A 45,239-nucleotide genomic window follows, 5' to 3' on the forward strand; every position below is an offset into this window, starting at 1 on the left:
CTCCGGTTGCCGGGAAATGCGTGCATTTTCCACTTGGGCACATCGATGCCGTTGGCCCGTGAGGGTCCACCCCTTTTTCTGCTCTCACGTTCACGGGTGGGACGCGTTCATTTCAATTCTCCTGTGTGAGTCTGCGTCCTCGTAACGCAGGAGCAACAGGATATTTTCTTGGCGTTGTTGATGTGATGGATTCGAACGACCGCCTCGCAGACTTCATCAGAAGAATCAATTTGAAGTGACATGTGTCTGGTGGCGGTTGACCTCTGAGGCGCGAAGTTTAGTGAACTCTACTGATCAAGTTAAGTGAACTCAACTTTGTAGTGGTCAGTGCCAGAGACTTATATGTCTTAGCGGCGGCATAAACTAGCTAACGACACAGCTAACATATCATCAAAGTTGTTAGGTAGACCTAAGAATTGGTTGTAGCGGTTGTAGCGGTTGTAGCGGGCGATCGACGGGGCCATGCTTGGATGAAAATCTCACTTGACGTCTGTACGCCGCGGAACTACAGTTGTACTGCGCTTGAGACAACAAGCGTCAGGTTTGGCGACCTGATTTCTAGAGGCGGACGACGACCGCCATATGGCGGTATTTTTTCGTCTGTATACTACGCACGCGTCCAGTTCATGGGCGGGCGGTGGTAGGGAGACCTTCGGGTCTGCCGGTTTCCTCTAGATCCGGTTCGCCAACCTTGTCATTCGCCTGCCCACCCCCGTTTGGCGACGAGAGGGCAGGCATCCACTCTAGAGGATGCTGTCATGTCTACCGCTAAGTCCGCGTCAGTTCCCCCCGCACGTCCCGATTACACCGCCCCCGCTTTTTGCAGCGCGCTGATGAATGACCATTGGGTCACCGGCGACGACAGCGAATTCGCCAAGGTTCCGGCGAACTTCATTGCTGATGTGTATCGGGCGTCTAACGCGATCAGCACAATCGCCCGGCTGGTTCACAACAGCAGTTGCGAGCCGGAAATGTCGAATGCAGAACCTCTCGGACAAGCAGCTCACTTGGGCCTGCTGGACGCGGCCGAGCTTATCGGCCAGTACCTGACCGAAGTTGCGGATCGAATGCTGGAAGGCTTGCAACTGACCAAGCGTGTGAACGAGTCCGCGGAGATGCGCCATGACTGACATTCGCGCACTGAAGACGCTGCCCGAGACACTTCCCAACGTCAGCGTGATGACCAGCATGCTTTCCGTCACGGCCGGCCTCCCGCTACTCGATGCTCTCGAGTCCGCGTCGAATCACCTCGCTGTCGCGCTCGACGTGCTCAGCGAGACTGCTGCCAACAGCACCGAATATTCGAACCAGTTGTATGCGGTTCTCACGTCCGCTGGCATCGCTACCGCACTGGTGAATTCCGTGATCGCCGCCATCGAGACGGGAGACAAGGAGGCTAACCATGGCTAACGTCAAGAGCGCATCCAAGTCTGCCGGGGGCGCGCAAGTCTTCAACCTTGCCGATTTCCAAAAGAATCCGAAGGCGACTCGCACGCCGTCAGCCGAGGAGACGCTACGCAATCACACCCGAGTCTTCGACTTGCTGGCGCAGCATATCCTTGCATGCGCTCGGTTAATTGCAACGCTCGACGAACCGGGAGGGCAGCATGGCTAAACGGGCGACTCCATGCAATCAGCGCACCGTCTTGGGCAACTGTGGGCGTATATTGCGCGAGAATCACCGTTTCGGCGAAGCCGAGCGGTGAGTGCGGCAGCCAATGAATTTTGCATAGCCACGAAGAGAGGCGCGAATGTCCGCGATGTTTCTCACCGACGAAGAGTTGACCGAACTCACCGGGAAGCGCCAGAACGCTGCACGCATCCGTGTCCTGAATAGCATGGGCGTGCAGCACAAGATCCGTCCAGACGGCTCGATCGCCGTCCTACGTGCGCATGTGGAGCGCCTCTTCGGAGAGAAGCCGCAAAAGGATGACCCAGAGGCCGCTTGGACGCCGCCGTGGCTAAACAACAGGGGGCTTTGAGACGGCCGAGAACGGAGGCAACGTGATGATCGCGGCAACGCGTCGCCGACACTTGCCAGTGCCGGGAAGAATGTCCGTTCGCCTGATCGGCAGTCAGCAGTTACAACCGCGCCTAGCTCGACGGGGCGAAAGCAGGGCCCCCTTACCCTGCTGGCGCGGCTTTCTTTAAGGGTGCGTGAGGGCGCAGATGGGGCATTTCGAGGCACGATTTATGAGCCGCGTCGAAGATTTAGTGGCCGACCTCATTGAGATGGCCGACGGCGGCAAGATCGAGAGGTTACATAGTATCGGGAGATTCGGTTGGTTATTGACTGCTGGCCGACATTATCCAGATGATGAGTTCCTCGCTGAAGAGGATATTGATCTACTTGCCCAAGGAGAAAGTATTTGGGCGAAATCCTTGGAAGTCGACAATGAAAACCTGACTTTCATTCGTGAGTGGATCGATGCAAGTCAAGTTGAGAGGGATATTGGGCTTGGAATTTACTGCTGCATTAAGCTGATAGCCTGTGATTTCCGAACTGACGACGAGGCTATTGTGTTGTTTAGGGTTGCGAGTGAGCGATATGCCTACGCGATTGCAGAGCACGGCCCCCACAAAAATCCGGCGGCAGAAATGGCCAATCTACGCCATGCAGAAAGCCGAGCTATGATCAGAGATGCCGTGAAGCACTGGAGAGAAAATATCGACCCCTCGATGTCGGCACAGAGCGCCGCCACGGAACTCACAAGAATTGTTCCGCTATCTCATAAAAAGCTTGCCGAGATAGTGTCAAAGGCAAAAAAGGGAATTATTGTCGATCGTTGACAATTGGTTTGTGCAATATTTTTCGCGTTATGAGTGAGTGACTATGAGTGACGGTGATGTGTATAAACCTGTTCCGAGAGAAATGAGAACTCCCATAACTGATGCGGGCAGCGTTATTTCGGAGGCGTGTGACATCTTTGTGCGAGGTTTAGGCAGCCTTATCGAAAAAAATGGGGAGGACCCTGAAGGACATTTTTTCGATAATATTTTTAAGAAAATTTGGGATGATGAGGCGACTGACGGTGATCGGCAGGAGAGAGATTTTTTTGATGAATTTCAAAAAGATCCAGATGAGGTGAGTAAATTCGCAATGCTTCACGCGATATTGATCGCAGTTTCATATTCGGTCCAGGCCATGAAGGCAGAAAAGAATAGTGGTCTCGCGTGGAGTTATGCATCGTCAGCAAATTATTGGTGCGGGATCCTCAAGGCAACACCGTATGGCTATAAAGAGGATAAATCGCACGCAGCATCCGTTATGGCAAAAAGAAGACATGCAGAAAACTACGCACTGGCCGAGATTGCAAAAAAGCATTGGAAGGAGAATATTGATCCCAAGTTGTCCGCCCAGAGGGCGGCGACTGAACTGACGAAGATCGTCCCGTTGTCACATAAAAAACTCGCGGAGATCGTATCGGAAGCGAAAAAAGAAATGAGCGGAGACTGAATCCTTCCCGTCTGCGCAGAGCGGAATGTCTACGCAAGGCGGAACCTGTGCGTACACGTGTAGCAGTAGAGGTTACGGTCAAATAGCATTAGCTCACCAACTTCAACAAAGACGACCATTGCTGGTTGCGCGGAATTTTCCCGCTGCCTAGATTTGGGTTGTCTCAGTCAGGGTGAGCGAACGTGAAGAAGACAGCAGCGCAGGCCGATTCCGGCCAGCCGATCGAGCCGATCCTCCCCCGGGTCGGCCTCTCCAAATGGGCCCAGATCGCGCCCTTTATTCCGGTGTGCCGTGAGTCCTGGCGGAAGCTGGGGCTCGCCGGCAAGGCCCCTCAGCCCATTCGCATGAGCCGCACGTGCTCCGTGTACAGCAACGCCGAAGTGCACCGGTGGCTGGCCGATCCGCTCGGCTATGCGACGGCGCCTCAGGAAGGGCGGGAGGCGGCGTGATACCCGTCCGAGATGCACACGAACGTCGTCGACAAGGTCATCAATTTCGGCGACGTATTCGGCAGCCAAACATCCTGATCGAAACGGCGGTCTGCTTGATCGAGAAAGTCAACCACACGAGGCTGTTGATCGGCGTCTCCTCAAGGGCTGGTGCGGCTTTCCGAGACGATCGCGACAAGGCTTTCGTCCACTTTTCCGGGAACCGCGAAGGCCGTACTGGGTGGATCAGAGCCGGCTAATCAGCCGCTTTAGCTCGGGTGGCACTGTTTTATTGCTACTCGAGGCCACTGTTTGGATGGCCCATAATTTAGGTGCATCGACCGCCAATCGATGATTTGAGGGAAGCCCCGCTCGGGGAAAGTTGAGGCGAGCCGAACCCTCCGGCAAACCGAACCGGCTTGGCCGCCGGCAGCTTTCCCCCAGCGGGGTTTTATTTTGTCTAATTCGCACTGCTTAGGAAGTGGTGGGAAAGGATGGCAGGTATGAAGCGCGTTGAAATTGATCGGTCAGTTGTTGATGACGAGGCACGCGAAAGGCGCATCGCCGAGCTCGGGCGCCTAATTGAGGCGCCATGTGACTCGGTCACGCGTCGACAGCGCTGGCTCGAGATGCAAGCCGAGATCGCTGCGCGGAGTTCCGCCCAGGTTGCTCGGATGGAGCGCGCGCGGGGGCTTAGCCGATGAGAACGCTCCTCAAACGTGCCCTGATGTGGGCCTACGGCGCCGGCCTCTTGTCGCTGCAGAACACGCAGCGCGTCTATGACTTCTTTCGTCTGTCGAGGCACTGATGGCCGCCACCGATTACCTGCTCGATCTCGGGCATCCCGTCGCGTACTACCCGGGCCTCGTGAAGCACCTCGGCAGCGTCAACGCCGTCCTGTTCTTCAGCCAGATTTTCTATTGGCAGGACAAGGCCGCATCGGAGCTTGGCGTGTACAAGACCGTCGAGGAAATCGAAGCCGAAACCGGCATGACTTATCGCGAACAGGCGACAGCCCGCAAGCAGCTGGTCGAACGCGGTGTGTTGATCGAGACGAACAAGCGACTCGAGCACCGCGTCTACTACCGAATTGACCTCGATCGCCTGAACGAGATGTTGGAATCCGCGAACTGCGGAAAGCGCATTTCGGGGGATGCTGATTCCGCAGTCCGCGGGGCAGCGAAAGCGCAAGTCGTTAATAAGACAAAGACTACTACAGAGACTACATCAAAGAGTACGGCTGACACGTCAGCCAAGCGCGATGTCGTCGACGAAAAGTTCGATGAAGCGTGGCGGCAGTATCCGAAACGTGAAGGCTCGAATTCGAAGCAGGCAGCGCTGCGGGCGTGGAACGCTCGAATCCGTGAAGGCATCGATCCGGGTGTCCTGGTCGCGGCAGTCGTCGCCTACGCTGCGGCGATGAAGGCTGCAGGGAACATCGGCACGCCGTACGTCAAGCAGGCGTCGACGTTCTTCGGTCGTGATCGGCACTTCGAGGAATTCGCGAAGTCGCAGCCGTTAGGCAGCGATCTCTTCGCTGGCGGCGATGCAATGCCGTGGTGGAAGGCGGCGGGCTTCACGTACCAGTGGCAGGCGACCAACGCCGGTTGCAGCGAGCGTTCGGCCCATCTCTGGGCCAACGGTGTACGGCAAGGAGTGCCGGCATGAACGCGCGAGAACTGGCCGAACTGATGGCGCAGAACGCGCCGGCCGTCGCCGAGCACCTCCTGCCCAACGGTCGCAAGTCGGGCAAGGAATGGAAATCCGGCAGCACGGCGGGCGAGAAGGGGCAGAGCCTGTCGGTATGCCTCGGCGGTGCCAAGCGGGGCGTTTGGAAGGATTTCGCGAGCGGCGAGGCCGGTGACCTGCTCGACCTCTGGTGCGCATGCCGCTCGCTGTCCGTAGCCGATGCGATGCGCGAGGCGAAGCAGTTCCTCGGCGTCCGCGACGATATGCCGAAACGGCAGGCTCCGACGTATCAGCGTCCGGCGCGGCCGAAGGCGACGCGCCCGACGAGTTTGCTGGACGAGTGGTTCGGTGGCCGCGGTATCACCGCGGAAACCGTGAAGGCGTTCCAGATCGCCGAGCAGGCCAACGGACCGAAGACGCACATCGTCTTCCCGTACCTCCGTGGCGGCGAGCTGATCAACGCCAAGTACCGGAACATCGCGGACAAGAAGGACATGCGGCAGGAGGCCGGCGCCGAGCCGTGTCTGTTCGGCTGGAACCTGATCGACCCGGCCCAGCGCATCGTTGCGATTGCTGAGGGCGAGATCGATGCCATGACGTTGCATCAGGTGGGTATTCCGGCGCTGTCGGTGAACGCCGGCGCCGGCAACCACCAGTGGATCGACAGCGACTGGGAACGGCTCGAGCGGTTCAGCGAGATCCTGCTTTGCTACGACAACGACGAGGCCGGCCGGAAGGGGGCTCAGGAGGTCGCAAACCGCCTCGGCATCGAGCGTTGCCGCGTCGTGTTCTTCGGCGAATCGAAGGATGCGAATGGATGATCAGAACGTGGACGAACTTGTAGCCCGATGGGTGTGGTGGTGCGAAACGCGCCGGATCTTTGCGCCTCGCCCGTCGAGCAATGTGCTGGCTCGTTTGCAACCGCGGCGCCGGCGACCGGTAGAACCGGACTCATTCCTTGATCCAGCGATGCCGTATCTGAACATGGCTATCCACTCGCTTTGCGATCAGATCGATCAGCAGACGTGCGCAAATGCCTTCTTAGCGGTCTACTGGTATCGCATCCCGATTAAGCAGGTTGCATACGAGATGAAGTGTGCACGCGGAACGGTGTACAACCGAGCACGTAACTTCGCTTCACGCGCTGCGATGCTGGGTAAGTTAATCAAGGCAATGCACGACGGGAGCTTCACGGAGCATTGTTCAACTAAGATTGAACAAAATAGCGCTGTCGTTGATTGAACATCAACCGTAAAATTCCGGATGTTTATGCCAGTCTCGAAAATTGCGTCCGCAATCGGATATGATGGGTCTCCCACGCACGGAGATTTTCATGTCAATCTACGACGACTACAAGAACGCGCTTGTCGCAAGAAGGGACGCGGAAAGACGAGAGCTGGCTGAGATCGAGAACGAGATCTCAGGTCTGTTTGAGGCCCTCCACGACGAGCTCGGTTGTCCTCCGGAAGCTCTTACACTATTGAGATCGGATGGTGAATTGGCTCACCCGTTTGATTTTGCACCGGATGAGAACGGGGAGACGAGCTTCATCATCGAACTGAAGGTTCGTGACGGAGACGAAGTTCTTGATACGATAAACATCCCTATTACTGGTGTTCCGGCAATGGGTTCATCAAAGCGGCTGATCAAAGTTAGCCGCAAAGAAGTTCATGGTGTAACGGACAGTTTCAATTCGTCGCCTGTCATTGACGCTGTCAAGGCGATTATTTACAAGAAGATTTCATAAGTAACTCGCGCTTCGGCGCGAGGTTTGAGTCGAAAGCCCGCTTGGCAGCCGCCAGCGGGCTTTTTGCTTTGGCTCTTCCGCAAGCCGTGAGTGCGCAAACCGCGGCAGCTGCTGACGTATTGGAAGCCAGTGGTCTCCGCCGGATTCCGGAACTCGTGCTGGCGACGGGCGGCAGCGACTTGGAGCCGATCCGCGGGAACGCGTCGACTTCGAGAGAGTTGATTACCTTGTCTGCGTAGACTTCCGTCCAGCCGTCCTTCTGCGACTCGAACCACTCCCGCGCGACAGCTTCGAAGGACGACGATGCCTCGATAGCCCGGGCCCGCTTGATCTCGCGCTTCTGTTCGGTCGGGTCGGTTCCGGCAGCCAACAGCTTCCGTGCAGCGAGACAGGCTTGTCGTGCCTCGGCCAACGACACTTCGGGGTAGACGCCGAACGACGCGAGCTTTTCTTTCCCATCGAACCGATACTTCATGCGCCAGTACTTGGAGCCGTTCGGCATGACCTGGAGATAAAGCCCCTTGCCGTCTGCAAGACGGTAAGGCTGCTCGGCAGACTTCGCGCGACGCACCTTCAAGTCAGTGAGAGGATCGGTTTGCTTCGGCATTTTGCGTTGGGGTATCGACGCCGAGCACTTCGGGGTATATCCCCACTGATACCCCCAAGGTGCTTGGCTTGTACTGGGCAGTCGTGGGCAATGATGGCAGCAAAAATCCCGGCACAGCAAGGCTTTGCGGGGCTTTTTAGGAAATCTTGGGAGGCTTTGGGAACCTAGCTGGTCCCCCCGACAGGAATCGAACCTGTATCTAGCGCTTAGGAGGCGCTTGTTCTATCCATTGAACTACGGGGAGAGCCATATCCGGGCATTCGCGCAAAAGAAGGCGAACCGGACGGCGGTGTGGACAGCGCGCAGAGTATAGCAAACGCGCGGCGCGTCGGCGGGGCGGAATGCCCCCGCGACACGCGTATCGCGTAATCAACCGCGATCGAAACGGAAAATCAGAAATCGACGACGACGAAATCTTCCTTGCCCACGTCGCACAGCGGGCAGCGCCAGTCCGCCGGAATGTCGGCGAAACGCGTGCCGGCCGGGATGCCTTCGTCGGGCAGCCCTTCCGCTTCGTTGTAGACCCACCCGCAAATCAGGCAGACCCAGCTCTGGTATTCGGTTACTTCGCTCATGTTGCGCTCGGGATAATGAAAATTCGGCGATGCCGTCCGCAGCCTGGCCGGCGGACGAAAGGCGCAATGGTACCGGAATTTCGCCGAACGCCTGCGCAACGTCGTTTTAAACGTACGCATCGCGAACAACCGGCGCCGTCGCGTCGGTCGGGCATGCAGTGTATGCTTCGTGAGCCTGTCAATCTGAAGGAGGAAACGATGCTCAACAGAAAGTGGATCGCGGGTGCAGTCTGTGTCGCGGCGCTGGCCGTATCGACGCTCGCGCGCGCCGAAGCGCGTGTGTTCTTCGTCGAGCCGCAGGACGGCGCGACGGTGTCGAGCCCCGTGCACGTGAAGTTCGGTCTCGAAGGCATGGCGCTCAAGCCGGCCGGCGACATGACCCCGGATACCGGTCATCATCATCTGCTGATCGACGGCAAGCCGGTGCCGAAGGGCGACGTGATCCCGGCGACCGACCATTCGCTGCATTTCGGCAAGGCCCAGACCGAAACCGACGTGAAGCTGCCGCCTGGCCAGCACACGCTGACGCTGCAGCTCGGTGACGGCGCGCACCGTTCGTACGGTCCCGAACTGAGCTCGACGATCACGGTCAACGTGAAATAATCGCACGTCCCGCGCCGGCGCTCGCCGCGCCGCGCACGGGATCGGTCGATCGGCCGGCCGCGGGCATCCGGCCGGCGTTCGGCCGTTTACGCGGGCACGTAAACGACGGCCGGCATCCACGCGAAAAACCGTCCGCAACCCGCTCCCGGCATCGCGCCGACGCGCTTCAAGCGCATCCCGCGGCGCTCGTCCGTCCAGCCAAGCCGATCCCGGCCCGCGCGCCCGGTACAATGGGCGCTTCCGATTTCTCTCTTCGCCGTCTCCCCATGTCGCTCTATTCCATTACCGGCGCGCAGCTCGCGTTCGGTCACGTCGCGTTGCTCGATCACGCGGATTTCTCGCTGGAAGCCGGCGAGCGGGTCGGCCTGATCGGCCGCAACGGCGCGGGCAAGTCGTCGCTGCTGAAGATCGTCGCCGATCTCGCGAAGCCCGACGACGGGCTGGTCACGCGCCAGCAGGAGCTCGTGACGGTCTACGTGCCGCAGGAGCCCGAATTCGAGCCGGGCGCGACGGTGTTCGACGCGGTCGCGTCAGGGCTCGCGCATACGCGCGAACTGCTCGAAGAATACGATTCGATCGCGCACCGCCTCGCGGAGATCCCGGAAGGTGCCGAACACGATGCGCTGCTCGCGCGGATGAACGCGCTGCAGTCGTCGCTGGACGCGCACGACGCGTGGAACTGGCGCACCCGCGTGTCGATGACGCTCGCGCAGATCGGCCTGCAGGACGTCGACGCAAGCGTCGAAGCGCTGTCGGGCGGGATGCAGAAGCGCGTCGCGCTGGCGCGCGCGCTGGTGCTGCAGCCCGACGTGCTGCTGCTCGACGAGCCGACCAACCACCTCGACTTCGACGGCATCCGCTGGCTGGAAGAGCTGCTCGTCGCGCAGCGCGCGGGCCTGCTGTTCATCACCCACGATCGCGCATTCCTCGACCGCGTCGCGACGCGCATCGTCGAGCTCGATCGCGGCCGGCTGCTGTCGTACCCGGGCAATTTTTCCGCGTACCAGACGCGCAAGGCGCAGCAGCTCGAAGTCGAGCGGGTGGAGAACGAGAAGTTCGACAAGCTGCTCGCGCAGGAAGAAGTGTGGATCCGCAAGGGCGTCGAAGCGCGCCGTACGCGCAGCGTGGGCCGCATCGCGCGGCTCGTGCAGATGCGCAACGAGCGCGCGGAGCGCCGCAATGCGCAGGGCAACGTGAAGCTGGACGTCGCGCAGGGCGAGAAGTCCGGCAAGATCGTCGCGGAGCTGACCGACGTGACGAAGCGTTACGGCGGCCGCACGGTGGTCGACCGCTTCTCGACGACGGTCATGCGCGGCGACAAGATCGGCTTCGTCGGCCCGAACGGCGCCGGCAAGACCACGTTGCTGAAACTGATCCTCGGCGACCTGAAGCCCGACGAAGGCACGGTGCGCACCGGCACGAACCTGCAGGTCGCGTATTTCGACCAGATGCGCGCGCAGCTCGACCAGGAGAAGAGCCTCGCGGATACGATCAGCCCCGGCAGCGAATGGGTCGAGATCGGCGGCGTGCGCAAGCACGTGATGAGCTATCTCGGCGATTTCCTGTTCGCGCCGGAACGCGCGCGTTCGCCGGTGAAGTCGCTGTCCGGCGGCGAGCGCAACCGGCTGCTGCTCGCGCGCCTGTTCGCGCGCCCGGCCAACGTGCTGGTGCTCGACGAACCGACCAACGACCTCGACATCCCGACGCTCGAACTGCTCGAAGAGCTGCTGGCCGACTACGACGGCACGGTGCTGCTCGTCAGCCACGATCGCGCGTTCCTCGACAACGTCGTGACGTCGGTGATCGCGGCGGAGGGCGACGGCAAGTGGCGCGAATATGTCGGCGGCTTCACCGACTGGCAGATCCAGAGCGAGCGCTCGGAGCAGCTCGCGCAGCAGGAAGCGGCGAAGCGCGCGGTCAAGGAAGCGGCGCCCGCGAAGGACGAGCCGGCGAAGAGCGCGGCCGGCCGCAACGCGCAGCGCACGGTGAAGCTGTCGTTCAACGAACAGCGCGAGCTCGATTCGCTGCCGGAGAAGATCGCCGCGCTCGAAGCCGAGCAGAAGACGATCAATGCGCAACTCGAGGACGGCTCGATTTTCGCGAAGGACCCGCAGGAAGGCACGCGCCTGACCGAGCGGTTCGCGGCGATCGACGACGAATTGCTCGCCGCGCTCGAACGGTGGGAAACGCTCGAGGCGAAGCGCAAGCCGGTGTGACGCGTGCGGCGCGCGCCGATCCCGCGATTGGCGCGCCACGCGGAACCAGTAAAATACCGCGCGTTCAGGGGCGCGCAGCGCACGCCGCGCGCCCGCTTTCGGAGCAGTCCAAGCACACCGTTGTTTCGATTCGCTTTTTTACGGAACTCAACGTTTTGTCCACGACGTTATCCACACGAGGTGTGGACAACGTCCCGATGAATGACGAAATTCAGCGCCTATGTCAACGAAGAAACCCAGCGCGGCCTATAGCGAAGCATCGATCAAGGTGCTCAAGGGTCTCGAGCCGGTCAAGCAGCGGCCCGGCATGTACACCCGTACCGAGAATCCGCTGCACATCATCCAGGAAGTCATCGACAACGCGTCCGACGAGGCGCTCGGCGGCTACGGCAAGCAGATCACGGTCACGCTGCACGCCGACCAGTCGGTCTCGGTCGAGGACGACGGCCGCGGCATCCCGTTCGGCATGCATCCCGAAGAAGGCGTGCCGGTCGTCGAGATCGTGTTCACGCGCCTGCACGCGGGCGGCAAGTTCGACAAGGCCGCGGGCGGCGCGTATACATTCTCGGGCGGCCTGCACGGCGTCGGCGTATCGGTGACGAACGCACTCGCGACGCGACTCGACGTGACGGTGTGGCGCGACGGCAAGATGGCCGAGCTCGGCTTCGCGGAAGGCGACGTGGTCAAGCCGCTCGCGACGCAGGCGGCGGGCCGCGGCGAGAAGAAATCCGGCACGCGCGTGCAGGTGTGGCCGAATCCGAAATACTTCGATTCGCCGAACCTGCCGCTCGGCGAGCTGCAGCGTCTGTTGCGCTCGAAGGCGGTGCTGCTGCCGGGCGTCGAGGTCGTGCTCGTCAACGAAAAGACGGGCGAGCGCCAGACGTGGAAGTACGAAGACGGCCTGCGCGGCTACCTGCTCGACGAAATGAACGGCAGCGAGCTGCTGATCCCGCTGTTCGAAGGCGAGCGTTTCGCCGATTCGCGTTCGACCGACGAAACCTTCGCCGAGGGCGAAGGCGCGTCGTGGGTCGTCGCATGGAGCGAGGAAGGTTCGCTCGTGCGCGAGTCGTACGTGAACCTGATTCCGACGCCGGCCGGCGGCACGCACGAGTCGGGCCTGCGCGACGGTCTCTACCAGGCGGTGAAGAGCTTCGTCGAGCTGCACAACCTGCAGCCGAAGGGCGTGAAGCTGCTCGCGGAAGACGTGTTCGCGCGCGTGTCCTTCGTGCTGTCCGCGAAGGTGCTCGATCCGCAGTTCCAGGGGCAGATCAAGGAGCGGCTGAACAGCCGCGACGCGGTGAAGCTCGTGTCGTCGTTCTCGCGTCCGGCGCTCGAACTGTGGCTGAACCAGCACGTCGAGCACGGCAAGAAGCTCGCCGAACTCGTGATCAAGCAGGCGCAGGCGCGCACGCGCGCGGGCCAGAAGGTCGAGAAGCGCAAGAGCTCGGGCGTCGCGGTGCTGCCCGGCAAGCTGACCGACTGCGAGACGGAAGATATCGCGCGCAACGAACTGTTCCTCGTCGAGGGCGACTCGGCGGGCGGCTCCGCGAAGATGGGCCGCGACAAGGAATACCAGGCGATCCTGCCGCTGCGCGGCAAGGTGCTGAACACGTGGGAAACCGAGCGCGACCGCCTGTTCGCGAACAACGAGGTGCACGACATCTCGGTCGCGATCGGCGTCGACCCGCACAGCCCGGACGACGGCGTCGACCTGTCGAACCTGCGCTACGGCAAGATCTGCATCCTGTCGGACGCGGACGTCGACGGCTCGCACATCCAGGTGCTGCTGCTCACGCTGTTCTTCAAGCATTTCCCGCAGCTGATCGAGCGCGGCCACGTGTACGTCGCGCGCCCGCCGCTGTTCCGCGTCGATGCGCCCGCGCGCGGCAAGAAGCCCGCACAGAAGCTCTATGCGCTCGACGACGGCGAGCTCGAGGCGATCCTCGACAAGCTGCGCAAGGACGGCGTGCGCGACACGCAGTGGAGCATCAGCCGCTTCAAGGGTCTTGGCGAAATGAGCGCCGAGCAGTTGTGGGACACGACGATGAACCCCGACACGCGCCGCCTGATGCCGGTGAAGCTCGGCGAGCTCGACTACGAGGCGACCGTCGCGCGGATGACGATGCTGATGGGCAAGGGCGAGGCAGCCGCGCGGCGCGGCTGGCTCGAGGAAAAGGGCAACGACGTCGAAGCGGACATTTAAGCGGAGCATCCGCGCGGCCGGGCATGACGCCCGGCCCGGCCTCACGCCACTTACGAATACGGAATTCAGATGGACGACAATACTTCCGATCTCTTTGCCGGGTCCGATGCACCGGATGCCGAAGCGCTGACGCTCGGCAATTACGCGGAGCAGGCGTATCTCAGCTACGCGGTCAGCGTCGTGAAGAGCCGCGCGCTGCCCGACGTGTGCGACGGCCAGAAGCCGGTGCAGCGCCGGATCCTGTTCGCGATGAACGAAATGGGTCTTGGCCCGGACGCGAAGCCGGTGAAGTCGGCGCGCGTGGTCGGCGACGTGCTCGGTAAATACCATCCGCACGGCGACCAGTCGGCGTACGACGCGCTGGTGCGGCTCGCGCAGGATTTCTCGCTGCGCTACCCGCTGATCGACGGGCAGGGCAACTTCGGCTCGCGCGACGGCGACGGCGCGGCGGCGATGCGTTACACGGAAGCGCGCCTCACGCCGATCGCGAAGCTGCTGCTCGACGAGATCGACCAGGGCACGGTCGACTTCATGCCGAACTACGACGGCTCGTTCGAGGAGCCGAAGACGCTGCCGAGCCGCATGCCGTTCGTGCTGCTGAACGGCGCGTCGGGCATCGCGGTCGGCCTCGCGACTGAAATCCCGTCGCACAACCTGCGCGAAGTCGCGGCCGCGGCGGTCGCGCTGATCCGCAATCCGAAGCTCACGCACGCGGAGCTGATGAGCTTGATTCCCGGCCCGGATTTCCCCGGCGGCGGCCAGATCATCTCGAGCGACACCGAAATCTCGGCGGCGTACGAAACGGGGCGCGGCAGCCTGAAGGTGCGCGCGAAGTGGAAGATCGAGGATCTCGCGCGCGGCCAGTGGCAGCTCGTCGTGACCGAACTGCCGCCGAACACGTCGGGCCAGAAGGTGCTCGAGGAAATCGAGGAACTGACCAACCCGAAGCTCAAGCTCGGCAAGAAGACGCTGACGCCCGAGCAGCTCAACACGAAGAAGGCGATGCTCGACCTGCTCGACGCAGTGCGCGACGAGTCGGGCAAGGAAGCGGCGGTGCGGCTCGTGTTCGAGCCGAAGTCGCGCACGATCGACCAGACGGAATTCGTGAACACGCTGCTCGCGTACACGAGCCTCGAATCGAACGCGACGCTGAACCTCGTGATGATCGGCGCGGATGGCCGGCCGGGCCAGAAGGGCCTGCTGACGATCCTCGACGAATGGGTGAAGTTCCGCCAGCTGACGATGACGCGCCGTTGCCGCCATCGTCTCGCGAAGGTCGACGACCGCATCCACATCCTCGAAGGGCGGATGATCGTCTTCCTGAACATCGACGAGGTGATCCGCATCATCCGCGAGTCGGACGAGCCGAAGGCCGCGCTGATGAGCGCGTTCGGCCTCAGCGAGCGGCAGGCCGAGGACATTCTCGAAATCCGCCTGCGCCAGCTCGCGCGGCTCGAGAAGATCAAGATCGAGAAGGAACTCGAAGCGCTGCGCGACGAGAAGGCGAAGCTCGAGGAGCTGCTCGCCAACGACAGCGCGATGAAGCGGCTGATGATCAAGGAGATCGAGGCCGACGCGAAGCAGTACGGCGACGATCGCCGCACGCTGATCCAGCAGGAAAAGCGCGCGACGTTCGAGGCGAAGGTGGTCGACGAGCCGGTGACGGTCGTCGTGTCGCAGAAGGGCTGGGTGCGCGCGCTGAAGGGCCACGGGCTCGACCCGGCCGGCTTCACGTTCAAGGCGGGCGACCACCTGTACGCGGCGTTCCAGTGCCGCACGCCGGATCGGCTGATCGCATGGGGCAGCAGCGGCCGCGTGTATTCGGTCGACGTGTCGGTGCTGCCGGGCGGGCGCGGCGACGGCGTGCCGGTCACGTCGCTGATCGAGCTCGAATCGGGCTCGCACCTGATGCACTACTACGCGGCGCCGGCCGACCAGCAACTGCTGCTCGCGTCGAGCAACGGCTTCGGCTTCCTCGCGAAGGTCGGCGACATGGTGAGCCGCGTGAAGGCCGGCAAGTCCTTCATGACGATCGATGCGGGCGCGGTGCCGCTCGCGCCGATGCCGGTGCTGCCGAACGCGACGCAGGTCGCGTGCCTGTCGAGCGGCGGGCGCTTGCTGGTGTTCGGGATGGACGAGATGAAGACGCTGTCCGGCGGCGGCCGCGGCGTGATCCTGATGGCGCTCGACGACAAGGAAACGCTCGTGCAGGCGCTGGCGATCGATCCGGCCGGCGTCGTGCTGATCGGCACCGGCCGCGGCGGCAAGGCGCAGGACGACACGCTGTCGTACGCCGGGCTCGCGCCGCACATCGGCAAGCGCGCACGCAAGGGCCGCACGCCGGAGACGAAGCTCAAGGTCGTCAACGAGCTGCGCCCGCTGCTCGGCTGACGCCGCGCGGGGCGTCCGGATCGTCCGGTTCGACGGTTCGGCCGCGATCGAAGGCCGCACGTCCGCTTCGGCGGCCGTGCGGCTTTTTCTTTTTTTGACGCGGGGATTCGGGTAAGCAAGCGTGGCGCTGTCACGCGGAATTTGCAAAATAGTGTGAAATCGCGCCGAGGGTCTGAACCGCGACGCGACTGGCTGGTCGAACGTCGCTTGATGCCGCGCGCGACGCGGCCGTTCGCTGCCCCCCCCTCATACAGGATCGTCGCCATGTCCCACGCCGTTGCCGTCGCGCTGTTTCTTCACCTGCTGGCCGTCGCCGTGTGGGTGGGCGGGATGGTCTTCGCGCACTTCTGCCTGCGCCCGGCGCTGTCCGACCTGTCGCCGCAGTTGCGGTTGCCGCTGATCGAAGGCGTGTTCGGCCGCTTCTTCAACTGGGTGTCGGGGGCCGTGATCGTGATCCTGCTGTCCGGCGGTTTCCTGCTGACGAGCTTCGGCGGCGCACACGCGACGTGGTCGCTGCATGCGATGGCCGGGCTCGGCGTCGTGATGATGCTGATCTTCGGGCACATCCGCTTCGCGCTGTTCCCGCGCATTCGCCGTGCGGTGCAGGCGCAGAACTGGCCGGACGGCGCGCGCGCGGTGAACGCGGTGCGCCTGCTCGTCGTCGTGAATCTCGTGCTCGGCGTCGTCACGATCGGCGCGGCCGTGCTGTCGCGCGGTTTCTGACCGGCCGGCGTCCGGCCGCTGCCGGGTCGCCGCGGGCCTGGCGGCACGCGGCGCTACGCGGCCAGCATCGCGTCGAGCAGCCATGAACCGGCCGGCCCGAGCGGCCGGTTGCGCGACCACACCGCATCCACCCGCACGCGGCGCGGCCAGCCGCGCGAGCGCAGCTCGCACAGGCGGTCGCGCGCGAAGTGCTCGACCATCCAGCGCGGCAGTTCCGCCCAGCCGAACCCCAGCACCGCCATCTCCAGCAGCATCAGGTAGCTCGGCGCCAGCCAGTGCTGCGTGCCGACGACGATCCGGTCGTCGGTGCCGCGACCTTCCGTCTTCACGTAGGTATTGAGGCGCAGTTCGCGCACGTCGCGCAGCGCCGCGTGCGGCACCTCGGCGTCGCCGTATTCGGCAAGCACGTGCGTGCGGCCGACGAACAGTCCGATCTCCGATTCCTCCGCCACCGTCGCCGCGCCGATATCGGCCGGGTAGGCCGCGCGCGCGGCCATCAGCCCGAGTTGCGCGCGGCCTTGCTGGATCAGGTCGAGCACGTCGTCGTGCTCGGCGATCTGGCATTCGAGCTCGAGCGCCGGAAAGCGCCGTTCGAGCGCCATCAGCGTCTCTTCGTAGCGCTTCGACTGGTACGTATCGGAGACGACGAGCGTGAGCCGCGCTTCCTCGCCGTGGGCGAGCCGGGCGGCCGTGCGGTCGATCGCCGCGCTGGCCTCGAGCGCGCGCTGCACCTGCGGCAGCAGCGCGCGGCCGGCGTCGGTGAGCGTCGGCGTGCGCGTCGAGCGATCGAACAACTGCACGCCCAGATCGATTTCGAGGTTCGCAATCGCTTCCGACACGGTCGACTGGCGCTTGCCGAGCTTGCGCGCGGCGGCCGTGAACGAGCCGAGCAGCGCCGCTTCGGCGAATGCGAGCAGGGCTTCGGGGGCGTGGTGCATGCAGTGCTCCAGGCGGTGATATATCGGTAAAACCGATGATATCAAACTGGATTAATACGGTATTGCCGATCAAAATGGCCGCCATGGATCAGCTAACGCATTGGAGCGAATCATGAAACAGATCAACAAAACGGTGACGGAGCGCCTGCTGCACGCGCTGACGTTCGAGCTGGTGGCGATCGCGCTGTGCGCGCCGATCGGCGCGTGGCTGCTCGACATGCCGGTGTCGCACGTCGGCGTGCTGACGGTGATGGTGTCGCTGATCGCGATGGCGTGGAACATGACCTTCAACGCGCTGTTCGACCGCTTCGAGCGGCGGGCCGGGTTGTCGCGCACGCTCGGCATGCGGATCGCGCATGCGGTGATGTTCGAACTCGGCCTCGTCGCGATGGTGGTGCCGGTGGCCGCGTGGTGGCTGAACGTGAGCCTCGTCGAGGCGCTGCTGCTCGACCTGGGCATCGTGCTGTTCTTCCTGCCTTACACGTTCTGCTTCAACCTCGCGTACGACGCGCTGCGCGCCCGCTGGATGGCACGCCGGGTCGCGATGCGGGCCGGTTGAGCCGGTGAGGCGAACCGGGCCGGGCAGCGCGACGGCCGCCGCCCGTCAGTGCGCGGCGGCCCACAGCCACACGCTGCAGGCCACGGCGACCGCGCCGTATACGGCATAAACGGGCACCTTGAAGCGCGTGAAGCACAGCGTCGCGAACGCGCCCGTCAGCCAGTAAACCGGGTCGGCCGGTTCGCGATGCAGGATCTTGACGACGGCGACCACGAGAAAGCCCGTCGTCGCCGCGCGCAGCAGGCGCATCCCGTGCTCGAAGCGCGAATGGCGCTTGAGCCGGAGCAGGTGGTTCTGCGCGAACACGACGAGGCATCCCGACGGAATGAACAGCGCGGCGGTGGCGAGCAGCGCGCCGACCCAGCCGTCGGTCAGGTAGCCGAGAAACGGCACCACGTTCAGCAACGGCCCCGGCGCGACCGGCGACAGCGCGAACGCCAGCGTGAAGTCGTGATCGGAGATGCCGGTCGCCGGCGAGACGAACAGCGTCTTGAGCACCGGCAGCGCGGAGAAGCCGCCGCCGAACAGCGTCATGCCGGCGCCCGCGAGCCGCGGCCACAGCAATTGCGCCTGGTAATCGCCGGGCAACGGCACCGCGAACAGCAGCACCAGCACGCCGAGCAGCACGAGCAGGCTGCGGTCGCGCTTCGACAGCGTGAAATCGACCGCGTCGCGTTGCGGCGGCCCCGTCAGCCAGCCCGCTGCAAACGCGGCGAACAGAATCCCGACGAAAGCGGCCGGACTATGCGCGAAAGCGAGCAGAATCGTCGAGAGCGCGGCGATCGCCTGTTCGAGCCGCGTGCGCGCGAGCGAGCGCAACTGCTTGACCCACGTGACGCCGATCAGCGCGGCGAGCACCATCCCGAAGTGATTGATCAGCATCGGCGCGGCAAGCGAGCGCACGAGCGGCGTCTGATAGAAGATCGCGAACAGCGTCATCAGGATCGAGAACGGCAGCACGCTCGCCATGCCGGCGACCCATGCGCCGGCACGGCCGTGCAGCGTCTGCCCGACCTGCACGGCAACGTTGCAGCCGACGGGGCCCGGTACGAGCCACGCGAGCGCGACGAGATCGCCGAAAACGTGCGGCTCGATGCGCTGCAGCCGCTCCACGTAATGGCGTTCGAGTTGCGCCATCATCGAAAGCCCGCCCCACGAGACGGCCGAAATGCCGGCGACGACCTTGAACAAGGCCCACAGGGAGGCGGGTGCCTCTTCGACACGCGTGGTCGCTTCGACTTCGACGGTTGTCATGATTGTGTGGTTGGCGCAGGGCCGGATCTCTCGCGTAGGGCCGTGCCGGCGGCCCGCCGACACGTCGGCCCTCCCGATTGTCCGCCGCGCATCATGACACTGCCATGCGCGAAAACACCAGTTAATGAACTAAACGATCGGATCGGAACACGAAACAATTGCGGCGGTGCGCAACGCGCGCCGCGGCAGCAGCGGTGCGGCTGTTCAGGCGCCGGTGCTGCCGGTCGCGCGATGCGCGACGACGTTCGGACGATCGCCGCGCACGCCGAAGCGTGCGATCAGCGCGGGAATCGCGTCGGCCGGCACCGGGCGCGAGAACAGGAAGCCCTGCGCCTCGATTTCGCCGAGCGCGGACAGCCACGTGATCTGCTCCTCGGTCTCCGTGCCCTCGACGACGACGGTCAGCCCGAGCGAGCGCGCGAGATGCACGATCGACGACACCATCACGCACACGCTGCGATCGTTCGGGATCGCCTGCACGAACGAGCGGTCGACCTTCAGCGTGTCGACGGAGAAGCGGTGCAGGTACGACAGCGACGAATAGCCGGTGCCGAAATCGTCCAGCGCGATCCGGATGCCGAGCTTTTTCAGCGCGACGATCTTTTCGGACACGAGCTCCGGATATTCCATCATCGCGGTTTCGGTGATCTCGATCTCGAGCCGGTTCGCGTCGATGCCGGTGTCCTGCAGCGCCTGCGAGATCGTCTCGATCAGGTCGCCGCGCCAGAACTGCACGGGCGAGATGTTGACCGCGAGCGTCAGCGTGTCGTGGCCTTCGTCGCGCCAGCGCGCGATCTGCTCGCACGCGGTGCGGATCACGAAGTCGCCGATCGGCACGATCAGGCCGGTCGATTCGGCGATCGAAATGAATTCGTTCGCGGAGATGACGCCGTGCTCGGGGTGATCCCAGCGTGCCAGCGCCTCGAAGCCGGTGATCGTGCGGTGCGTGAGGTCGATCTTCGGCTGGTACGCGAGGAACAGCTGCCCCTCGGCGAGCGCGACGCGCAACTGCTGCTCCCAGCGCATCAGGTGGTCGGCGCGGTGCGACAGGTGCGGCGCATAGAACTGGTAGCAGTTCTTGCCGGCGTCCTTCGCGCTGTACATCGCGAGGTCGGCCTTTTTCAGCAGGTCGATCTCGCTTTCGTTCGCGACGGTGTGCAGCGCGATGCCGATGCTCGCATGCAGCACGAACGAGCTGCCGCGTACGTCGAACGGCTCGCTGAACATCCGGATGATCGCTTCCGCGAGCCGCACCGCGCGCCGCTCGACGTCGTCGCCCTTCATCACGACCACGAACTCGTCGCCGCCGATGCGCGCGAGCGAGCCTTCGTCGTCGACCGCGTCGGCGAGGCGCGATGCGGTCATCTGCAGCACGATGTCGCCGGCGTTGTGGCCGAGCGTGTCGTTGACGGTCTTGAAGTTGTCGAGATCGATGAACAGCAGGCCGAGCCGCGACAGGCTCGCGGGCATCGACACGTCGTTGCGCAGCCCGCGCAGCGTCGCATAGCGGTTCGCGAGGCCGGTGAGCAGGTCGTATTCGGCGAGCTGCGTCATTTCGCGCTCGCGGCCGAGCAGCTTGCCGATCAGGCCCGTCGCGACGCCGAAGAACGCGAGCATCGCGAGCGTGATGAAGCTCGTCATCAGCAGGTAGACGTTGCGCGTGTGCGTGTAGTCCGCGAACTCTTCCGTCTGCGACAGCCCGACCATCACGGCGAGCGGGTAGCCGTCGAGGTGGCGGTACGACACGATGCGCGTCACGCCGTCGATCGGATCGATGATCGTGCCGGTCACCCGCTCCGCGATCGGGTAGACGCCCGAGGCCGAAAACGCGCCCGGCGCGTTGTTGACCGACCCCGTGCGCCGCGCGAGCACCGCGCCCGTGTCGGACACGACCGCGATCACGCCTTCCTTGCCGATGGCCGCGTTGTTGTAGAAATCGTTCGTGAAGTAGCTCGGGTCTTCCGACACCACGACGATGCCCGCGAAGCTGCCGTCCGGGTTGTTCAGGCGCCGCGTCATCTGCAGCGTCCAGTGGCTCGACACGCGGCCGAGCACCGGCTTGCTGATGAACAGGCGATCATCGTTGTGCGCGAGGTGGACCTTGAAGTGCTCGCGGTCGGACAGGTTGATCGGCTGCGGATGGAGTTCGGCGGTGTTCGCGAACAGGATGCCCTTCGCGTTGACGAGCGACACCTGGATCAGCGTGTCGCTCGGCACGACGCCTTTCTCGACGGCGCTCGCGAGATTGAAGCGCGCCGGCGATTTCTCGAATTCGAACTTGACGAAGCGGGTGATCTGGTCGACCTGGTGGATCGCCTTGACCGTATGCTGCTCGAGCGCGGACGACAGGATCGCCGCGGAGGCCGCCGCTTCCTTGTACGCGCTGTCCTTTTCAACGGACAGACGCGCGATGATCACGGCCCACAGCAGCGCGAGCGCCAGCATCCCGAGCAGCGGGATGGCAAACAGCGCACGCCGGCGCGATTTGCGCGGCGCGCGCAGCGGCCGGTTCGGCGGCGTGTGGTTGGACCGGGCGGAGCTCATCGAAGAGGGCGGCGTCCTGCTCGCGTGCGCCATCCGTCTGGATGGCCGGCTATGGTTCGGATTGTCCCGACGTCTGTTCGTTCGCGGGACGCGCAACCATGGACAGACCTCCGAAACAACGGATTAGGCCCGATATTACTGGCTGGAACGTTTTTGCGATAGTTGGGTGAAGCGTAGGGCGCCGGACGAGCCGGCGCCATCGCACATCGCGAAATGTCAGTCGGGTGACCGAAACGTGCCGTCGACGACCGTGACGACGCGGCCGCCGATCCAGGTCGTGCCGTCTTCGTCGTAGCTGACGAAGATGCGGCCGTCGCGGCCGATCGCGGTGCCCTGGCGGGCCGTATACGACGGGCCGGGGCGGCGTGCCTGGCGCGTCAGCAGTCCGGCCAGCGCGGCGTTCGCGCTGCCGGTGACGGGGTCCTCGCCGGGCGTGCCGAACTGGCCGCCCGTCATCAGGCAGCGGATCTCGAACGTCGCGGGGCCGCCTTCGGCATGCGGCGCGTAGGCGGCGAGGCCGTCCACGCCGTAACGCCGGGTGAGCGCGGCCAGCGCGGCCGGATCGGGCGACAGGCCGATGCACGCATCGGCCGACTTCAGCCGCACGACCAGCCACGGCGCGCCGTTGTCGACCGCGCACGGCTCGGCATCGAGGTCGAGCGCGTCGCTGCGCAGCGCGGCGGCCAGTACCGCGTAGTCCGAACGGTCGAGCGGCGTGACGCGTGCCGGCGGCGCGGCGAACGCCCAGCCGTCGGCCTGCTCGCGCAGCGCGACCCGGCCGACTCCGCACTGCTGGATCAGCCGGCCCGGCGTGCGCGGCCGCGCGCCGCTTTCGAGGAACGCATGCGCGGTGCCGAGCGTCGGGTGACCGGCGAACGGCAGTTCGCCGCCCGTCGTGAAGATCCGCACGCGATAGTCGGCTTCCGGATCGGTGGGCGTGCAGAGAAACGTCGTTTCCGACAGGTTCGTCCAGCGGGCGATCTCGAGCATGGCGTCGTCGCCGAGCGAATCGGCGTCGAACACCACGGCAAGCGGATTGCCCTTGAACGGCGCCGACGTGAACACGTCGACCTGCTTGAAACGAACGAGACGGCCGGACATCGCGATGCGCCCGTTACGCGACTTCGGCGATCAGTTCGATCTCGACGCACGCGCCGAGCGGGATCTGCGCGACGCCGAATGCCGAGCGCGCATGCTTGCCCGCGTCGCCGAACACTTCCGCGATCAGCTCCGACGCGCCGTTCGTCACGACGTGCTGTTCGGTGAAGTCGAGCGTCGAGTTGACGAGGCTCATCAGCTTGACGATGCGCGTGACCTTGTTCAGGTCGCCGGTGTGCGCGTGCAGCGTCGCGAGCAGGTCGATCGCGATCGAGCGGGCCGCGGCCTTGCCGTCTTCCGTTTGCAGATCCGCGCCGAGCTTGCCGGCCCAGACCTTGCCGTCCTTCTTCGCGATGTGGCCCGACAGGTAGACCGTGTTGCCGCTTTGCGCGCTCATCACGTAGGCGGCAGCCGGGGCGCCGGCGGTCGGGAGTTCGATGCCGAGCGATTTCAGTTTGTCGTAGACGTTAGCCATGTGTTCGATTCCTCGTAGAGAGTCGTGACAGGAAAAAGGGGATCAGAGGCGCTCGCGCAGCAGCTTGCCGAGGCGCGCGACGCCTTCCTCGATCTTCTCGGGCGGCACCGTCACGAACGACAGGCGCAGCGTGTTCTGCTGCGCGTTCTCCGCGAAGAACGGCGCGCCCGGCACGAAGGCGACGTGGTTGTCGACGGCCGCGGCGAGCAGCTTCATGCTGTCGATCTGCGCGGGCAGGTTCACCCAGATGAACATCCCGCCTTCCGGGCGGTTCCACGTGACGCCTTCCGGCATGTGGCGCGCGAGCGCGCCGAGCATCGCGTCGCATTGCGCGCTGTAGAGCGCGCGGATCGTCGGGATGTGCTCGTCGAGGAAGCCGTCCTTGATCACTTCGTGCGCGATGCGCTGCGTGAGCGTCGGCGTGTGCAGGTCGGTGGCCTGCTTGGCCTGCACGAGCTTGAAGTGGAGTTCCTCGGGCGCGATGATGTAGCCGATCCGCAGGCCCGGCGCGAGCACCTTCGAGAACGTGCCGAGGTGCACGACGTGGTCGGGCGCCATCGACAGCATCGTCGGCAGCGGCTCGCCCTGGTAGTTCAGCGCGCCGTACGGATCGTCCTCCAGCACCGGGAACGGGCTCGTCTGCGCGAACGCGGCGAGCGCGCGGCGGCGCTCGACGGGCAGGCGGCGGCCGGTCGGGTTCTGGAAGTTCGGCTGCGCGTACAGCAGGCGCGCGCCTTGCGTGAGTCCGGGCGTGAGGCCTTCCGGCAGCAGGCCCTGCTCGTCGGTCGGCACCTGCACGTAGCGCGGCTCGTACAGCGAGAACGATTGCAGCGCGCCGAGGTAGGTCGGCGTTTCGACGAGGATCGGGCTGTTCGGGTCGATCAGCGCCTTGCCGAGCAGGTCGAGCGCTTGCTGCGAGCCGGTCGTGATCAGCACCTGCGACACGCGCACGCTGTAGCGCTCGGCGATCCATTCGCGCAGCGGCAGGTAGCCTTCGGTCGCGCTGTACTGGAGCGCGGCGGCCGGCGCGTCGCGCAGCACGCGGTCGGCGGCGGCGCGCATGCGTTCCGCCGGGAACGTCGCGGGGGCGGGCAGGCCGCCGGCGAACGAGATGACCTCGGGGCGTTCCGTGACCTTCAGGATCTCGCGGATCGCAGAGCTCGTCAGCTTGCGGGCGCGTTCGGCAAGCTGCCAGTGCGGCGGATGCAGGTCGCTCGGATTCATAGTCTCCTCGTTCGGATATCGTGGTCAGTCAAGAAAGGTCGTTCGGGCGAATCGCTTCGACGCCGCCGGGTGGGCGAGCGCGAACGCGATGAAGCCTTCGCGGCCGGGTGGGCAAACCGATCAGGCAAAACGTCCATTATGGCGCAGCTGTTCAGCCGGCGCGAGCGGGACGCGGGGCCGTGGCGACCGCCGAGCGGCGCCCGAGCACCACGGTCGCGATCACGGCGGCCGCGAACAGCCACGTCGACGACGTGACCGTTTCGCCGAACAGCAGCGCGGAAAAGGCGATCGTGAAGAAAATCTGCAGCAGTTGCACCTGGCCGACCCGCGCGATGCCGCCCATCGCGAGCCCCGCATACCACGCGAAAAAGCCGATGAATTGCGAAAAGAGGGTCACGTAGCCGAACGCGAGCCACGTGCGCAGCGCGAGCGGGCCCGGATGCGCGGCGTGCTGCATCCACGCGAGCCAGCCGACCGGCAGCACGAGGAACGGCGCCGACACGACGAGCGCCCAGCAGATCACCTGCCAGCCGCCGATCTGGCGCGCGAGGCGCGCGCCTTCCGCATAGCCGAGCGCGCCGATGCCGACCGCGACGAGCATCAGCGCGTCGCCGGCCTGCACGGTGCCGCCGCCGTCGCGCAGCGCGAACGCGATCACGAGCGCGCTGCCGGCCACCGCGCTGGCCCAGAACGCCTTCGACGGCCGTTCGTGCGACAGCCAGGCCGCATACAGCGCGACGAACAGCGGCTGCAAGCCGTTGACCACCGCGCCGTGCGAGGCGGGCACCGATTTCATCGCCCAGGCCGAGAACACCGGATACGCGATGATCACGCCGGCCGACGTGATCGCGAGGCTTTTCAGTTGCGCGCGGCTCGGCAGCGGCTCGCGGCGCCACCACAGCAGCAGGCCGGCCGGCACGGCGGCGGCGAGCGCGCGGCCGAGCCCGTTGAGCAGCGGATTGAGCTCGGATACGACGATGCGCGTCATCGGCAGCGTCAGGCTGAAGATCATCACGCCGATGAGGCCGAGCAGCATGCCCCGGGTTTCGCGCGAATTCATGTCGTGGGTGTCTCCGTCGTGCAGGTCGTTGTCGTCGGGAAAGCGGCGGGGCGGTCAGCGCAGCGTGCGTGCGCCGTGCGGCGTGTCGAATTCGGCGATCAGCGCCGGCGGACCGTCGGTCGATTCGAGGTCGAGCAGGTGCGCGGCGCCGAGCCAGTCGAGTTGCTCGCGGACCGTATCCGCGTGCGGGTGGGCGCCCTTGAGCGCCTTCAGCGCGACGCCGTCGGCCGGCAGCGATTCGGCCGGATGACGCGGGCTGTCCCACTGGATCAGCGACGGCACGAGGCCGTCGCCGGCGCCTTGCCATGCGGGGAAGCTGCCGTCGTCGGGCACCGTGAGGCCCCAGCTCAGGTCGCCGCGCCGCATCGCGACGACGGGCGCGATGCGCGCCGGGTACTGGCGCTGCCACAACGCAAGCTGGCGCGGGCGGTCGACGCGCGCCACCCAGTGCGCGAGAAACGGGCCCTGCACGAGCCGCGCCTGGAGCGCCGGATCGTCGAGCCCGAACAGCCGCGCGCGCGGCGGCTTCGTGCCGTCGTCCGGCGCGGGCGCATCGGGGTCGATCGCGATTACTTCGAGGTAGAGCCCGCCCCACGCGCCGAACAGCGCATTGTGGGTCCGCATCAGCGGATGGCGGCCGCCGCCGGCCGGCTCGATGCCGAGTGCGTCGGCGACATGGCGCACGCCTTCGTCGAGGGTGCGCGCGGCAATCACGAGATGGTCGAGTGTCAGGGAGCGGGCTGGCATGAGCGTCGGTCGGGAAGCGAAAGTGTCATGGTAGGCGGACGGCGGGCCGGGCGGCGCCGGACCGGCCGGCGCACCCGGCCGCGAAGCGGGCCGGCGGGCGCAGCGCCAGGTGCGGCGGGGCCGCAACGGCGGCCGCACGATCGCCATTCCGGTCAACTGTAATCGTCGCTACCGGCACAGTAACGGTACAATCGGCGCGATAGCCTTCGGTACAGTTGGAGCTGCCGCCCATGTCCACCGTCCCACTCGCCCAGATTCCCGCGCCGCACGACACGGCCACGCTCACGCTCGTCGACCAGCTGGTCCAGTGGGCGCGGCGGCGTATCGACGAACGCGTGTTCCGTCCCGGCATGCGCATGCCGTCGATCCGCAAGCTCGCGCTCGACAAGAGCGTGTCGCGCTTCACCGTCGTCGAGGCCTACGAGCGCCTCGTCGCGCAGGGTTACCTCGACTCGCGGCGCGGCTCCGGCTTCTACGTGCGCGAGCGCACGGGCGCCGGCCCGCAGCCGGCCGACAGCGTCGCGCGGGTGGCCGAGGCCGCGCCCGTGCACAACACGATCGACGTCGTCTGGCTGCTGCGCAACATGCTGCATACCGTCAGCCCGGAGAAGGGTCCCGGCCTCGGCTACCTGCCGGGGCGCTGGCTCGACGGCGAGCTGATCACCGGCGCGCTGCGCGCGCTCGGGCGCCAGTCGGGCGCGCAGATGCTCGGTTTCGGCACCGCGCAGGGCTTCCTGCCGCTGCGCCAGCAACTGCAGACGCGTCTCGCCGAAGTCGAGATCGGCGCGAAGCCCGAACAGATCGTGCTGGTGTCGGGCATCACGCAGGCGATCGACCTGATCTCGCGGATCTACATGCGCCCGGGCGATGCGGTGATCGTCGGCGATCCCGCGTGGTTCCAGATGTTCGGCCGTTTCGCGGCGCAGGGCGCGCAGCTCGTCGGGATGCCGTATACGCCCGACGGCCCCGACCTCGACGCGCTCGAAACCCTGGTGCAGATGTGGCGGCCGAAGATGCTCGTGATCAATTCGGTGCTGCAGAACCCGACCGGCACGTCGCTGTCGGCCGCGCAGGCGTTCCGGATCCTCAAGCTCGCGGAGGCCTACGATTTCCTGGTCGTCGAGGATGACATATACGGCGACCTGTGCCCGCCCAGCTATCCGGCCACGCGGCTCGCGAGCCTCGACCAGCTGAAGCGCGTGATCTATCTCGGCAGCTATTCGAAGACGCTCGCGGCGAACCTGCGGGTCGGCTACGTCGCGTGCGCGCCGGAGATCGCGAAAGCGATCACCGACCAGAAGATGCTGGTCGGGATGACCACGCCCGAGCTCAACGAGCGCGTGTTGTACAAGATCCTGACCGAAGGGCATTACCGGCGCCACGTCGAGCGGCTGCGCGCCCGGCTCGACGGCGTGCGCGACAAGACCGCGCGGATGCTCGAGCGCACCGGGCTCGGGCTCTTCACGATGCCCGCGGCCGGGATGTTCCTGTGGGCCGACACGGGCGTCGATTCGGACGCGCTCGCGGCGGTCGCGCACGAAGCCGGCTTCCTGCTGACGCCGGGCAGCCTGTTCTCGCCGCAGCAGTCGCCGTCCACGTGGATGCGCTTCAACGTCGCGAACTGCGGCGATCCGGCGCTGCCGGGGCTGCTGGCGAGCTATATCGACTCGGCGGTGCGGCGCGCGTCGTGACGCGGCGCGGCAAGGCCGGCTCTTGAAATTGTCCGAGCCGTCCCCAGATACGCGCGCAAACCGCCGGCGCCAGGCGGTCGTCCCACACGGGCCGTCCCACACGGGCCGTCCCGGACGCGCCGTCTTTCGCGGGGCCGCCGGCATCGCGCGCCGGGCGCCGGCGTCACCCCTTTTCAGTTCTAGTAAGAGGAAACAGCATCCATGGCACACGAAACGATGAGCTTTCAGGCAGAGGTCAAGCAACTCCTCCACCTGATGATCCATTCGCTCTACAGCAACAAGGAAATCTTCCTGCGCGAACTGGTGTCGAACGCGTCCGACGCGGCCGACAAGCTGCGTTTCGAGGGGCTCGCGGACAACGCGTTGTACGAGAACGATCCGAACCTGCGCATCCGCATCGGCTACGACAAGGCCGCGCGCACGATCACGATCGACGACAACGGCATCGGCATGAGCCGCGATGAGGCGATCGCGAACCTCGGCACGATCGCGCGGTCGGGCACCAAGGAATTCTTCACGAAGCTGTCGGGCGACCAGCAGAAGGATGCGGCGCTGATCGGCCAGTTCGGCGTGGGCTTCTACTCGGGCTTCATCGTCGCCGACAAGATCACCGTCGAGACGCGCCGCGCGGGCCTGCCGGCGAACCAGGCCGTGCGCTGGGAAAGCGCCGGCGAGGGCGATTTCACGATCGACGCGATCGAGCGCGCGCAGCGCGGCACGACGATCACGCTGCACCTGCGCGAAGGCGAGGACGACCTGCTGTCGTCGCACCGCCTGAAGTCGATCATCCAGAAGTACTCCGACCACATCGCGCTGCCGATCCTGATGCGCAAGGAAGAGTGGGATCAGGAAAAGGGCGAGATGGTCCTGAAGGACGAGGACGAAACCGTCAACCAGGCGAGCGCGCTGTGGACGCGTTCGAAGAGCGACGTCACCGACGAGCAGTACACGCAGTTCTACCAGCACATCGCGCACGATCACCAGGATCCGCTCACGTGGACGCACAACCGCGTCGAGGGCCGCAGCGAATACACGCAGCTGCTGTTCGTGCCGGCGCACGCGCCGTTCGACCTGTGGAACCGCGACTATCGCGGCGGCCTGAAGCTGTACGTGAAGCGCGTATTCATCATGGACGACGCCGAGCAACTGCTGCCGCAATACCTGCGCTTCGTGAAGGGCGTGGTCGATTCGGCCGACCTGCCGCTGAACGTGTCGCGTGAAATCCTGCAGGAAAGCCGCGACGTGAAGGCGATCCGCGAGGGCGTGACCAAGCGCGCGCTGTCGATGCTCGAGGAACTCGCGAACGCGGAAGAGGATGCCGGCAAGGAGAAGTACAAGACGTTCTGGGGCGCGTTCGGCCAAGTGCTGAAGGAGGGCCTCGGCGAGGATCACGCGAACCGCGAGCGCATCGCGAAGCTGCTGCGCTTCGCGTCGACGCACGGCGACACCGACGCGCAGGACGTGTCGCTCGCCGACTACGTGTCGCGCATGAAGCCCGAGCAGAGCAAGATCTACTACGTGACCGCCGATACCTGGCAGGCCGCGAAGAACAGCCCGCATCTCGAAGTGTTCCGCAAGAAGGGTGTCGAGGTGCTGCTGCTGACCGACCGCGTCGACGAATGGATGCTGTCGTTCCTGCACGAATTCGACGGCAAGCCGCTCGCGAGCGTGGCCCGCGGCGATCTCGATCTCGGCGAGCTGAACGACGAGGAGAAGAAGGCGCAGGAGCAGGCCGGCGAGGCGATCAAGCCGGTCGTCGAGAAGATGAAGGAAGCGCTCGGCGACAAGGTGAAGGAAGTGCGCGTCACGTTCCGCCTGACCGATTCGCCGTCGTGCCTCGTCGCGGACGACAACGACATGAGCGGCTATCTGCAGCGGATGCTGAAGGCGGCCGGCCAGAACGCGCCCGCGATGCAGCCGATCCTCGAGATCAATCCCGAGCACGCGCTCGTGAAGCAGCTGAACGCCGACAGCGCCGATTTCGGCGACTGGTGCCATCTGCTGTTCGATCAGGCGCTGCTGGCCGAAGGCGGCATGCTCGACGACCCGGCGAGCTTCGTGAAGCGGACCAACGCGCTGCTGCTGTCGCGCGCCGCGTGAACGCGCGCATGCGATTCGACGGCGCCCAGGCCGGCTGGCGCGAGACGCCGCGGCCTGGCTGCACGCTCGACCAGCGCGACTGGCTGACGCGAGGCGGATCGCTGACCGCGCATCTTGCGCGGCTCGGCCGCGTGAACGTGCGCGTGACGCGCGAGGCCGTCGATTCGCCGTGGTTCGACGAGCCGGACGCGCTCGCCAGTTCGCCGCGCGCGCCGATGTGGGTGCGCGAGGTGATCCTGTCGGTCGACGGCACGCCGTACGTCGCCGCGCACAGCATTGCGCCGCTCGCGGCGAGCAAGGGCGTGTGGCAGGCCATGCGGCGGCTGCGCGCGCGGCCGCTCGCGGAGCTGCTGTACAGCGATCCGCAGGTCGAGCGCTCGGCGCTCGTGAGCCGGCGCGTGATCGCCGGTCATCCGCTGTATGCGCTCGCGAGCCATGCATTGCAGGGCGCGCGTGCGCCGCATGCGTTTGCCGCGCGCCGCTCGGTGTTCCAGCGTCACGGCAAGCCGCTGATGGTCACCGAGTGCATGCTGCCGGCGCTGTGGCGCCATCTCGCCGCGCACGGCGACGGGCCGCGGTCGGTCGGGCCGCACGGAGGCGCGTGATGCTGCAGGGCTTTCCGCCGGTCGTCGCGCCGCATACGCACACGATGATCCTCGGCAGCTTTCCGGGCGAGGCGTCGCTCGACGCCGCGCAGTACTACGCGCATCCGCGCAACCAGTTCTGGCGGCTGCTCGGCGCGGTGCTCGGCGAGCCGACGCTGCATGAACTGCCGTACGACGCGCGGCTCGCGCGCGTGCTGTCGCACGGCATCGGCATCTGGGATGTGCTCGATGCGTGCCATCGTCAGGGCAGTCTCGATTCCGCGATTCGCAATGCGAAGCCGAACGACTTCGCGTCGCTGCGCGAGCATGCGCCGTTACTGAAGCGCGTGTGCTTCAACGGCAAGACGGCGGGGCGGTTCGCGGACGTGATCGGCCAGGCCGGATACGAGACGCTCGTGTTGCCGTCGTCGAGCCCGGCGAATGCGATGCTGTCGTTCGAGCAGAAGCTCGCGCAGTGGCGCGCGATCGCCGTTCGATAGCGTCGCGTCGGAGCGTCGCTGCGCTAGCCGGGCGACTGTCGTACGGCAACCGAGGTTCTCGCGTCAGCCGCGCGCGGATGCAAGGCGCGGTAGACGATCAGGATCAGCAAAATCGGCAACAGGACGGCGCCCGGTTGTCCCATCGCGGGCTTGAACACGAAGAAAAACGAAAGGCCCGGCAGGACCCACGCCAACGCCATGACCGCATGGTCCACCCGCCCGAGCGCGCGGGTTGCCCGGTCGTACCTGCACATGTAAATGATCGCGAGCAGCAGCCACGCGAGATCGTAGTAGACGAGGTACGGCTGCGTCAGCAGCGTCGCAACGATCGCCGCCGCCGCGCAAAGATCGGCATGCTTCTTACTCGCCCATAGACCCGCGGTCGCAACGACGGCCGGTATCGCGACGGCCGCCTGCACGGCAAAGGCGGTCGGCAGGCTGGCGCCCGACCGTCGCGACATCGCGAACGGCGTCGGCATCGCGTTCCAGATTCCGCCGGCGTTGTTCGCCAGGATCAAGTGGCTAAACCACGACAGCGTGTCGAAAAAACGCATCCACGGCGGCACGCCGAGCACCAGCGCGCTGACCGCGCAGAACAGCGCGGCCGTGACGGCCATCGCGCCAACCGCGCGGACATGTCCGCCGCAGAGGAACAGCACCGGGAACAGGAGCGCGAGCTGCGGCTTGATGACGAGCAGGCCAGCGCATACGCCGGCGGCGACCGGACGTCGTTCGAGCCATCCCAGCGCGCCGGCGGCGCACGCCAGGGTCAGCAATGAATTCTGGCCGCAGATCGTCGCGACCCAGATGCCGGGGAACGCGATGAGCGCGATCCACGGCAGCGGGCGATCCTTCATCGCGAGCGTGCACGCCGCCAGCGCGACAGCGATGCCGATGCCGACGAACAGGCCGTACGAAGCGGCGTAGGGCAGCAACGCCAGCGGATACACCAGCAACTGGAAGGTCGGCGGATAAACCCACGGCGCGGCGATCCGCGCGGGCGGCCAATCCGGCAGCAAGCGGGCTTCCGCCGCGAACATCTGATGAAGGTCGAAGGCAGCGAGCGGCCCGCTGTGGAGCGACACGAAGGACGCGCTCCAGAAAACCCGGAAGTCGATGCCGGGAGGCGGCACGCCGGGGAGATGCAGCACCCAGCACGAAAATGCCCAGATACCCAGCAACGCGAGCTGAAACAGCAGGATGGCCGCGCTATACAGCACGAGCCGCTCTCGGGAGAGCCATCCCCGGCGATCTGGCGATGCGTGGTCCGTCGCAGTGTGCGTCATGGCCGCTATGAGCCTCCCCGAATGCCGTTTCAGTTTGGCATAGGTTCGGTCGACCGAACGGCCTTTTTATTGCAAGAAAGTAAATGACCGGTCACGTCTGCGAATCAGGCTGGCGGCGGGTTCGTGGATTTCGACGGTCGTCGTATCAGCAGTCGAATGGACTGGGACATCGGCACGTACCGGCTGCAGGCACGCATGGCGCCCGTCGCGCGCCGTTGCCGGCGACGCTCAATCGTCGTTGCCCCAGCGCCACCGCGGTCTCTCGCCCTTGATCCAGCACACCGCGGTGAGCAGGGCGACCAGCACCACGATGCACGCGCCGTACGCGACCGGCGAGCGTTGCGGCGGCAGCAGCCACGCGCTCGCGACGATCCCGATCGCGAACAGCAGCAGCACGACCCAGCCCTGCCACGCCACCGGCAATCCCCATCCCCAGCCGTAGCGCTTCGCTGGAAACCAGATCTTCCTGTCGTTCGAGGTCATGCGCGCTCCCGTGATCCGCAAGTGCAGCGTAGCGCCGACGTGATTCGGCGTCACGCAGGGCCGCGCGTTCGTCGCGGCCTCCGTCTCCCACCAATGCTATCCTCTCGTCCGCTCATCCAGCGTCACCCAGCGAGATTCAATCATCATGACCCGACTGATCAAGCGCGCGTCCGCCGAGGCGCGCGCGTTCAAGCAACGCAAGGCGTCCGCCTACAACGGCTCCGAAAAACTCCAGCCGCCGCGCGTGAAGCGCCGCCCGGACATCGACGAGCACGACGACGTGCCGGTGCTCGAAGCGCCGCGCAAGCCGCGCTTCGCGCCCGTTACGTTCTCCGAAGAAGGCGGCGTGCGCTTCCTGCACTTCGGCACCGAGTGGGTGCAGGGCGCGATGCGGATCTCGAAGCCGCTGCACATCGAGCTCGAATACGCGCAGCAGATGATGGCGTGGCTGCTGTTCCTCGAAACGCCCGAGCGGATCGTCCAGCTCGGGCTCGGCACCGGCGCGCTGACCAAGTTCTCGCACCGTTTCCTGCCGCACGCGAAGGTCGAGGCCGTCGAGCTGAACCCGGCCGTGATCGTCGCCGCGCGCACGATGTTCGCGCTGCCGCCCGACGACGCGCGCCTCGTCGTGCACGAAGCCGACGCCTGGGACTTCGTCAACGACCCGGCCAACCGCGGCACGACCGGCGCGATCCAGATCGACCTGTACGACGCGACCGCGCGCGGCCCCGTGCTCGACAGCGTCGCGTTCTACCGCGCGGTGCGCGGCTGCCTGGCCGATGCCGGCATCGCGACGATCAACCTGTTCGGCGATCATCCGAGCTTCGTGCGCAACATGAAGCACCTGAACGCGGCGTTCGATCACCGCGTGATCGCGCTGCCCGAAGTGCACGACGGCAACCGCATCGCGATCGCGTTTTCGGGCCCCGCGCTCGACGTGCCGTTCGCGCAGCTCGACGCCCGGGCGAAGCTGATCGAGGACACGCTGAAGCTGCCCGCGCGCAAGTGGGTGAAAGCTTTGAAAGCAACGACCGGCGCACGCGACACCGCGTTCGCGATCTGACGCCGGATGCACCGGCGGCAGGCCGGTGCAACCCGCGACAAGGGGCGGATCACCTCGGGTTCGCCCCTGCTTGACCGCGTGCTCGCGGCTCCTATACTGGCGCGAAGCCAGGGGAGCCGCAGCCTACCCGTTTTGCCGCTCCTCTCGGTGCCGTACCCGCTCAACAAGATCGATAACCGGGAAACAAGAGGAGACGTCATGGCTCACGATGCCGACGCCAACCGGGCCGCCAAGCGCTGGCTCTGGCTGCTGGTACTGCCGCTGATCGCGATGGTCTGGGTGCCGTCGTACAGCAAGATCGAACCGCAATGGCTCGGTTTTCCGTTTTTCTACTGGTACCAGTTGCTTTGGGTCTTCATCAGCGCGGTGATCACCGCGTTCGTGTATTTCAAGACCAAGAACGCGTGGAAGGCGAGCGGCACGCAAGGAGGTGCGCAATGAATCTCGGCGCGACCTTCGTCTTCGTCCTGCTGTTCATCGGCGTCACGATCATCGGTTTCCTGGCCGCGAACTGGCGGCGCGGCGATCTCGCTCATCTCGACGAATGGGGCCTCGGCGGACGCCGCTTCGGCACGATCGTCACGTGGTTCCTGCTCGGCGGCGACCTCTATACGGCCTACACGTTCGTCGCGGTGCCCGCGCTCGTATTCGGCGCCGGCGCGATGGGCTTCTTCGCGCTGCCGTACACGATCCTGATCTATCCGTTCGCGTTCGTCGTGTTCCCGAAACTGTGGAGCATCGCGAAGCGGCACGGCTACGTGACGGCCGCCGATTTCGTCAACGCACGCTACGGCAGCCGGATGTTGGCGCTTGCGATCGCGGTGACGGGCATCGTCGCGACGATGCCGTACATCGCGCTGCAACTGGTCGGCATCGAGGTGGTGATCGGCGCGCTCGGCTTCGACACGACCGGCTTCGTCGGCGATCTGCCGCTGATCATCGCGTTCGCGATCCTCGCCGCGTACACGTACACGTCGGGGCTGCGTGCGCCCGCGATGATCGCGATCGTGAAGGACGTGCTGATCTACGTCACGATCGCGGCCGCGGTCATCGTGATCCCCGCAAAGCTTGGCGGCTTCGGGCACATCTTCTCCGCGGTGCCGCCCGCGAAGCTGCTGCTGAAGGCGCCGGACGCGACGAGCCTGAACGGCTACAGCGCGTACGCGACGCTCGCGATCGGCTCGGCGCTCGCGCTGTTCCTGTATCCGCACTCGGTCACGGCGATCCTGTCGTCGTCGTCGGGCAACTCGATCCGCCGCAACATGGCGATGCTGCCCGCGTACTCGTTCGTGCTCGGCCTGCTCGCGCTGCTCGGCTACATGGCGCTCGCCTCCGGCGTGAAGGACATGCCGCAGTACGCGCCGTACTTCAAGGCGTTCGGCCCGAACTTCGCGGTGCCCGCGCTGTTCCTCGAGTATTTCCCGTCGTGGTTCGTCGGCGTCGCGTTCGCGGCGATCGGCATCGGCGCGCTGGTGCCGGCGGCGATCATGTCGATCGCGGCCGCGAACCTGTACACGCGCAACATCCACCGCGAGTTTGTGAACCGCAACATGTCGCACGACCAGGAAACGCACGTCGCGAAGCTCGTGTCGCTGATCGTGAAGGTCGGCGCGGTCGCGTTCATCCTCGGGCTGCCGCTGACCTACGCGATCCAGCTGCAACTGCTCGGCGGGATTTGGATCATCCAGACGCTGCCGGCGATCGTGCTCGGCCTGTACACGCGCGTGCTCGACCATCGCGGCTTGCTGGCCGGCTGGGCGGCCGGCATCGTGTGCGGTACGTGGATGGCGATTTCGCTGAAGCTGGCCAGCTCGATCTTCACGATCCACCTGTTCGGTCTCGCGATCCCCGGTTATGCGGCCGTGTGGTCGCTGGTCGTGAACCTGGTGGTATCGGTGGCGGTGAGTGTGCTGGTGCGGGTGATGGGCATGGCGCATGCGGAGGATCGCACGCGGCCGGAGGATTATCTGGACGTCGTCGAGGGCTGATACGGCCGGTGCACGGCCGCTCGCCGCGCACGACGCATTACGTGGCTGCCCGGCAACGAAAACGCCCGCCACCGCAAGGTGGCGGGCGTTCGTTTTGCGTCAGCCCTGCGCGCGTTTCGCGAGATCCTCGCGCTGCGACAGGTCCTCGACGTTGACCATCCAGTGCACGCCGAAACGATCCTTCGCCATCCCGAAGCCGAGCGCCCAGAACGTCTTGCCGAACGGCATCGTCACTTCGCCGCCGTCGGCGAGCGCATTGAACAGCTTCTGGCCTTCGTCGACCGTCGCCGGGTTCAGCGACAGCGAATAGCCGGCGTGCGCGGCGCCCGCCGGCTGGCTGCAATCGCCGTCCGAGCACATGATCATCGAGTCGCCGATCGTGAAGCTCGCGTGCATGACCTTGTCGGCCATCTCCGGCGACATCGGGTAATCGGGATTCGGCGGGGCGTCCTTGAAGTGCATCTTGAACATCGTCTTCGCGCCGAGTGCCTTTTCGTAGAACTGAAGGGCTTCGTCGGCGCGACCGTAGAACGTCAGGTACGGTTGAACTTGCATCGTTGTCTCCTGGGATGAGCCGTGCCGGCGCGGCGGCGCTGGCACGGCGTCGTGCAAGACTGACTGGGGGGAAAGGGTGCATCGGGAGGCGGCCGTCGCACCCGTGACGTGGATTGTAGTGCGCGCGCTTGACGATGGAATGAAAAATAAAAACGGCCGCGAACATCACGTTCGCGACCGTGTGCAGCAAGTGCTGACGGCTGTTGTCAGTCTTGCTGACAGCCGCTGACGCGCGGCATGGCTCAGCGCAGCGCGTCGATCAGCTTCTCGAGCTTCACCGCGTCGGCGGCGAACACGCGGATGCCTTCGGCGAGCTTTTCGGTGGCCATCGCTTCGTCGTTCAGCTGGAAGCGGAACGACGCCTCGTCGATCGCGACGCGCTCGGCCGGCTTGTCCTGCAGCGTGTCGGGCGACAGCTTGCGCGCGACCGTGTCGTTGCTCTCCTGCAGCTTCTGCAGCAAATCGGGACTGATCGTCAGCAGGTCGCAGCCGGCGAGCTCGATGATCTGGCTGGTCGTGCGGAAGCTCGCGCCCATCACTTCGGTCTTGTAGCCGAAGGTCTTGTAGTACGTGTAGATGCGGCGCACCGATTGCACGCCCGGATCGTTCGCGCCGCCGTCCCGCGCTTCATTCCAGTCGGCGCCGGCCTGCTTCTTGTACCAGTCGTAGATGCGGCCGACGAACGGCGAGATCAGCTGCGCGCCGGCTTCCGCGCACGCGGCGGCCTGCACGAGCGAGAAAAGCAGGGTCATGTTGCACTTGATCCCTTCCTTCTGCAGCACCTCGGCCGCGCGGATGCCTTCCCACGTCGACGCAAGCTTGATCAGGATGCGTTCGCGGCCGACGCCGGCTGCTTCGTACAGCTTGATGAGCTCGCGACCCTTGTCGATCGAGCGCTGCGTGTCGAACGACAGGCGCGCGTCGACCTCGGTCGATACGCGGCCCGGGATCAGCTTCAGGATTTCGGTGCCGAATGCGATCAGCAGGCGGTCGATGATGAAATCGGTGCTTTCGTTGCGATGATCGCGGACGGTTTTCTCGAGGATCGGCTTGTACGCATCCTTCTGGACGGCCTTCAGGATCAGCGACGGATTCGTGGTCGCGTCCTGCGGCTTGTATTGCGCAAGCTGCTGGAAGTCGCCCGTGTCGGCGACGACGGTCGTGTACTGCTTCAGCTGGTCGAGTGCGGTAGTCATGGCGATTCGAAAGAAGCGCGCGGGGCGCCGGGTTCTCACGGGCCGCGCGAGCGCGGCGGCGAAGCGAAGCGGCGCCGGGCGCCGCCTCCGATCCATCATTTTAGGCCCGATTCGTGTCGAGCACGTTTTGGCGTGCCGGGCACGCGCCGCGGCGGCCGGCGAGCCGCGTCACGCGGGGCGCCGCGCGTTCAGGATCACCTGCGTGACGACGCCCGCGACGAGCCCCCAGAACGCCGGGCCGATCGACAGCAGCGTGAGGCCCGACGCGGTCACCATGAACGTGACGAGCGCCGCTTCGCGCTGCTTCACGTCCTGCATCGCGTTCGCGAGCCCGCTCATGATCGAGCCGAACAGCGCGAGCGCCGCGACCGACACGACGAGCGCCTTCGGCAGCGCCGCGAACAGCGCGGCGATCGTCGCGCCGAAGATGCCGGCGATCAGGTAGAACGTGCCGCACCACACGGCGGCCGTGTAGCGCTTCGCGTGATCCTCGTGCGCTTCGGGGCCGGTGCAGATCGCGGCCGGGATCGCCGCGAGGTTCACGCCGTGCGAGCCGAACGGCGCGAGCAGCAGCGACGCGAGGCCGGTCGTCGCGATCAGCGGCGACGACGGCGTCGGATAGCCGTCCGCGCGCAGCACCGCGATGCCCGGCACGTTCTGCGACGCCATCGCGACCACGAACAGCGGAATGCCGATGCTGACGATCGACGCGATCGAGAACGCGGGCATCGTCAACACGGGTTGCGCGAGCGCGATGTGGAAGCGGCTGAAATCGAGCAGGCCGAGGCCGCCGGCCACGGCCGTGCCGACGATCAGCGTCGTCGGAATCGCATAGCGCGGCGCGAGGCGCTTGACGATCAGGTAGGTGAAGAACATCGCGAGCACCAGCGCGGTCTGGAACTGCGCGGCGCGGAAGATCTCGATGCCGATCTCGAACAGGATGCCCGCGAGCAGCGCCGCCGCGATGCCGGCCGGAATGCGCTTCATCAGCGTGTCGAACAGCCCGCTTACGCCGACGGCCGTCAGCAGCAGCGCGCACACGACGAACGCGCCGATCGCCTCGGGGTAGGGCACGCCGGGCAGCGACGCGATCAGCAGCGCGGCGCCGGGCGTCGACCACGCGACCACGACGGGCGCGCGATAGCGCAGCGACAGGCCGATGGTCGTCAGCGCCATGCCGATCGACAGCGCCCAGATCCACGACGAGATCTGCGCATCGGTGAGGTGGGCGGCGCGGCCGGCCTGGAACATCAGCACGAGCGAACTCGTGTAGCCGGTCATCATCGCGACGAAGCCGGCGACGAGCGCGGACACGGACGTATCGGCGAAAAAGCGGCGGCCGCCGGCGCGGCCGGCGCTCGCGGTGGGCGAAGGGTTCATGCAATCTCCGGGGCGGCCGCTCGGACGCGGCCTGTGTATCTGCGGGTGGGTGTCGTTACTTGCTGAGTGCGCGCATCGCGGTTTCGAGGCCCGCGAGCGTCAGTGGATACATGCGCTGGCCGAGCACGTCGCGAATGATCGCGATCGATTGCCGGTACTCCCATAGCCGCTCGGGCTCGGGGTTCAGCCAGGCATGATGGGGGAACTGGTCGGCGAGCCTGCGCAGCCACACGGCGCCGGCTTCCGGATTGTTGTATTCGACCGAGCCGCCGGGCTGCAGCACTTCGTACGGGCTCATCGTCGCGTCGCCGACGAAGATCAGCTTGTAGTCGGGCGTGAACTTGTGCAGCACGTCCCACGTCGCGGTGCGTTCCGCGTGGCGGCGGCGGTTGTTCTTCCACAGGTGGTCGTACACGCAGTTGTGGAAGTAGAAGAATTCGAGGTGCTTGAATTCGGCCTTCGCGGCCGAGAACAGCTCTTCGGTGCGCTTGATGTGGTCGTCCATCGAGCCGCCGACGTCGAGCAGCATCAGCACCTTCACGTTGTTGTGGCGCTCGGGCACCATCCGCAGGTCGAGCCAGCCTGCGTTCGCGGCCGTGCTGCGGATCGTGCCGGGCAGGTCGAGCTCCTCGGCGGCGCCTTCGCGCGCGAAGCGGCGCAGCCGCCGCAGCGCGACCTTGATGTTGCGCGTGCCGATCTCGACCGAATCGTCGTAGTCGCGGTACGCGCGCGCCTCCCACACCTTCACCGCGGTGCGGTTGCCGTTCGACGGGCCGCCGATGCGCACGCCTTCGGGGTTGTAGCCGCCGTGCCCGAACGGCGACGTGCCGCCCGTGCCGATCCATTTGTTGCCGCCTTCGTGGCGTTCCTTCTGCTCGTCGAGCAGCGCCTTCAGGCGCTCCATCAGCTTGTCGAGCCCGCCCATCGCGTCGATCTGCGCCTTCTCCTCCGGCGACAGCTCGCGCTCGAAGCGCTTCTCGAGCCAGTCGAGCGGGATGTCGAACGCCTCGGACGGCAGCGTGGACACACCGTGGAAATATGCGCCGAACGCCTGGTCGAACTTGTCGAAGTACTGTTCGTCCTTGACGAGCGTCATCCGCGCGAGGAAGTAGAACGCGTCGATCGACGGCGAGATCAGCCCGGCCTTCAGCGATTCGAGCAGCGTCAGGTATTCCTTCACCGAGACGGGCAGCTTGGCTGCGCGCAGCGCGTAGAAGAAATTGAGCAGCATGGCCGGGCCTTCGGGGTGGGGGAGTTACCGGTTGTGCCGGTTCATGTAGACGAGCCGTTCGAGCAGGCTCAGATCCTGCTCGTTCTTCAGCAGCGCGCCCGCGAGCGGCGGCACGATCTGCTTCGCGTCCGCGCCGCGCAGCGCGTCGGCCGGGATGTTCTCGGCGAGCAGCAGCTTCAGCCAGTCGAGCAGTTCGGACGTCGACGGCTTCTTCTTCAGGCCCGACACGCCGCGCAATTCGAAGAAACTCTCGAGCGCCGCGCGCAGCAGTTCCTCGCGGATGTCGGGGAAGTGCACCGCGACGATCTTCTGCATCGTCGACGGGTCCGGAAACTGGATGTAGTGGAAGAAGCAGCGGCGCAGGAACGCGTCGGGCAGCTCCTTCTCGTTGTTCGACGTGATGATGACGAGCGGACGGTGCTTCGCGCGGACCGTCTCGCGCGTCTCGTACACGTGGAACTCCATCCGGTCGAGCTCGCGCAGCAGGTCGTTCGGGAATTCGATGTCGGCCTTGTCGATCTCGTCGATCAGCAGCACGCTCGGGCGCTCGGCGTCGAACGCCTGCCACAGCACGCCCTTGACGATGTAGTTCGCGATGTCCTTCACGCGCGCGTCGCCGAGCTGCGAATCGCGCAGCCGCGACACGGCGTCGTATTCGTACAGGCCCTGCTGCGCCTTGGTGGTCGACTTGATGTGCCACTGCAACAGCGGCATGTCGAGCGCGGCGGCCACTTCCTCGGCGAGCATGGTCTTGCCGGTGCCGGGCTCGCCCTTGATCAGCAGCGGGCGTTGCAGCGTCAATGCGGCGTTGACCGCGAGCTTCAGATCGTCGGTGGCGACGTACTGCGAGGACCCTTCGAAACGCATGGCGGCGCTCTTCTTCATCGGGAAAAAAACCCAGTATAAGTCAGAAGGGCTGTCCGGTTGGGCCGCGCCCGCGTATCGTTGCGGGGCTGCGGCGGGGCGAACCGGGGCGCCGTATGGACGCGTTCCCCGCCGACGCGGTACAATCTGGCCGTTTTTTTTGGCCTGCGTGGCGATCCGATAAGCAAAACGGCGCGGGCCGTTGCCGCTTTGGCGCCAGTTTCCCCTCAAGCTAGGTTACAAGAGCTATGAACAAATTCGTCGGCAAACACGTCGTTGTCGCAGCGCTCGTGGCGCTCGCGGGCAGCGCGCAGGCGGCCGGTGTGGTCGGCAACCCGAAGGACGGGGCGAGCAAGGCCGCCATGTGCATCGGTTGCCACGGCATCCAGGACTACCGCGCGGCGTACCCGGAGGTCTACCGGGTGCCTGTCCTCGGCGGCCAGAACCAGCAATACCTCGAGAACGCGCTGAAGGCCTACCGCAAGAAGGATCGTCACTTCCCGTCGATGAATGCGATCGCCGGTTCGCTGACCGACCAGGACATCGCGGATCTGTCGGCGTACTACGCCGCGCAGAAGGCCGACACGAAGGACAATCCCTACAAGTAAAGCGCGCGCCGCCGATCTCTCCGGCGGGACAGGAGCATTCATGAACAACGCATTCAAGACGGCGGCGGTTGCACTGGCGGCCGGCCTCGCGATCGGTACCGCGCACGCCGCGGACATCTCGAAGGGCAAGGAACTGGTCGAGTCGCACAATTGCGCGGCCTGCCACGGCGCGCAGCTGAACAAGCCGATCAACGCGGAGTACCCGCGCCTCGCCGGCCAGCACGCCGACTACCTCGTGTGGGCGATGCGCCAGTACCAGATGGGGCTGACGAACCCGCTGCTCGGTCGCAACAACGCGATCATGCAGGCGCAGGTACAGAACCTGTCGGTCAGCGACATGAAGGACATTGCGTCCTACATCGAGTCGCTGAAGGAAACCGACCTCGTGTTCAAGAAGTAAGCGCGACGGGCCTCGCGGGCTCACGCAGCAAGAATGCCCCGCCTCGGCGGGGTATTTTTTTGTCCGCGGCCCGGTGCAGGCCGATGTGCCGGCCTCGGGGCGTCAGTCGCGCGACGCGCGGCGCAGGATGCGCTGCAGGTACGCGTCGGTATCGGGCGGCGTGTTGGTGCGCTGCGCTTCCCAGATCGTCTCGCCGAGGCATTCCATGATCGCGTGCTGCGCGTCGTGGGTCGAGTCGAGCTTCGCGGCCAGCTTGTCGTGCGCGGCGCGGATGCCGGGCGGCTGGTCGATCGATAGCTGTTCGCTGATCGCGAGGTGCATCGACAGGTGCAGGAACGGATTGGTCCGGCCTTCCTCGGGCGTGTAGTTGCGCGCCGCCGCGCCGTCGGCGTCGGCCAGTTCGTCGTGGTATTCGGGATGCTCGACGATCCAGTCGGCGGCAATCGCTTCCAGCGGCGTCAGGATCTCGCCCGCGCGCTGCTTGCGCCAGGTCTCGGTGAAAAAGCGACGCACGTCGTCGCGGCTTGGATTGAACATGGTGGGGAAACGTCGTGATTCGGGCGGCTCATGCCGCGTCGGGCATTGTACGCCGGAGCGGCGCACGGCGCTGGCGGCGGCCCCGGCAGCGGTCGAGGCGGTGTTGCGCCCGCCCGCCGCGGAACGGGTAAGCGCGGGTAGGCTCGCCGCCGCCGCGCCGCTACACTCCGGCGATTCCCGTCACGGCGCGTTGCCGCCCGTTTCGTCATGACCGCCACCGTCCGCCCATCGTCCGCGGCCCTGCAGGGCGCGCTCTACGTCGCGTTGTCCGCCGCCGCGTTCGGCGCGATGGCGATTTTCGGCCGCTATGCGTATGCGGCCGGCGTCGACGTGCTCGGGCTGCTGATCGTGCGCTTCGCGATTGGCGGCGCGGTGCTCGCCGCGATCGCACGGCAGCGCCGCGTCGCGTGGCCGCGCGGGCGCGCGCTCGCGCCGCTGGTGACGATGGGCGCGCTCGGCTACGTCGGGCAGTCGTTCTGCTATTTCAGCGCGCTGCAGCACGCGCAGGCGAGCCTCGTCGCGCTGCTGCTGTACCTCTATCCGGCGTTCGTCACGCTGCTGGCCGCGTGGTGGCTCGGCGAGCGCCTGACGCGCGCGAAGGCCGTCGCGCTGGTGCTGTGCGTCGCGGGTTCGGCGCTGATGGTCGGCGGCGGGCACGGCGAGCCGCTCGGGATCGCGCTCGCGCTGGCCGCCGCGGTGATCTACTCGCTGTACATCGTCGGCGGCACGAAGGCGACGCGCGGCGTCGATCCGCTCGCGACCACCGCGATCATCTGCCTGTCGGCCAGCGCGACGCTCGTCGCGATCGCCGTCGTGCGAACGGCGGCGTTCGGCGCGCCGCCGCGCTGGCCGGCGACGGCCGGCGGCTGGGCGTCGATGCTCGCGATCGCGCTGATATCGACGGTCGCGGCGATGCTCGCGTTCTTCGCCGGGCTCGCGCGGCTCGGGGCCGCGCGCACGTCGATGCTGTCGACGCTCGAGCCGGTCGTGACGGTCGCGCTCGCGGCGCTGCTGTTCGGGGAGGCATTGTCGCCGCTGCAATGGGCGGGCGGCGTCGCGATTCTGGCGGCCGTGCTGGCGCTCGTGCGCGCGGGCGGCGCGGCGGCCGACGACGCGACGGCGACGTCCAACGCGTAGTCGGGAAAGGGGGCGGGGACTGCGACGGCCCGCGGCGCGGGCCCGTCGTACCGGACGCTTATTCGTTGGGCGGCGGCGTCTTCGGCCGGAATTCGCACAGCGGCTCGATCGCGCAGTGCCAGCATTCGGGCCGCCGTGCCTTGCACACGTAGCGCCCGTGCAGGATCAGCCAGTGATGCGCGTCCTGCAGAAATTCCTTCGGCGTGAACTTCTCGAGCGCGGCCTCGACGGCCCGCACGTCCTTGCCCGGCGCGAGCCCGGTGCGATTCGCGACGCGGAAGATATGCGTGTCGACCGCGATCGTCGGCTGGCCGAACGCGGTGTTCAGCACGACGTTCGCCGTCTTGCGGCCGACGCCCGGCAGGCCTTCGAGCGCTTCGCGATCGGCCGGCACCTCGCCGTCGTAACGCTCGAGCAGGATCCGGCACGTCGCGACCACGTTCTTCGCCTTGGTGCGATAGAGGCCGATCGTCTTGATGTACTCGGTGACGCCTTCCTCGCCAAGCGCGACGATTTGTCGCGGGGTGTTCGCGACCGGAAACATTTTCCGCATTGCCTTGTTGACCGACACGTCGGTCGCCTGCGCGGACAGCATCACGGCGATCAGCAGCTCGAACGGCGTCGAATATTCGAGCTCGGTGGTCGGATGCGGATTGAGGCTCTGCAGCGTTTCGTAGATCGCGCGTCGTTTGCTGGCGTTCATGGAGCGTTCTGGTCGGGCGGCGCGGACGGGCCGTCCGGATCGTCGTTGCCTGCGTCGTTGTCGTTGTCGTGGTCGTTGCTGCCCGATGCCGCTTCGGCGTCGCGCTGCGCCTGCTGTTCGGCGAGCCGCTTGCGGCGGGCCTCGGCCGCGTCGATCTGCGCCTGGACGGCCGCGCTCACGCCTTCGGTATTCTTCGGCCCGGCGCCTTGCCCGGACAGTTCTTCCTTCTTCTTGCGCGCGCGTTCGAGCGCGGCGGCGATGATCGCGCGTTTCTTCGCTTCGGCGTCGTCGGCGGCCGGTGCGGCGGCTGGCGCGCCGGGCTGTGCGGCGGTGGGCTCCGCGGCCGGCTTCGTGGCGCTGGCCGCGCGGCGTGCGGCGGCGCGCGCTTCGGCGGC

General features: G+C 65.7%; 46 protein-coding genes, 1 tRNA gene and 1 pseudogene. 27 read left to right on the forward strand and 21 right to left on the reverse strand.

The genetic code is table 11. From position 1 onward, the window contains the following. Nucleotides 1-758: 758 nt before the first annotated feature. From MMB92_RS28690 to MMB92_RS28740, 11 genes are all read left to right on the forward strand, one after another. Complete coding sequence (locus MMB92_RS28690) at nt 759-1,130, forward strand: hypothetical protein (RefSeq protein WP_208090892.1); 372 nt, start codon at nt 759-761, stop codon at nt 1,128-1,130. Further along, on the forward strand, nt 1,123-1,410 hold the full coding sequence (locus MMB92_RS28695; protein WP_062884390.1) for a hypothetical protein: 288 nt from the start codon (nt 1,123-1,125) through the stop codon (nt 1,408-1,410). The genes MMB92_RS28690 and MMB92_RS28695 overlap by 8 nt, the downstream gene beginning before the upstream one ends. After that, nucleotides 1,403-1,615, forward strand: coding sequence for a hypothetical protein (locus MMB92_RS28700; protein ID WP_154817283.1), 213 nt, complete (start codon nt 1,403-1,405; stop codon nt 1,613-1,615). The genes MMB92_RS28695 and MMB92_RS28700 overlap by 8 nt, the downstream gene beginning before the upstream one ends. 136 nt (nt 1,616-1,751) lie before the next feature. Next, nucleotides 1,752-1,982, forward strand: coding sequence for a DUF4224 domain-containing protein (locus tag MMB92_RS28705; RefSeq protein WP_062884391.1), 231 nt, complete (start codon nt 1,752-1,754; stop codon nt 1,980-1,982). Nucleotides 1,983-2,193: 211 nt separating this feature from the next. Then, complete coding sequence (locus MMB92_RS28710; protein WP_208090273.1) at nt 2,194-2,790, forward strand: hypothetical protein; 597 nt, start codon at nt 2,194-2,196, stop codon at nt 2,788-2,790. A gap of 43 nt (nt 2,791-2,833) precedes the next feature. Beyond that, the gene (locus MMB92_RS28715; protein ID WP_154817285.1) at nt 2,834-3,457 is read left to right on the forward strand and encodes a hypothetical protein; all 624 of its coding nucleotides are present in this window, start codon (nt 2,834-2,836) and stop codon (nt 3,455-3,457) included. A gap of 182 nt (nt 3,458-3,639) precedes the next feature. Beyond that, the gene (locus tag MMB92_RS28720) at nt 3,640-3,906 is read left to right on the forward strand and encodes a transcriptional regulator (RefSeq protein WP_230391229.1); all 267 of its coding nucleotides are present in this window, start codon (nt 3,640-3,642) and stop codon (nt 3,904-3,906) included. A 786-nt stretch (nt 3,907-4,692) separates the two neighbouring features. After that, nucleotides 4,693-5,553, forward strand: a complete 861-nt coding sequence (locus MMB92_RS28725) for a hypothetical protein (RefSeq protein ID WP_277563110.1) — start codon at nt 4,693-4,695, stop codon at nt 5,551-5,553. Then, a complete protein-coding gene (locus MMB92_RS28730; RefSeq protein WP_230391230.1) occupies nt 5,550-6,395 on the forward strand; it encodes a toprim domain-containing protein in 846 nt (281 codons plus the stop codon). The genes MMB92_RS28725 and MMB92_RS28730 overlap by 4 nt, the downstream gene beginning before the upstream one ends. Continuing rightward, entirely contained in the window at nt 6,388-6,816 is a 429-nt protein-coding gene (locus MMB92_RS28735; RefSeq protein WP_154817286.1) for a hypothetical protein, read from the forward strand. The genes MMB92_RS28730 and MMB92_RS28735 overlap by 8 nt, the downstream gene beginning before the upstream one ends. A gap of 91 nt (nt 6,817-6,907) precedes the next feature. Further along, nucleotides 6,908-7,321 carry a hypothetical protein gene (locus MMB92_RS28740; protein WP_154817287.1) on the forward strand — a complete coding sequence of 138 codons (414 nt, stop codon included), beginning with the start codon at nt 6,908-6,910 and terminating at the stop codon, nt 7,319-7,321. Here the strand turns inward: MMB92_RS28740 and MMB92_RS28745 are convergent. The 3 genes from MMB92_RS28745 to MMB92_RS28755 form a co-directional block, all read right to left on the reverse strand. Further along, nucleotides 7,299-7,928 (reverse strand): Arm DNA-binding domain-containing protein, encoded by a 630-nt coding sequence (locus tag MMB92_RS28745; protein ID WP_230391231.1) that lies wholly within the window; start codon nt 7,926-7,928, stop codon nt 7,299-7,301. The two genes, MMB92_RS28740 and MMB92_RS28745, sit on opposite strands and share 23 nt — an antisense overlap. 169 nt (nt 7,929-8,097) lie before the next feature. Beyond that, nucleotides 8,098-8,172: transfer RNA gene (locus MMB92_RS28750), tRNA-Arg, on the reverse strand. A 148-nt stretch (nt 8,173-8,320) separates the two neighbouring features. Beyond that, nucleotides 8,321-8,503 (reverse strand): rubredoxin, encoded by a 183-nt coding sequence (locus MMB92_RS28755; protein WP_006478164.1) that lies wholly within the window; start codon nt 8,501-8,503, stop codon nt 8,321-8,323. Nucleotides 8,504-8,701: 198 nt separating this feature from the next. On the opposite strand from MMB92_RS28755, the gene MMB92_RS28760 reads away from it, so the two are divergent. The 5 genes from MMB92_RS28760 (at nt 8,702) to MMB92_RS28780 (ending at nt 16,639) form a co-directional block, all read left to right on the forward strand. Beyond that, nucleotides 8,702-9,106: a DUF4399 domain-containing protein gene (locus tag MMB92_RS28760; protein WP_012328968.1), complete on the forward strand. Its 405-nt coding sequence runs from the start codon at nt 8,702-8,704 to the stop codon at nt 9,104-9,106. 230 nt (nt 9,107-9,336) lie between these two features. Next, the gene (locus MMB92_RS28765; protein ID WP_171983969.1) at nt 9,337-11,322 is read left to right on the forward strand and encodes an ATP-binding cassette domain-containing protein; all 1,986 of its coding nucleotides are present in this window, start codon (nt 9,337-9,339) and stop codon (nt 11,320-11,322) included. Between the two features lie 220 nt (nt 11,323-11,542). Continuing rightward, nucleotides 11,543-13,525 (forward strand): DNA topoisomerase IV subunit B, encoded by a 1,983-nt coding sequence (parE, locus tag MMB92_RS28770; RefSeq protein WP_006497076.1) that lies wholly within the window; start codon nt 11,543-11,545, stop codon nt 13,523-13,525. A 69-nt stretch (nt 13,526-13,594) separates the two neighbouring features. Continuing rightward, entirely contained in the window at nt 13,595-15,916 is a 2,322-nt protein-coding gene (gene parC, locus MMB92_RS28775; protein ID WP_006487625.1) for a DNA topoisomerase IV subunit A, read from the forward strand. A 264-nt stretch (nt 15,917-16,180) separates the two neighbouring features. Beyond that, nucleotides 16,181-16,639: a CopD family protein gene (locus MMB92_RS28780; protein ID WP_006487629.1), complete on the forward strand. Its 459-nt coding sequence runs from the start codon at nt 16,181-16,183 to the stop codon at nt 16,637-16,639. Nucleotides 16,640-16,692: 53 nt separating this feature from the next. On the opposite strand, the gene MMB92_RS28785 is transcribed toward MMB92_RS28780, so the two are convergent. Continuing rightward, complete coding sequence (locus MMB92_RS28785) at nt 16,693-17,577, reverse strand: LysR family transcriptional regulator (RefSeq protein ID WP_006487670.1); 885 nt, start codon at nt 17,575-17,577, stop codon at nt 16,693-16,695. A gap of 112 nt (nt 17,578-17,689) precedes the next feature. Here MMB92_RS28785 and MMB92_RS28790 point away from each other — a divergent pair, with 112 nt between their 5' ends. Then, entirely contained in the window at nt 17,690-18,136 is a 447-nt protein-coding gene (locus MMB92_RS28790; RefSeq protein ID WP_034201481.1) for a multidrug/biocide efflux PACE transporter, read from the forward strand. A 45-nt stretch (nt 18,137-18,181) separates the two neighbouring features. Here MMB92_RS28790 and MMB92_RS28795 read toward each other — a convergent pair whose 3' ends face one another. The 7 genes from MMB92_RS28795 to MMB92_RS28825 form a co-directional block, all read right to left on the reverse strand. Further along, nucleotides 18,182-19,390: a chromate transporter gene (locus tag MMB92_RS28795; RefSeq protein ID WP_006487623.1), complete on the reverse strand. Its 1,209-nt coding sequence runs from the start codon at nt 19,388-19,390 to the stop codon at nt 18,182-18,184. Between the two features lie 204 nt (nt 19,391-19,594). Continuing rightward, nucleotides 19,595-21,934: an EAL domain-containing protein gene (locus MMB92_RS28800; RefSeq protein ID WP_006487653.1), complete on the reverse strand. Its 2,340-nt coding sequence runs from the start codon at nt 21,932-21,934 to the stop codon at nt 19,595-19,597. Between the two features lie 216 nt (nt 21,935-22,150). After that, nucleotides 22,151-23,035 carry a PhzF family phenazine biosynthesis protein gene (locus tag MMB92_RS28805; RefSeq protein WP_048984612.1) on the reverse strand — a complete coding sequence of 295 codons (885 nt, stop codon included), beginning with the start codon at nt 23,033-23,035 and terminating at the stop codon, nt 22,151-22,153. A 13-nt stretch (nt 23,036-23,048) separates the two neighbouring features. After that, entirely contained in the window at nt 23,049-23,507 is a 459-nt protein-coding gene (locus MMB92_RS28810) for a RidA family protein (protein WP_006478174.1), read from the reverse strand. Between the two features lie 42 nt (nt 23,508-23,549). Beyond that, complete coding sequence (locus MMB92_RS28815) at nt 23,550-24,731, reverse strand: PLP-dependent aminotransferase family protein (RefSeq protein WP_277563111.1); 1,182 nt, start codon at nt 24,729-24,731, stop codon at nt 23,550-23,552. A gap of 151 nt (nt 24,732-24,882) precedes the next feature. Next, nucleotides 24,883-25,791 (reverse strand): DMT family transporter, encoded by a 909-nt coding sequence (locus MMB92_RS28820; RefSeq protein WP_006497072.1) that lies wholly within the window; start codon nt 25,789-25,791, stop codon nt 24,883-24,885. Between the two features lie 54 nt (nt 25,792-25,845). Then, a complete protein-coding gene (locus MMB92_RS28825) occupies nt 25,846-26,538 on the reverse strand; it encodes a VOC family protein (RefSeq protein ID WP_277563112.1) in 693 nt (230 codons plus the stop codon). 230 nt (nt 26,539-26,768) lie between these two features. Between MMB92_RS28825 and MMB92_RS28830 the strand changes: the two genes are divergently transcribed. From MMB92_RS28830 to MMB92_RS28845, 4 genes are all read left to right on the forward strand, one after another. Continuing rightward, nucleotides 26,769-28,229: a PLP-dependent aminotransferase family protein gene (locus MMB92_RS28830; protein WP_006483766.1), complete on the forward strand. Its 1,461-nt coding sequence runs from the start codon at nt 26,769-26,771 to the stop codon at nt 28,227-28,229. A gap of 201 nt (nt 28,230-28,430) precedes the next feature. Further along, nucleotides 28,431-30,329, forward strand: coding sequence for a molecular chaperone HtpG (htpG, locus tag MMB92_RS28835; RefSeq protein WP_006497068.1), 1,899 nt, complete (start codon nt 28,431-28,433; stop codon nt 30,327-30,329). Between the two features lie 8 nt (nt 30,330-30,337). Then, complete coding sequence (locus tag MMB92_RS28840) at nt 30,338-30,934, forward strand: chorismate lyase (protein WP_277563113.1); 597 nt, start codon at nt 30,338-30,340, stop codon at nt 30,932-30,934. Next, nucleotides 30,934-31,413, forward strand: coding sequence for a DNA-deoxyinosine glycosylase (locus MMB92_RS28845; RefSeq protein ID WP_006490664.1), 480 nt, complete (start codon nt 30,934-30,936; stop codon nt 31,411-31,413). Before MMB92_RS28840 ends, MMB92_RS28845 begins: the two co-directional genes overlap by 1 nt. Before the next feature lie 23 nt (nt 31,414-31,436). Here the strand turns inward: MMB92_RS28845 and MMB92_RS28850 are convergent, their stop codons facing one another. Beyond that, nucleotides 31,437-32,633, reverse strand: a complete 1,197-nt coding sequence (locus MMB92_RS28850; protein ID WP_265206703.1) for a glycosyltransferase family 87 protein — start codon at nt 32,631-32,633, stop codon at nt 31,437-31,439. Nucleotides 32,634-32,927: 294 nt separating this feature from the next. Then, nucleotides 32,928-33,182, reverse strand: a complete 255-nt coding sequence (locus MMB92_RS28855; RefSeq protein WP_077021650.1) for a hypothetical protein — start codon at nt 33,180-33,182, stop codon at nt 32,928-32,930. Nucleotides 33,183-33,327: 145 nt separating this feature from the next. Here MMB92_RS28855 and MMB92_RS28860 point away from each other — a divergent pair, with 145 nt between their 5' ends. The 3 genes from MMB92_RS28860 (at nt 33,328) to MMB92_RS28870 (ending at nt 36,233) form a co-directional block, all read left to right on the forward strand. After that, nucleotides 33,328-34,245 (forward strand): spermidine synthase, encoded by a 918-nt coding sequence (locus MMB92_RS28860; protein ID WP_034201486.1) that lies wholly within the window; start codon nt 33,328-33,330, stop codon nt 34,243-34,245. 198 nt (nt 34,246-34,443) lie between these two features. Next, nucleotides 34,444-34,686, forward strand: a complete 243-nt coding sequence (locus MMB92_RS28865) for a DUF3311 domain-containing protein (protein WP_006490660.1) — start codon at nt 34,444-34,446, stop codon at nt 34,684-34,686. After that, entirely contained in the window at nt 34,683-36,233 is a 1,551-nt protein-coding gene (locus tag MMB92_RS28870; protein WP_006490666.1) for a sodium:solute symporter family protein, read from the forward strand. The genes MMB92_RS28865 and MMB92_RS28870 overlap by 4 nt, the downstream gene beginning before the upstream one ends. A 99-nt stretch (nt 36,234-36,332) precedes the next feature. Here the strand turns inward: MMB92_RS28870 and MMB92_RS28875 are convergent, their stop codons facing one another. From MMB92_RS28875 to MMB92_RS28895, 5 genes are all read right to left on the reverse strand, one after another. Then, on the reverse strand, nt 36,333-36,788 hold the full coding sequence (locus MMB92_RS28875) for a VOC family protein (RefSeq protein ID WP_006490663.1): 456 nt from the start codon (nt 36,786-36,788) through the stop codon (nt 36,333-36,335). A gap of 242 nt (nt 36,789-37,030) precedes the next feature. Then, complete coding sequence (tal, locus tag MMB92_RS28880; protein WP_012492750.1) at nt 37,031-37,984, reverse strand: transaldolase; 954 nt, start codon at nt 37,982-37,984, stop codon at nt 37,031-37,033. A 168-nt stretch (nt 37,985-38,152) separates the two neighbouring features. Beyond that, on the reverse strand, nt 38,153-39,364 hold the full coding sequence (locus tag MMB92_RS28885) for a benzoate/H(+) symporter BenE family transporter (protein WP_277563114.1): 1,212 nt from the start codon (nt 39,362-39,364) through the stop codon (nt 38,153-38,155). Between the two features lie 55 nt (nt 39,365-39,419). Further along, on the reverse strand, nt 39,420-40,595 hold the full coding sequence (locus tag MMB92_RS28890) for a VWA domain-containing protein (protein WP_277563115.1): 1,176 nt from the start codon (nt 40,593-40,595) through the stop codon (nt 39,420-39,422). 24 nt (nt 40,596-40,619) lie between these two features. Beyond that, the gene (locus tag MMB92_RS28895; RefSeq protein ID WP_021033334.1) at nt 40,620-41,462 is read right to left on the reverse strand and encodes a MoxR family ATPase; all 843 of its coding nucleotides are present in this window, start codon (nt 41,460-41,462) and stop codon (nt 40,620-40,622) included. Nucleotides 41,463-41,707: 245 nt separating this feature from the next. On the opposite strand from MMB92_RS28895, the gene MMB92_RS28900 reads away from it, so the two are divergent. Both MMB92_RS28900 and MMB92_RS28905 read left to right on the forward strand, forming a co-directional pair. Then, nucleotides 41,708-42,067, forward strand: a complete 360-nt coding sequence (locus MMB92_RS28900; RefSeq protein WP_006478192.1) for a cytochrome c — start codon at nt 41,708-41,710, stop codon at nt 42,065-42,067. A gap of 40 nt (nt 42,068-42,107) precedes the next feature. Continuing rightward, nucleotides 42,108-42,467: a cytochrome c gene (locus tag MMB92_RS28905; protein WP_006490657.1), complete on the forward strand. Its 360-nt coding sequence runs from the start codon at nt 42,108-42,110 to the stop codon at nt 42,465-42,467. Nucleotides 42,468-42,569: 102 nt separating this feature from the next. Here the strand turns inward: MMB92_RS28905 and MMB92_RS28910 are convergent, their stop codons facing one another. Continuing rightward, the gene (locus MMB92_RS28910; RefSeq protein WP_006490655.1) at nt 42,570-43,004 is read right to left on the reverse strand and encodes a DUF1841 family protein; all 435 of its coding nucleotides are present in this window, start codon (nt 43,002-43,004) and stop codon (nt 42,570-42,572) included. A gap of 207 nt (nt 43,005-43,211) precedes the next feature. Here MMB92_RS28910 and MMB92_RS28915 point away from each other — a divergent pair, with 207 nt between their 5' ends. Beyond that, nucleotides 43,212-44,141 carry a DMT family transporter gene (locus MMB92_RS28915; RefSeq protein ID WP_034201487.1) on the forward strand — a complete coding sequence of 310 codons (930 nt, stop codon included), beginning with the start codon at nt 43,212-43,214 and terminating at the stop codon, nt 44,139-44,141. A gap of 58 nt (nt 44,142-44,199) precedes the next feature. Here the strand turns inward: MMB92_RS28915 and nth are convergent, their stop codons facing one another. Together nth and MMB92_RS28925 are read right to left on the reverse strand one after the other, a co-directional pair. After that, nucleotides 44,200-44,844 carry an endonuclease III gene (gene nth, locus MMB92_RS28920; protein ID WP_006478196.1) on the reverse strand — a complete coding sequence of 215 codons (645 nt, stop codon included), beginning with the start codon at nt 44,842-44,844 and terminating at the stop codon, nt 44,200-44,202. Next, a pseudogene (locus tag MMB92_RS28925) lies at nt 44,841-45,239 on the reverse strand (electron transport complex subunit RsxB); the annotation flags it as partial. The gene nth and the pseudogene MMB92_RS28925, both read right to left, overlap by 4 nt.

The organism is Burkholderia sp. IO2 (assembly GCF_029522185.1).
Taxonomy (GTDB): domain Bacteria; phylum Pseudomonadota; class Gammaproteobacteria; order Burkholderiales; family Burkholderiaceae; genus Burkholderia; species Burkholderia cenocepacia.

Bases quoted from the DNA above. Each gene is read 5' to 3' on its own strand.
- MMB92_RS28795 (WP_006487623.1), bottom strand. From the start codon at position 19,390: ATGACAACCGTCGAAGTCGAAGCGACCACGCGTGTCGAAGAGGCACCC.
- MMB92_RS28735 (WP_154817286.1), top strand. From the start codon at position 6,388: ATGGATGATCAGAACGTGGACGAACTTGTAGCCCGATGGGTGTGGTGG.
- MMB92_RS28760 (WP_012328968.1), top strand. From the start codon at position 8,702: ATGCTCAACAGAAAGTGGATCGCGGGTGCAGTCTGTGTCGCGGCGCTG.
- MMB92_RS28895 (WP_021033334.1), bottom strand. From the start codon at position 41,462: ATGCGTTTCGAAGGGTCCTCGCAGTACGTCGCCACCGACGATCTGAAG.
- parC (WP_006487625.1), top strand. From the start codon at position 13,595: ATGGACGACAATACTTCCGATCTCTTTGCCGGGTCCGATGCACCGGAT.
- MMB92_RS28870 (WP_006490666.1), top strand. From the start codon at position 34,683: ATGAATCTCGGCGCGACCTTCGTCTTCGTCCTGCTGTTCATCGGCGTC.
- MMB92_RS28790 (WP_034201481.1), top strand. From the start codon at position 17,690: ATGAAACAGATCAACAAAACGGTGACGGAGCGCCTGCTGCACGCGCTG.
- MMB92_RS28900 (WP_006478192.1), top strand. From the start codon at position 41,708: ATGAACAAATTCGTCGGCAAACACGTCGTTGTCGCAGCGCTCGTGGCG.
- MMB92_RS28860 (WP_034201486.1), top strand. From the start codon at position 33,328: ATGACCCGACTGATCAAGCGCGCGTCCGCCGAGGCGCGCGCGTTCAAG.
- MMB92_RS28810 (WP_006478174.1), bottom strand. From the start codon at position 23,507: ATGGCTAACGTCTACGACAAACTGAAATCGCTCGGCATCGAACTCCCG.
- MMB92_RS28855 (WP_077021650.1), bottom strand. From the start codon at position 33,182: ATGACCTCGAACGACAGGAAGATCTGGTTTCCAGCGAAGCGCTACGGC.
- MMB92_RS28915 (WP_034201487.1), top strand. From the start codon at position 43,212: ATGACCGCCACCGTCCGCCCATCGTCCGCGGCCCTGCAGGGCGCGCTC.
- MMB92_RS28840 (WP_277563113.1), top strand. From the start codon at position 30,338: ATGCGATTCGACGGCGCCCAGGCCGGCTGGCGCGAGACGCCGCGGCCT.
- MMB92_RS28865 (WP_006490660.1), top strand. From the start codon at position 34,444: ATGGCTCACGATGCCGACGCCAACCGGGCCGCCAAGCGCTGGCTCTGG.
- MMB92_RS28705 (WP_062884391.1), top strand. From the start codon at position 1,752: ATGTCCGCGATGTTTCTCACCGACGAAGAGTTGACCGAACTCACCGGG.
- MMB92_RS28765 (WP_171983969.1), top strand. From the start codon at position 9,337: ATGGGCGCTTCCGATTTCTCTCTTCGCCGTCTCCCCATGTCGCTCTAT.
- MMB92_RS28875 (WP_006490663.1), bottom strand. From the start codon at position 36,788: ATGCAAGTTCAACCGTACCTGACGTTCTACGGTCGCGCCGACGAAGCC.
- MMB92_RS28785 (WP_006487670.1), bottom strand. From the start codon at position 17,577: ATGCACCACGCCCCCGAAGCCCTGCTCGCATTCGCCGAAGCGGCGCTG.
- MMB92_RS28690 (WP_208090892.1), top strand. From the start codon at position 759: ATGTCTACCGCTAAGTCCGCGTCAGTTCCCCCCGCACGTCCCGATTAC.
- MMB92_RS28695 (WP_062884390.1), top strand. From the start codon at position 1,123: ATGACTGACATTCGCGCACTGAAGACGCTGCCCGAGACACTTCCCAAC.
- MMB92_RS28805 (WP_048984612.1), bottom strand. From the start codon at position 23,035: ATGTCCGGCCGTCTCGTTCGTTTCAAGCAGGTCGACGTGTTCACGTCG.
- MMB92_RS28755 (WP_006478164.1), bottom strand. From the start codon at position 8,503: ATGAGCGAAGTAACCGAATACCAGAGCTGGGTCTGCCTGATTTGCGGG.
- MMB92_RS28715 (WP_154817285.1), top strand. From the start codon at position 2,834: ATGAGTGACGGTGATGTGTATAAACCTGTTCCGAGAGAAATGAGAACT.
- tal (WP_012492750.1), bottom strand. From the start codon at position 37,984: ATGACTACCGCACTCGACCAGCTGAAGCAGTACACGACCGTCGTCGCC.
- MMB92_RS28825 (WP_277563112.1), bottom strand. From the start codon at position 26,538: ATGCCAGCCCGCTCCCTGACACTCGACCATCTCGTGATTGCCGCGCGC.
- nth (WP_006478196.1), bottom strand. From the start codon at position 44,844: ATGAACGCCAGCAAACGACGCGCGATCTACGAAACGCTGCAGAGCCTC.
- MMB92_RS28830 (WP_006483766.1), top strand. From the start codon at position 26,769: ATGTCCACCGTCCCACTCGCCCAGATTCCCGCGCCGCACGACACGGCC.
- MMB92_RS28730 (WP_230391230.1), top strand. From the start codon at position 5,550: ATGAACGCGCGAGAACTGGCCGAACTGATGGCGCAGAACGCGCCGGCC.
- MMB92_RS28745 (WP_230391231.1), bottom strand. From the start codon at position 7,928: ATGCCGAAGCAAACCGATCCTCTCACTGACTTGAAGGTGCGTCGCGCG.
- MMB92_RS28910 (WP_006490655.1), bottom strand. From the start codon at position 43,004: ATGTTCAATCCAAGCCGCGACGACGTGCGTCGCTTTTTCACCGAGACC.
- MMB92_RS28700 (WP_154817283.1), top strand. From the start codon at position 1,403: ATGGCTAACGTCAAGAGCGCATCCAAGTCTGCCGGGGGCGCGCAAGTC.
- htpG (WP_006497068.1), top strand. From the start codon at position 28,431: ATGGCACACGAAACGATGAGCTTTCAGGCAGAGGTCAAGCAACTCCTC.
- parE (WP_006497076.1), top strand. From the start codon at position 11,543: ATGTCAACGAAGAAACCCAGCGCGGCCTATAGCGAAGCATCGATCAAG.
- MMB92_RS28820 (WP_006497072.1), bottom strand. From the start codon at position 25,791: ATGAATTCGCGCGAAACCCGGGGCATGCTGCTCGGCCTCATCGGCGTG.
- MMB92_RS28845 (WP_006490664.1), top strand. From the start codon at position 30,934: ATGCTGCAGGGCTTTCCGCCGGTCGTCGCGCCGCATACGCACACGATG.
- MMB92_RS28885 (WP_277563114.1), bottom strand. From the start codon at position 39,364: ATGAACCCTTCGCCCACCGCGAGCGCCGGCCGCGCCGGCGGCCGCCGC.
- MMB92_RS28890 (WP_277563115.1), bottom strand. From the start codon at position 40,595: ATGCTGCTCAATTTCTTCTACGCGCTGCGCGCAGCCAAGCTGCCCGTC.
- MMB92_RS28710 (WP_208090273.1), top strand. From the start codon at position 2,194: ATGAGCCGCGTCGAAGATTTAGTGGCCGACCTCATTGAGATGGCCGAC.
- MMB92_RS28800 (WP_006487653.1), bottom strand. From the start codon at position 21,934: ATGAGCTCCGCCCGGTCCAACCACACGCCGCCGAACCGGCCGCTGCGC.
- MMB92_RS28905 (WP_006490657.1), top strand. From the start codon at position 42,108: ATGAACAACGCATTCAAGACGGCGGCGGTTGCACTGGCGGCCGGCCTC.
- MMB92_RS28740 (WP_154817287.1), top strand. From the start codon at position 6,908: ATGTCAATCTACGACGACTACAAGAACGCGCTTGTCGCAAGAAGGGAC.
- MMB92_RS28815 (WP_277563111.1), bottom strand. From the start codon at position 24,731: ATGAATCCGAGCGACCTGCATCCGCCGCACTGGCAGCTTGCCGAACGC.
- MMB92_RS28780 (WP_006487629.1), top strand. From the start codon at position 16,181: ATGTCCCACGCCGTTGCCGTCGCGCTGTTTCTTCACCTGCTGGCCGTC.
- MMB92_RS28725 (WP_277563110.1), top strand. From the start codon at position 4,693: ATGGCCGCCACCGATTACCTGCTCGATCTCGGGCATCCCGTCGCGTAC.